A 51,954-nucleotide genomic window follows, 5' to 3' on the forward strand; every position below is an offset into this window, starting at 1 on the left:
GAGGGCAAGCGGTGACGGCCCAGGTCTCGCCCTGGCAGACCTACCGCCGCCTGCTCGGCTTCGCCCGTCCCTACGGCGGGCTGTTGTGGCTGGCCCTGATCGGCATGCTGGTGGAGGCCGCCGCGGCCGGCATCTTCACCACCCTGATGACGCCGATCATCAACCTGACCTTCATCGAGAAGGAAAAGCAGCTCAGCACCCTGTTGCCGCTGGCGATCGTCGGCCTGTTCCTGCTGCGCGGCGTGGCCGGCTACGTCACCGACTACCACATGGCCAAGGCCGGCCGCAGCATCGCCCGCGACCTGCGCGTGAACGTGCTGGGCAAGTATCTGCGCCTGCCGGGCCTGCGCTTCGACACCGAGCCGGTGCCGTCGATGCTGGTGCGGCTGGGCTCGGACAGCGACCAGGTCGCGCAGGCCGCGGTCGACGCGATGAAGGTGATGCTGCAGCAGAGCTTCCAGGCCCTGGCGCTGCTGGGCGCGATGCTGTTCGCGAGCTGGCAGGTGACCCTGGCGGTGCTGTTGATGGCGCCGCCGCTGGCGTTCGTGATGGACAAGATCGGTCGCCGCTACCGCCGCATCAGCCATCGCATCCAGGAGAGCGCGGGCGCGCTGCTGCAGTCGGCCGACCAGGCCCTGGGCAACCACCAGGAGGTCAAGGTCTACGGCGCCCAGGACGTCGAGCTGGCGCGCTACGGCGCGATCGCCGACAACCACCTCAAGCTGAGCATGAAGGTCGAGTCCACGCGCTCCATCGCCTCGGCGATGGTCCAGCTGATGGGCGCGGTCGGCCTGGCGCTGCTGCTGTTCGTGGCCGGTCGCGAAGCGCTGGCCGGGCGCCTGGACGCGGGCAAGTTCGTGACCCTGATGACCTCGATGATCGCGATCATCCCGGCCCTGCGCCAGCTCACCAACGTGCAGAACATGCTGCAGCGGGGCGTGGCCTCGGCCGAGCGCCTGTTCTCGGTGCTGGACGCCGACGACGAGCCCGACAAGGGCAGCCGTCCGCTGGCGCGCGCGCGCGGCGAGCTGGAGTTCCGCGATGTGGTCGCGCGCTATCCGGGCCAGAAGGACCCGGCGCTGGCCGACATCAGTTTCAGCGCCAAGCCCGGCACGGTCACCGCCATCGTCGGCCGCTCCGGCAGCGGCAAGTCGACCCTGATCAAGCTGATCCCGCGCTTCTACGAGCCCGAATCCGGCCAGATCCTGCTCGACGGCCATCCGCTGCAGGACTACCGGCTGTCCGACCTGCGTCGCCAGATCGCCCTGGTCGGCCAGCAGGTGATGCTGTTCGACGGCACCGTCGCGGCCAACGTCGCCTACGGCGAGTTGCAGGAAGCGGCGCCGGAAGGCCTGGAGCGCGCGGTGCGCGGCGCCAACGCCATGGAGTTCGTGGAACGCCTGCCCGAGGGCGTGCAGACCCACATCGGCGCCAAGGGCGGCAAGCTGTCCGGCGGCCAGCGCCAGCGCCTGGCGATCGCGCGCGCGATGCTCAAGGACGCGCCCATCCTGATCCTGGACGAGGCCACCGCCGCGCTGGACACCGAATCCGAGCGCCTGGTGCAGGACGCGCTGGATCGTCTGATGCCCGATCGCACCACCCTGGTGATCGCGCATCGGCTTTCGACCATCGAGCATGCCGACCAGGTGCTGGTGCTGGACCAGGGCCGCATCGTCGAGCGCGGCAGCCATGCGCAGTTGCTGGAGCAGGGCGGTCTGTACGCGCACCTGCACCGCATGCAGTTCCGCGAGGCCGAGTAGGGCATGGCCGGCGGTTCCCACGAACGCCGCGCCCGCCTGCCGGCGTATTGGTACGGCGACGCTCCGATACCGATCGGCGCGCGCCTGCTGTCGGCGCTGTACGGCAGCGTCAGCGGCCTGCGCCGCGCCCTGTACCTGAAGGGCTGGTTGCGCCGCCGCCATCCCGGCGTGCCGGTGGTGGTGGTCGGCAACATCACCGCCGGCGGCGCCGGCAAGACCCCGATGACGATCGCCCTGGTCGAGCGCTTGCGCGCCGAGGGCTGGAAGCCCGGCGTCGCCAGCCGCGGCTACGGCCGCGAGCGTTCGGCGCCGCCGATGTGGGTCGAGGGCACTACCGACCCGGCCCTGGGCGGCGACGAGCCGGTGCTGATCGCCGCGCGCACCGGCGTCAAACTGCGGGTGGACCGCGACCGCTACGCCGCCGCGCGCGCGCTGGCGCAGGCCGGCTGCGACGTGGTCGTCTGCGACGACGGCCTGCAGCACTACCGCTTGGCGCGCGACATCGAGATCGAAGTCGTCGACGGCCGCCGCCGTTACGGCAACGCCCAACTGCTGCCCGCCGGCCCCTTGCGCGAGCTGCCCGAGCGCGCCGCGCGTTGCGACTTCCGGGTCGTCAACGGCGGCGAGACCGGCTTCGGCGAATGGCCGATGCGCCTGATCGCCGATCAGGTCCAGCCGCTGCTGGGCGGGCGCGGGCGCAAGCTCAGCGCCTATTCCGGCCAGCGCGTGCACGCGGTCGCCGGCATCGGCGATCCGGAACGCTACTTCGCCATGCTGCGCGGCTTCGGCATCGCCGTGGTCCCGCACGCCTTCCCCGATCACCATCGTTACAGCGCCGCCGATTTCGAGTTCGGCAGCCAGCTGCCGGTGCTGATGACCGAAAAGGACGCGGTCAAACTGGCCGGCGAGGGCGAGGGCTCGTTCGTCACCGAACAGTTCTTCAGCGTGCCGGTGCGCACCGAATTGCCCGAGGCGTTCTGGGTCTCGCTGCTGGCCAAGCTGGCGGCGCTGAAGGGGCGCTAGGCGCGTCGGCCGTGCGGACCGGCGCGAGGCGGGGCACGAATCCGCAGCGCCCGCCGTAAGATGCGGGCAGCGCCGCGGCCCATTCCGCGCCGCCAGCCTTCGACCACCGCGGCCCGTCCGCGCACCGGAATCCCCATGTCCCAGGACTTCGTCGTCGCCATCCCCGCCCGTTACGCCGCCACCCGCCTGCCCGGCAAACCGTTGCGCCTGCTCGGCGGCGAACCGCTGGTGCTGCACGTCGCACGGCGCGCGCTCGCGGCCGGCGCGCGCGAGGTCTGGGTGGCGGCCGACGACGAACGCATCGCGCAGGCGCTGCGCGACAGCGGCGTGCGCGTGGCCATGACCTCGACCGAGCACGCCTCCGGCACCGACCGCCTGGCCGAATGCGCGCGCATCGCCGGCTGGTCCGACGACACCGTGGTGGTGAACCTGCAGGGCGACGAACCGTTCGCGCCGGCCGCGGGCGTGCGCGCCTGCGCGCAGGCCCTGGCCGCCAGCGGCGCCGAGATGTCGACCCTGGCCGCGCCGGTCACCGAGGTCGAGACCCTACTGGATCCCAACGCGGTCAAGCTGGTACGCGCGGCCAGCGGCGACGCGCTCTATTTCAGCCGCGCGCCGATCCCGTGGCCGCGCGACGCGTTCGCGCGCGATCGCGGCCGCATGCCCGAGGACGGCGAGTGGCTGCGCCACATCGGCATCTACGGCTACCGCGCCGGCTTCCTGCAGCGTTTCGCGGCGATGCCGGCGGGGCGGCTGGAGCGGATCGAATCGCTGGAACAACTGCGCGTGCTCGAAGCCGGCCACCGCATCGCGGTCGCGCTCACGCCCGAGCCGTTCCCGCCCGGGGTCGATACCCCGGAGGACCTCGCGCGCGCCGAATCGCTGCTGGCCGCGGGCGCCTGAGCCGTGCGCCTGCTGGTGGTCTGCCTGGGCAATATCTGCCGCTCGCCGGTGGCCGAGGGCGTGCTGCGCGCGCGCATCGCCGCCTCGACCCTGGCCGGCCAGATCGAACTGGATTCGGCCGGCACCGGCGATTGGCACGTGGGCCAGCCGCCGGACCGGCGCGCGATCGCCAACGCCGCCGAACACGGCATCGACATCTCCAGCCTGCGCGCGCGCCAGCTCGCCGCCGCCGACTACCGCGACTTCGACTGGCTGCTGTGCGCCGACCGCGCCAACCTGCGCGACGTGCAGGCACGCGCGCCGCGCGATGCGCGCGCGCAGGCGGCGCTGCTGCTGGATTGGACCGGGGTGGACAGCCAGGGCGAGGTGCCCGATCCCTATACCGGCGGCCCGGCCCAGTTCGAACACGTATTCGAACTGCTCGACCGCGCCGCCGACGGCGCGATCGCGCGCCTGCGCCGGGAATTGGGCCTGCGCGGGCGCTGAGACGCATCTGCTTCTGCCTGGCCGGGGAAAGGCCGGTCCGCCGCTTCGCTTGCGGGCGGCGCCGAAGCCCGATGAAGGCGCTCTTGCCGTTCCCCCGTTGCGGACGGGGCCGGGGATTTGCGCCCGCGGTCCGCAAACCCCATTCCAGCGCCGCCATCTTGCCTTCACGCATAATCGGCCCTATCCAGTAGCCGATGTACGCGAACGTGACCGCCCGCCGCCTGCCTGCCGCTCCGCCCGCCACGCGTCCCGACGGGGCGTGCGCGGTCCTGTATCCGCGCGGCCGGCCCGCGCCGGAGCGCAGCGCATGAGCGCGGCGCCGCCGCCGTTCGACGGCAAGTCCTTCGTCAAGAAGCTCAGCACCGCGCCCGGCGTCTACCGCATGATCGGCGCCGACGACGGCGTGCTCTACGTGGGCAAGGCCGGCGCGCTGCGGAACCGCGTCTCCAGCTACTTCAACGCCACCCCGAAGTCGGCCCGGATCATGTCCATGCTCGCCCAGACCGCGCGCATGGAGGTCACCGTCACCCGCACCGAGGCCGAGGCGCTGATCCTGGAGAACCAGCTGATCAAGTCGCTCAAGCCGCGCTACAACGTGCTGCTGCGCGACGACAAGAGCTACCCCTACGTGCTGATGACCCAGGAGGCCTGGCCGCGCATCGCCATGCACCGCGGTCCGCGCGCGATCCCGGGGCGCTACTTCGGCCCCTACGCCAGCGTCGGCGCGGTGCGCGACAGCCTCAACCTGATGCACAAGCTGTTCCGCCTGCGCAGTTGCGAGGACAGCGTGTTCCGCAACCGCTCGCGGCCCTGCCTGCAGCACCAGATCGGCCGCTGCAGCGCGCCCTGCGTGGGCCTGGTCGCGGCGCGCGACTACGCCGAGAGCGTGCGCCGCGCCGGCCTGCTGCTGGACGGCCGCAGCGACGAGCTCACCGACGAACTCGGCCGCGCCATGGAGGCCGCCAGCGCGCGCCTGGACTTCGAGGAGGCCGCGCGCATGCGCGATCTGGTCACCTCGATCCGCACCCTGCAGGCGCGCCAGTACGTCGACGGCCGCGCCGCCGACCTGGACGTGCTGGCCGTGGCGATGCAGGGTGTGGCCGCCTGCGTGCTGCTGCTGGCTTTCCGCGACGGCCGCAACCTGGGCACGCGCGCCTTCTATCCCAAGACCAACGGCAGCGACAACGCCGAAGAAGTGCTGGCCGCGTTCGTGTCGCAGTACTACGCCGAGCAGACCCCGCCGCGCGAGATCGTGCTGGACCGCGACATCCCCGACCGCGAGCTGCTGGAGCAGGCGCTGTCGGCCGCGGGCGAGCGCAAGGTCCAGATCCGCAGCAGCGTGCGCGGCGAACGCGCCGGCTACCTCGACCTGGCGCGCCGCAACGCCGAGCTGTCGCTGGCCGCCGAGCGCACCAGCCACGCCGCCCAGCACGCCCGCGCCGAAGCCCTGCGCGAGATGCTGGGCATGGCGGCGATCCCGAACCGCATCGAATGCTTCGACATCAGCCACACCATGGGCGAGGCCACCGTGGCCTCCTGCGTGGTGTTCGACGCCGAGGGCCCGGTGCGCGGCCAGTACCGGCGCTACAACATCGCCGGCATCGTCGAGGGCGACGACTACGCGGCCATGAACCAGGCCATCGAACGCCGCTTCCGGCGCGCGGTCGAGGAGAACGGGGTGATGCCGGACGTGCTGCTGATCGACGGCGGCGCGGGGCAGGTGGCGCAGGCGCGCGCGGCCCTGGACGAGCTCGGCGTGGAGGCGGTGATCCTGGTCGGCGTGGCCAAGGGCCCGGCGCGCCGCCCGGGCGACGAGGAGTTGCTGCTGCCGGACGGGCGGGTACTGCATCCCGGGGCGGAGTCGCCGGCCCTGCAGCTGGTCCAGCAGGTCCGCGACGAGGCCCACCGGTTCGCCATCACCGGCCACCGCGGCCGCCGCCAGAAGGCCCGCAACACCAGCCGGCTGGAGGACATCCCGGGCATCGGCCCGCGCCGGCGCGCCAGCCTGCTGCGCCATTTCGGCGGCCTGGGTGGCTTGAAAGCGGCCGGAGTCGAGGAAATTTCGCGGGTCGAGGGCGTTAATGCCGCCCTGGCCGAGCGCATCTATGCGACCCTGCACGGGCTGGAGGCGCCGGATCCCGGCGCCCCGGCCAAGGCCAACCCGAAAGCGGCCAACGGCGGCACGCGGAGCGAAGGATGAAGTTGACGATACCCACCATGCTCACCCTGGCGCGGATCGTGCTGATCCCGGTACTGGTGGTGGTGTTCTACCTGCCGTTCCAGTGGACGAACTTCGCCGCGGCCTTCATTTTCGCGTTCGCGTCGGTCACCGACTGGCTCGACGGCTGGATCGCGCGCCGCTACAACCAGTACTCGGCCTTCGGCGCCTTCCTCGATCCGGTCGCCGACAAGCTCATGGTGGCGGTGGCGCTGCTGCTGATCGTGCAGAAGCATCCGACGGTGTGGATGACGCTGTGGGCGGCGGTGATCGTCGGCCGCGAAATCGCGGTGTCCGCGCTGCGCGAATGGATGGCCGAACTGGGTCAGCGCGCGGCGGTGAAAGTGGCCACGATCGGCAAGATCAAGACCATCGTGCAGATGGTCGCGCTGGTATGCCTTTTGTATCAAGAACCTGTATTCGGTTTGCCGATCTTCCGCATCGGCGAATGGCTGCTGGCCGGTGCCGCGTTGCTGACTTTGTGGTCGGGGCTAGCGTATTTGCGCGCGGCATGGCCTATAATGCGCGAAGACGCGAAGGGGCCCTCGGGCTGATCGCGGCAGCGGCCTCATCGGGGGCCGATGCACCGGGGCTGAAGCCCGGGTTCGGGGGCAGCAAGGAAAACGAAATTGGGTGTTGACAGTTTTGTTTCCATGCCTAAAATGTTGGTTCCTCTGCGGGAATAGCTCAGTTGGTAGAGCACTACCTTGCCAAGGTAGATGTCGCGAGTTCGAGTCTCGTTTCCCGCTCCAAATTCGAGGAGTCATCCTCAGGAACAAAGCCCCGCATGCGGGGTTTTGTTTTTTCGGCGGTAGCCCACTGCGACGTGGGCAATCGCCATCGCAAGCGGTATGCTTGCGGGCAGTCCACCGGCCGGGTGGCAGAGTGGTTATGCAGCGGACTGCAAATCCGCGTACGCCGGTTCAATTCCGACCTCGGCCTCCAATTATCGGACCCTGCATGCAGGGTCCGGCTTTATCGGAACTCCGAAGCCCCGCGCAAGCGGGGCTTTCTTTTTTGCGCGCTCGCCCCAGCCCGTCGCGCGGCCCGGACTTTCCTCGCGGCCGGTGGCGTGTCGTAAGCTATCGCCGCAGTCGCGACCCAGGCCCGGGTGGCGAAATCGGTAGACGCATCGGACTTAAAATCCGCCGGCCGCGAGGCCATGCCGGTTCGAGTCCGGCCCCGGGCACCACATGGCGCTGCGCGCGCCGGATCTTAGCGCCGGCCGTCTTCGCCCGCAGCGCGCGCGCTCATGCGCCGCTCGAAGACGTTCAACAGGGCCAGCACCAGCAAGGTCAGCACGGTCGCCGCCAACGCCAGTGCGTGGTAACCGAATCCGCAGGCCACCCCGATCACCGCCACCATCAGCAGCGAAGCGGCGGTGGTGATGCCGGCGACGGGCTCGCCGCGGCGGTGCGAGAAGATGGTGCCGGCGCCGATGAAGGCCACGCCCGCGATCACCGCCTCGACCAGGCGCAGCGGATCGGTATTGATCCTTCCGGGCGGTTCCAGGCGCATCTCGATCAGGCTGAGCTGGCCGATGCCGATCAGCAGGGCGGACGCGCCCGCGACCAGCATGTGGGTGCGGAAGCCGGCGGGGCGGTTCTTCATTTCCCGCTCCAGGCCGATCAGGCCGCCCAGCGCCATGGCGTAGCCGGTGTCCACGATCACCCACAGCTGATCGATCCAGTCCACGCTAGCGGCGATCCGTCGGCTGCATGTCGCTGCGCTCGCGCATGGCTCAGGCCAGGGTCCTGATCCTGCTTTCGCGCGCCCATTGCCGCAGCTTCGCGGCCGCCACGAAGCCGTGAGTATTGGCGGCCTCCACTACGCCCTCGTCGGGCTCGACGCCGGCGGCGTCCAGCACGAGCCGGCCACCGCGATCGGCCGCGATCGCTTTGAGATGGCCGTAGGCGTCGCGGACGAAATCCACCGCGGCCGCCTCCCTGGCCAGGCGCTGGCCGGCCTTGTCCGTCAGCACCAGCGCGACCGCGTCGAACACCAGCGAGGGCGTGCCGGCCAGCTGGCCGTCGGCCGCGAGGACCTTGCCGTCGCTCAATTTGGCGCCGCCGATCCGCGACGCGACGATCTTCACTCGCGCCCCGGCCGCTTCGGCGGCCTTGCGCAGGGCGCGTACCGCAGCCGCGTCGGAGCCCTCGTCGATCAGCAGGCCGACGCAGCGGCCCTGCAGCGTGGGTTTCATCTTGCCGATGATCTGCAGCGGCGGCGACAGCGGCAGGTCCTGCGCGGCGACCGCGGCCGGCGGCACCGGCGGCAGCGTCGCCAGGCCCAGGCCCTCGGCGACGCGCCGGGCCAGCGCGCTGTCGATGTGGCGCAAATGCCCGACCACGGCCTCGCGCACGTGCGCAGTTCCGACCTTGGACAGTTCGAACACCAGCGCCGAGGCCAGGTGCGCCTGTTCGTATTCGCTCTGGCTGCGATAAAACAAGCGCGCCTGGCTGTAATGGTCGGCGAAACTCTCCGGCCGCAACCGGCCCTTGGCGCCGTCGTCGCCGGCGACGGCGGCGCTGCGGAAGCCGGCCGGGGTCTCGCGCGGCGACTGCGGATCCAGCGAGCTGGGTTCGTAGTTCACCCGGCCGCGCGGCACCCGCATCTGCATGTGGCCGTCGCGCTGGAGATTGGCGAACGGGCACTTGGGCGCGTTGATCGGCAGCTGATGGAAGTTCGGCGAGCCCAGCCGCGACAGCTGGGTGTCCAGATACGAGAACAATCGCCCCTGCAGCAGCGGATCGTTGGAGAAGTCGATGCCCGGCGGGACGTGCGAGGGGCAGAACGCGACCTGTTCGGTTTCGGCGAAGAAATTGTCCGGCCAGCGGTCCAGCACCATGCGGCCGATCACGGTCAACGGCACCAGCTCCTCGGGGATCAGCTTGGTCGCGTCGAGATGGTCGAACGGGAACGCGTCGGCCTGTTCCTGGGTGAACAATTGCACCGCCAGTTCCCATTCCGGGTAGTCGCCGTTCTCGATCGCCTCGAACAGGTCGCGGCGGTGGAAGTCGGGGTCGGCGCCGGCCAGCTTGACCGCCTCGTCCCATAGCGTGGACTGCAGCCCCAGTTTCGGCCGCCAATGGAATTTGACGAAGGTGGACGCGCCCTTGGCGTTGATCAGGCGGAAGCTGTGCACGCCGAAGCCTTCGATCATGCGCAGGGAACGCGGAAGGGTGCGGTCGGACATCGCCCACATGATCATGTGCATGGCTTCGGGCGTCAGCGAAATGAAATCCCAGAACGTGTCGTGGGCGCTGCCCGCCTGCGGATAGCCGCGGTCGGGCTCCATCTTCACCGAGTGGACCACGTCCGGAAACTTCATCGCGTCCTGGATGAAGAACACCGGGATGTTGTTGCCCACCAGGTCCCAGTTGCCCTGCTGGGTGTAGAACTTGACCGCGAAGCCGCGCACGTCGCGCGGCGTGTCGATCGAGCCCGCTCCGCCGGCGACGGTGGAGAAGCGGCAGAACACCGGCGTGCGCTCGCCGACCTCGCTCAGGATGCGCGCCGTGGTGTAGCGGCCCAGGGATTTAGTGAGCTCGAAATAGCCGTGCGCTGCGGAGCCGCGCGCATGCACGATGCGCTCCGGAATGCGCTCGTGGTCGAAGTGGGTGATCTTCTCGCGCAGGATGAAATCCTCGAGCAAGCCCGGCCCGTGCGGCGTGGCGTGCAGCGAGTTCTGATTGTCCGACAGGGGCAGGCCCTGATTGGTGGTCAGCGCGGGATGCTTGCCGCCGGCGGCTTGGTGGAGTTCGTCGCCGGATCCGCGGCTGTCGCGCGCAGGAGCGGAGCGTTGCTGGGGTCGCGCCTTGGCTTGGGCAGTGGGGGCCTTCTTGCTCGCCATGAGGGGGCTCCTGGCTGGTCGCTGGGCGGCGCTGGCCGCGCCGGTTCCGCGATCGTGCAACGGTGGCGGTGAACATACCGTCGTGTTCCGCCGCAGGCGCTTTCACGCACGCCTTACGCTCGGATCCGCGACGGCGCTACAGCTGCGACTTGAGCGGCAGCACGAACTTCTCGAACACGCGCTCCGTCCACGGGCGTCGGCGCCAGTCCTGCAGGGTGTAGCGGCGCGAATCGCGCAGGTCCGCCTCGAACACCGCGGTCATGTCGGCGGCGAAGGCGCGGTCGTACACGTTGAGGCTGGCCTCGTCGTTGAGGCGGAACGAGCGGATGTCGAAATTGGTCGATCCCACCGAGACCAGCTCGCGGTCCACGATCAGCATCTTGACGTGCATCATGGTCGGTTCGTATTCGTAGAACTCGATGCCGGCGCGGATCAGGTCCTCCCACTGCGCTTTCGAGGCCAGGCGCACGGTGTCCGAATCGGTGTGTTCGCCCGGCACCAGAATGCGTATGCGCACGCCGCGGCGGCGCGCATCCAGCAGGGCCCGCCGCACCAGTTCGTCGGGGACGAAATACGCGGCGGCCAGGTCGATGCTGCGCTCGGAGGCCGCGATCGCCAGCAGCACCATCAGATGCATGCTGTCGCTGCCGCCGGCCGGCGAGCTGATGAACAATTGCGCCGGCATGTCGCCTGCGTCGCTCAGGGGCGGATAGAAGGCCGCCCCGTGCAGGACCACGCCGGTGGATTTGACCCAGTTGTCGTTGAAGCCGGCCTGCAACTGCGCGACCACCGGGCCCTCGATGCGGAAATGCGATTCGCGCCAGTGCTCGGGATCCTGGGCGTGCCCCAGCCACTGGTCGGCGATGCCGACCCCGCCGGTGAAGCCGATCCTGCCGTCGACGATCAGCAGCTTGCGATGGGTGCGGTTGTTGACCCGGTCCAGGTTGTACCAGGCCAGCGGACGGTACTGGCGTATGCGTACGCCGGCCCGCTTCATCTCCTCGATCTGGGCCTGGTCCATCTTGGCGCTGCCCAACCAGTCGACCGTGAGGTGGACGGGAATGCCGGCACGCGCGCGTTCCGACAGGGCCTGGCTGAAGGCGTGGCCGATGTCGCCCGACCAATAGATGTAGGTTTCGAAGGCGATGCTGCGCTGCGCTGCGCGGATCGCCTGCAGCATGGCGGGAAAGATCTCGTCGCCGTTCTGCAGGGCTACCACCCGGTTGCCTTCCAGCACCGAGGGCCCGAGCAGCGTCCCCATCTCGCGCCGGAATTGCGCCGAGCTCACGGAATGGCGGTGCGGCAGGGCCTGCGCGAGCTGCTTCTCCGGGCCGGCGAGATTGAGCGCGATCACGCTGGCCGCCGCCGTGAGCAGGATCGCCGCCAGCACCGTCCAGATCACGCGACTGCGGGGCCAACGGGCGGGCATGGCGGCTCCGGCCGGGAGATCGCCTTAATGTGCGCGCGCCGCCTCAAGGCGACGTGAAAGCGCCTAGGCCGCGACCAGTTCGCGCCGGGTGATCCAGGCCGCGCGCCGAGTATCGACCTGGAACGACACGCGCAGCAGGTCCAGGCTGCGCCGTTTGCGCGCGGGCGATTCGGCGGCCACACAGTCGGTGGGCACGTACAGCGAATAGCCGCGCATGTGGGCGGCCAGCGCGGTCGCCAGCACGCAGCTGTCGGCCGCGATCCCGGTCAGGATCAGCCTGCGCACGCCCAGGTCGGCGAGCAGGCGCTCCAGCGGCGTGCCATGGAACGCCGAATGCTGCGGCTTGAGCACGAAGTAGTCGTCGGGCTGCGGCTGCAGCAGGCGCGCCAGCGCGGCCCCGCGCGAACCTTCCTGGGCGCAGGCCGCGACGACCTGGCGGAAGTCCGAGCGCCATTGGCCGTAGTTGTCGTTCGCGTAGATCACCGGCAGGCCCAGGGCCGACACCCGCGACTTGAGCAGGGCGATGCGTCGGGCGCAGGGCAGGGCGGAGCGCAGCAAGGCCGCGCCGCCCGCGAAATCCAGTGCGTTGATCATGTCGATCACGACCAGCGCGCTGGGCGCTTCGTGGCGTCGGCGCTGCGGCGCGGCCCGGGCGCGCCCCGCCGCGCTCATGCTATCGACTCGATCTGGAAGGGACGGTCGAGCCGGTGCGGCCGCTCCAGCGAGACCGCCGCCAGCGGCCCGAACTCGCGCATGGCGCTCAGGCGCAAGTCGTTCAAGGCGGGCAGCTCGCCGACGACCAGGGCCGACATCAGCAGGGCCGGATCGTCGGCATGCGGCGTGACCCAGCCGGCGATGCCGGTGATCGGTTCTTCCTCGCCGATGTCCCAGAAACATCCCGTGACCGTGTGCAGCTTGCGATAGCGCAGGCCGCTGGCGCGCAGGCGGGGCTGGTCCGTGTCGTAGTGCGAGGAGCCGATCAACAGCACGGTCCGCGCGGCCGCGGCGCTGGTGAGATAGTCGGCCCAGCAGTTCAGGGGCACGTTCGCGATCGGCCCGTAGGCATGCAGGGCCAGGAAGGATCGCAGGCAATGTTCGACCACTTGCGCGGCGCCGCGGCGATCGAGCAGGGCCGCGGCCGCCAGCAGCGCCTCGCGTTCGTAAGGCGGTGGGCAGCGCTGCCACACGGCCTGGCGGAAGCAGGCGCTGACCTCGGCCAATACGTCCACCTGCAGGGAGGCGAGGGCGTCCAAGGCCGGAATCTCGCACGGCCTCTGCGCGGGCCTGGCCTGACGCGCTTCCAGGCCCGCCAGCAGGAGCAGTTCCGGTACCGGCGAGTAATAACCGCGACAGGCCAGTTGCAGGGCGGCGTCTATGGACATCGGCATGCGCATTGGGCGTGTGGGCTTTCAATACGCCCCGCCAGGTCAAGCGCGCGTCATGCCCGGCCCACCGCGTTGACCCGTCCGTCACCGACGTGAACGTTAAGGTCGAGGCGGAACCCGAATCCCGGCGCTAGGACGCGCGCTTGCTGGCGCGACGCTTGCTCGCCTTGGCGGCCTTCTTGGCGGGCGCCGCTTTCTTCGCGGCCGGCGTGCGTTTCTTGGTCTTCAGGCTCTGCTCCAGCAAGGCCATGAAATCGACCACGTTGGTCGCGGCGTCTTCGTGCTCGACCGGCTCGTCGGCGATCTTGGTGATCTTGCCCTTGGACTTGACGCGCTTTTGGATGATCGCGGACAGGCGCTTGCGGAACTCGTCGTGGTAGGCGTCGGGCTTCCACTTCGAGGTCATGGACTCGATCAGCTGTTTGGCCATGGTCAGTTCTTTGGGCGCGATGCGGTAGCGGCCGCTGGCCGCGTGCGGCAGCGTGTACTCCTCGGGGTCGACCAGTTCCTGCGGGTAGCGCAGCAGCATCAGGACCAGGGCGTCGTCTTCAGGAATCACCGCGCACAGGTATTCGCGCGTGCGGATCACCACCCGCGCCACGCCGACCTTGCCGGTTTCCTTGAGGGTCTCGCGTAGCAGCACATAGCCCTTCTCGGCTTTTTTGCCGGGCACCAGCACGTAGGGTTTTTCGTAGAAGCGGGTGCCGATCTCGTCGGCGTCCACGAAGGCTTCGACGTCGATGGACTCGTGGGTCTCGGGCGCGGCGGCGGCGATGTCTTCCTTCTCGATCACCACGTAGCTGCCCTTGTCGTACTCGAAGGCCTTGACGATGTCCTTCCAGGGCACTTCCTCGCCGGTGTCGGCGTTCACGCGTTCGAAGCGGATCGGCTTCTTGTCGCGCGAGTCGAGCATGCGGAAGCTCAGGTCGGTGCGGCGTTCGCCGGGCATCAGCGAGACCGGGACGTTGAGCAAGCCGAACGACAGGGTGCCGGTCCAGATGGGGCGTGCCATGGCCTGATCCTCGCGTGGGAGCGCAGTGACTGAGCAAAGACCATACGACCGCGGCCGTTAAAGCCGTTTGACGCGGCTGAAGGCGGGCCCAATGCGAGCGATCGGGCGCGCTGCCCGCGTGGAACCGGCGTGTTCAGGTCCGTATCCGTAGGCGCGTCCGCGATTCGATGGCGACGGTTCGCACTCAGGTCGCAGGCTCGAGCGGGAGCAACGGCGCCCGGCCCATGCGCAGGGACAGCAAGCCCTTGAGCTGCTCGAGATCGGCGCTCTCATAGGCGTAGGCGGTGAGGTTTTGGGGGCCGTGGTAGTACTCGTAACGATGGCCGTCCTGGCTGCGGCGGATGCTGCCGACCCGCCGGCCGTCGCAGTACACGTCGACGGCACTCGCGCTAGGTCCACTGCGAAACGTGATGTGCATGGTCTCCTCCTGGAAACGAACCGAGAGCGGATGGTGCGTATCGCGGCGTGGAGAGCGCGTCAGAGTCGCGCTGCGGATTCAGCCCGTTAAGCATGAAATCGTGAACCGTTAATGTTCGTGCCGGCGTGAGGTTAAAGAGAAATTATTCACGCCCGATCGATGCGCGCACCGATAAAAATCCGGGAGCCGATACGGTTTGCGACGAACGATCAGGAGTCCGAATCATGAGCAGCAAGACCTCCAAGGCCGCGCGCGAGACCGCGCAGCGGCAACGCAGGATCCAGGCGCGAATGGACGACAAGGATCGCGAAGCGCCCGCCAAGCCCAACGCCGGACCCAAGGCCGTGCAGGCCGGCGCGCGCGAGCAGCCGCGCAATCCGATGCCGGCCCAGCACCTGCGCAAGCCCGGCAACGAGCATGAGCTGGCGTTGCAACCGCGCTTCCTGGCGCCCGACTACCGCGGCAGCGCCAAGTTGGAAGGGCAGGTGGCGCTGATCACCGGCGGCGATTCGGGCATCGGACGCGCGGTAGCGGTGCTGTTCGCGCGCGAGGGCGCGGACGTGGCCATCGTTTACCTGGACGAACACGAGGACGCGGCCGAGACCCGGCGCTATGTCGAGCAGGAAGGGCGCCGCTGCCTGGCCCTGGCCGGCGACGTGCGGGATTCGGCGTTCTGCGAGCAGGCGGTGGAGCGCACCCTCGCGGCCTACGGCCGGCTCGACGTGCTGGTCAACAACGCGGCCTTCCAATTGCACAGCGAACGCCTGGAAGACCTCGGCGACGACCATCTGCAGGAGACCCTGCAGACCAATATCGCCGGCTATTTCCACATGGCGCGCGCGGCCCTGCCGCACCTCGAACGCGGCGCCTCGATCATCAACAGCGGCTCGCAGACCGGCTTGTTCGGCAGCAAGGCGCTGCTGGACTATTCGGCCACCAAGGGCGCGATCCACGCTTTCACCAAGGCCCTGGCCAGCAACCTGCTGGAGCGCGGCATCCGCGTCAATGCGGTCGCGCCGGGCCCGGTGTGGACGCCGCTGAATCCCGCCGACCGGCCGGCGCAGGAGGTCGCCGAGTTCGGCCAGGACAGCGACATGGGCCGCCCGGCGCAGCCGGAGGAAATATCGCCGGCCTACGTGTTCCTGGCCTCGCCGGTGTGTTCGTCCTATGTCAACGGCATCGTACTGCCGGTGATGGGCGGGCCGCACGGCTAGAACCTCGCCCTTGCGTAGCGGCGCCCGCGCGGATGTTCGGCGTCGGGCCGACGACGGAACGGCGGGGCCTGAGCCCCGCCGTCCAGATCGAGCTTCGGAACTTATTGCTTGGTCGGAACATTGACCTTGTCGATGCCGTGGATGATGCCGTTGCTGGAACCGATGTCGGCCGTGGTGACCAAGGCACCGTCGATGCTGAGCTGGTCGTCGACCATCTTGATCGGAGCGGACTGACCGTTGACGGTCTTGGCCTTTTCCCATTTGCCGATATCGGCCACCGGCCGGCGGCCGCTGACGACGTGGTAGTTCAGCAGCGAGACCAGCTCCTGCTTGTTCTCGGGCTTGAACAGGTTCTCCAGTTCGCCGGCCGGCAGCTTTTCGAAGGCCGCGTCGGTGGGCGCGAACAGGGTGAACGGACCGACGCCGCGCAGGGTGTCGCTCATGCCGGCACGGTCCAGGGCCTGGCCGAAGGTCTTGAACGAACCGTTGGCGGCGGCGGTGTCGACCAAGTTCTGGCTGTTGGGAGTGCTGTTGTTGGTGTTCATGCGATGAATGCCTTTGAGTGCGATCCGCAAGCGAGCCGAATCGGGAACGGCCGTGGCCGCGACTCCCGCGTGGCGGGAGAGAAAGGCTCAGTGCGGGTAAGGGAGGAGGCGTGCAGCGCGGCTGAGTGGCCGTTACGACCTTGCGTCGTAGTGCCTGCGCAGCATGCGCTCGGTGCCGTTACCTATTCGTGATTCGAGCGCCATCGCCGCACCCGCATTCGTCCGCTGCGCTCGCGACGAGACAGGCTGGGCCTGCCGTTGCGGCGCCCTCGACCGTCGGTCCGAAAGTCCAACGGCCGCAGGCGGTTGGTGCTAGCTTGAGGGTGCCTTCAAGGGCTGCGGCACAACATGTGCTACGGGATCTTGTCCGCTCCAGCGAGACGATCTCATGAATCCGGTCAAGCGTCACCGTGTCGTCCGCCTCGCCGTTGTGTCTGCGCGCGAGTCCGACTCGTATTCCCGTCCTGCCATCGAATCGGCGGAGAACGAAGGCTGGCCCACGCAATGCTTAGGCGTTCAGCTCGCGCGGCTCCTGCGCGCGCCGACGACGCCACGCCCGCACTCGGGTCGGCGATTGCCGCGCAGCGAGCCGGCGCCATGCTGACGAGCAGCGGCCAGACCCTGTCCGCCCTGGTTTGCTTCGTCTCGGCCATGGCGCTGGAAAGCGCGGTCTGGTTGCGTTTCAGACGCCGCCTGCAGCGGCGACATCCCAAGCAATGGGCGCATGCCGCACAGCCGCCGCAATGGCAGGACCGGACCCTGTTCAGCGCGCGCGAGACCATGCTCTACCTGAAAGACTATGCCTTCGTGTCCAGTCAGGACGCGAACGGCATCCGCTACTGCGCGCGCCATCGCGCGACGATGCTGGCGGTCTATTGGATCACCGCTGTGGCCGGCGTCGCCTTGCTGGTCAGCGTGGCGACGACCGGATGGTAGGGCGGGCGATGCAAGGGGACGGCGACAGGACCAGCAATGGGCGGCTGTTCGAGCGCTACCGTGGCGTGCGCTACGAAATCGGCATCGCCGGACATCGCGGCGGCCTTTTCGACCCCAAGGCCTGGGTGGACGGTTGCGAGTTCAGGATCGTCGGCGCGCGTGGCGGTTCCTATGCGCTGGCCCTGGCCGACATCCGCGGCCGGGTGGAGCGGCAGATCGGGCGGATGCTGGGTGGACTGGAATGCGCGGACCAAGCCCTGTAAACCGGATACTGGCGATGCGGCGATCCATGCCCCCGTCCTCCGTCATCGCGGCCAGGAGAGGCTAGTCATGTTTCAGAAGAACGACGGCGAGTTCCAGTTCGCCTACGCCGGCTACGGGTCCTCGCGCGGCGACAAGCTGGCGCCGACGGTCGAGGTCGGCGATCAGGTCATCTTGCGCGTCGACGCCGGCGACGAACTCGATCACCAGTTGATCGTGCGCGTGCGCACCGCGGCGCCGGGACAGGACTATATGGGCGCCGTCGAGGGCTTCGAGGAACTGTCCGAACGCGTGGCCGGTTTCCCGCGCGGGCAGATGGTCCGCTTCGCCCACGACGAGATCCATTTCTGCGACAAGTCGGGCATGCGCACGCCGGATCGCGGCCCCGGCCGGCGCGAAGCGGTGTAGGCGGCGCGGCCGGCGCCCGCGCGGGATCACTCCGACCGGGTCGTCGCCAGCCGCAGGAAAGCCTCGTGCTGGTAGCGGCTCATGCGCAGTTGCTGGCCGGTGTCCATGGTGACCACGTGGTGGCCGTTGAACCAGGGGTGGATGGCCCGGACCCGGCGCAGGTTGACGATCGCCGAGCGGTGGACGCGGGCGAAGTGGCGCGGGTCCAGGCGCGCGGCGAGCGCGGCCATGGTCTCGCGCAGTTCGTGCACGCGATCGGCCAGGTGGATCTGCACGATGTTGCGGCTGGCCTTGATCCAGACGATGTCCTCCACCGGGATGAAGACCAAGTGCTCGTCCACGCGCACCGGGATGCGCTCCAGATAGTCGTCGCGGCGGCGCAGGGCTTCCAGCGCCTGCAGGATCTGCGCCGAGGGCAGGGCGCCGGCCGGCGACAGGCGCGCCTTCGCGCGTTGCAGGGTGGCGGCGAAGCGTTCGCGGCTGAAGGGCTTGACCAGGTAGTCGACCGCGTTGGCCTCGAAGGCGCGCACGGCGTATTGCTCGTAGGCGGTGACGAAGACCGTCGCCGGCATGCGCTCGGCGCCGATCGTGGCGACCACGTCCAGGCCGGTCATCGCCGGCATCTGGATGTCCAGGAACACCAGGTCGGGCCGCTGGCCGCGGATCGCGACCACCGCCGAGGCGCCGTCGCCGCATTCGCCCAGCAGTTCGATCTGCGGATCGTCGCGCAGCAGGCGCACGATCGCGTGGCGCGCGATCGGCTCGTCGTCGATCACCAGCGCGGTCAGACTCATGCGGCGACGTGCTCCGGCGCCTCGTCGGCTTCTTCGATCTCGCGGTGGGGCAGGCGGATGCGGCAGGCCACGCCGCTGGGCCAGATCATGTCCAGGCGCAGTTCGGCGCCGCTGCCGTAGAGCTCCTTGAGGCGCAGGCGGGTGTTGGACAGGCCGATGCCGTGTCCCAGCGGATCGCCGCCTTCCTCCAGCGTGCTGTTGCGGTTGCGCACGTCGATGCACAGCTGGCCGTCCTCTCGCCGTGCCTCGATCTCGATGCAGTCGTCGCCCACGCGCCGGCCGATGCCGTGGCGGATCGCGTTCTCGACGATGGGCTGCAGGAGCAGGCTGGGCACGGCGCAGTCGAGGGCGTCGGGGGCGACGTAGATGCGCGTGCTCAGACGGTCCTTGAAGCGCATGCGCTGGATGCCGAGATACAGGTCGAGCAGGGCCAGCTCGCGGCGCAGGCTGATCTCCTGGCCGTCGTAGTCCTCCAGGAAGGCGCGCAGCAGCTCGCTCAGGCGCAGCAGCATGTCCTCGGCCGAGAGCTTGTCCTCGTCCAGCAGGGTCACGATCGCGTGCAGGGTGTTGAACAGGAAGTGCGGTTGCAACTGGGTCTTGAGCACCTGCAGACGCGACTGCGCCAGTTCGGTGGCGAGCCGGCTGGCTTCGAGTTCGCGACGCGCCTGCTCGGCGCGGAAGTGCAGGGTCTGCTGGATCGCCAGCAGGAAGCCGTAGGTGAGCACGCCGGTGGCGAAGTGCTTGCTCACGAACTGCCAGAACTGCTCGGAGAAGCTGCTGGACTCGGTCAGGCTGGACACCAGCGCGCCGATGATCATGGCCAGCAGGGTCGTGCCCAGGCCCGCGGCGAACTGCCTGCCCAGCGAGCGCAGGTCCAGCGGGATGGCGATCGGGTAGCGCGCGCCCAGGCGGAACACCAGCGGCGCCAGCGCCGCCCAGGTGTACCACTGGATCATCGACCAGCGCAGGTAGTCGGAGGCGGCCCAGGTGCCGCCGCCGCCGATCGCGTCGTGCAGGAAGCCCTGCACCGCGAACGCCACGACCACCACCGTCCACAGCGCCAGGTAGCGGGACAGGCCAATTTCGGTGCTGCCGAGGCGGACGTTCATCGTGGGCCGGAAGGCGGGGAGTGTCCGCATCCTAGGCGCAGCGCGGGCCGGCTGGAAGCGTCGCAGGCGCCGACTACGATTCGCCCTCGCGCTGCGACGATTCGTCCCGGATCGCTTTCGCGGCGGGCTAGGGACTGCCTTGATGGACGCGCCGACCGCCGCGCATGCGCGCGGGCCGCGGCATCCTCCATCCAGCCGGAGCCCCGCCATGCAGATCCGTTTCGCCGTCGTCGCCGTCCCCTTGTGCGTCGCCGCCATCGGCGCCGCGAACGCCCATGCCCGCGGCCGCTATCTGGAGCTGATCAACCGCGCCCACGACAGCGTGGTCGCGGTGGCGGTCGCCGACGCCGGCCGGTCCGAGTTCCGCGCCGCGGTCATCGGCGAGCCGCTGCGCGGCGGCGGCGCTTCGACCACCATCGAGCTGGACGGCGACGCCTGCCTGCGCGATTTGCGGGTCGCGTTCGGCGACGGCCGCAGCCAGCTCTATCGCGAGGTCGACGTCTGCCGCCGGCAACGTCTGCAGTTGCGTCCCTTTCCACACGAGCGCGAGGCGGCTGCGACGGCGCGCTAGCGGCGCGGTTTGCACGGGCCTAGATCATCAGGCCCGTGGTCAATAGCGCCGAGCGGGCGACGCGTGCGTTCAACAAGCGTTTGAGCTCGTCCAGGCTGCTGTTGCTGTAGGCGTAGGCGAAGTCGTTGACGGCGCCGTGGTAGTACTCGAAGCGCGCCTGATCGGCGCTGCGGCGTATCCAGCCGATATGCACGCCGTCGTAGCGCACCTCGATATGCCAACCCTTGTCCGTAACGATTTCCAGGTAGCCCAGCTCCATGCATCCCCCGCACTATCGTGGCGACGGCGGCACCTTGCCTGTGCCTACATGAACGTAACGGGTCTCGCGCGCGCAGCGCGTGGGATCGGTATGGGTTTGTGAAAGCGACGTCATCGCGGCCGCGATCGCGAACGACCGATGCTCAGTGCCGGTTCAACAATCCACCGGCCTTCGCACGGAGCACGAGCCGATCGGCCGCCGCGGGAGCGGCCAGTCGATCGTCAACGGCGGCGGCGAAGCCACGCTGCCGTTCGGCGGGGGCGGGCTATCCGTCTACGGACGCGACAACGGCCACATCGGCCTGTCGGTTAATACCGGGATCGAGACCGTGCGCCCGGGGCTGCTGGGGCGGCTCAGGCCGCCGAGCGGGCCAGCCGCGCGCGCTTGGCCGGCGGGCGGCTGGGCAGGGCGTGGCGCAGGATCCGCCACACCACCTGGCCGAACTGGCGCGGCAGCGAGCCGGTGTTGTAGTGCTGGCCGTAGCGCGCGCAGATCGCGCGCACGTCCACCGCCATCGCGGCGTAGCGGTGGGCCGGGATGTCGGGGAAGAAGTGGTGTTCGATCTGGTGGCTGAGGTTGCCGGTCATCAGGTCCATCAGCCTGCCGCCGGTGAGGTTGGACGAGCCGCGCAGTTGGCGCAGGTACCAATGCCCGCGCGATTCGCCGGCCACCGATTCCTTGGAGAAGGTTTCGGCGTCGGCGGTGAAGTGGCCGCAGAAGATCACCGTGTAGGTCCACAGGTTGCGCAGCACGTTCGCGACCACGTTGCCCAGCAGCACCGGCAGGAAGAACGGGCCGGCCAGCAGCGGGAAGAACAGGTAGTCCTTGAGCACCTGGCGCGCCATCTTGCGGCCGACCGGGCGGAAGTGCCGGCGCAGCTGCGCGGTGCTGGTCTTGCCGATCCACCAACGGCCCAGGCGCAGGTCCTGGATCGCCACGCCCCATTCGAACAGCAGGGCGAAGATCACCGCGACGAGGGGCTGGAACAGGTAGTATGGCTTCCAGCGCTGCTCAGGGAACAGACGCAGCAGGCCGTAGCCGATGTCGTCGTCCATGCCGCGCACGTTGGTCCAGGTGTGGTGCTGATAGTTGTGGGTCTTGCGCCAGTTGTCGCTGGTGCCGGCGATGTCCCATTCGTAGGTCTTGCCGTCCAGGTGCGGGTCGCGCATCCAGTCGTACTGGCCGTGCATGACGTTGTGGCCCAGCTCCATGTTCTCCAGGATCTTGGACAGGGCCAGCAGCAGCACGCCCAGGATGCAGGCCGGCCACAGCAGCGCGGGCAGGAAGGCGCCGCCGATCGCGCCGACCATCAGCAGCAGGCGTCCGCCCAGGCCGGTGTAGCGCACCGCCTTGACGATGGCGCGGATGTAGTCGGCATCGCGCTGGCCGAGCTGGGCGGCGGTGCGCGCGCGCACGCCGTCGAGTTCGACGCCGAAGCGTTCGAGTTCGTCCTGGCTCAGCACGCGATTGCGGGAGGTCGTGGTCATGGCGGGGTCACAGATCGAGGACGAGGTCGCTGGTGGCGGTGTTCACGCACAGGCGCAGCGCGGAGACCGGTTCGTGCTGGACGTCGCCGGTGTGCAGATGACGGGTGCTGCCCGAGCGCTTGCCGCAGGCGCAGGTGTTGCAGATACCCATGCGGCAGCCGGAGGCGGGCTTGAGGCCTTGCGCTTCCAGCGCGCTCAGCAGGGACTGCCCGCGCGCGACGGTGAAGCTGCGCGCGCTCGCGGCCAGGGTGATTTCGACGGTGCCTTCGGTCTGCTGCGTGCGCGGCGGCGGGCTGAAAGCCTCGGCCTGGAACGAGCGCGCACGACCGGCGAGCAGGGCGCGCGCCCGGTCGACGAAGCCGCCGGGGCCGCAGGCGTAGACCTCGCGCCGGTCCAGATCGGCCAAGGTCGCCAGCTGCGCGGCATCGATGCGGCCCACGCCCTCGTCGGCCGCCTGCGCGGCCTCGCCGGTGAGCAGGAAGCGCAGCTGGAACTGCGGATGGGCGGCCGCGTAGCCGCGCAGTTCGTCGACGAAGCACAGTTGCTCGCGCTTGCGCGCCCAGTACAGCAGGCTCAGCGGCGCGGGCATGCCGCGCGCGGCCAGGGCGCGCGCGAAGGCGATCATCGGGGTGATGCCGCTGCCGGCGGCCAGCAACAGGCGCGCCACCGGCGCGGCCTCGTCCAGCTGCATGTCGCCGAAGGCAGGGCCCAGGTCGAGCACGTCGCCGACCCGCGCCCGTTCGCACAGGTAACGGCTGAGCTTCCCACCCTCGACCGCCTTCACCGTGATCGAGATGCGACGGTCGCGGCCGGGCAGGCCGGTCGGGCTGTAGCTGCGGGTGACGCGGCTGCCGTCGATCTCGGCGCTGAGGTTGAGGTGCTGGCCGGGCCGGCAGCCGCCCCAGTGGCGGTTGGGGCGCAGGACCAGGGTCACGGCGTCGGCGGATTCGGCGCGACGCTCGACGATGCGCGCCAGCGGGCGTTCCCAGGACCAGGTCGGGTGCAGGCGCGAGGCCCAGAAATCGAACACGCCCGGCGACAGCCAGGGCCGCGCGAGGCGCCTGAACGGGCTTTCGGGCTTGGCGGGGCTGCGGGCAGGGGCGGGGCGGGGACGAGCGCTCATGGACGCCACTATACACGTGAGAGCACAAGTGTATAGACACCTGTATATTAACGGCCGTCGCTATGATGCAGGCCCGATCCCGTCCATGCTCGTCTCCGTGACCCAACCCCCCGTAGTTGCCGACGACGATTCGACCTCCGCGCGCAAGGCCGCGATTTCGCGCGACGACCTGCTGGCGGCGGCGCTGCGCCTGATCGGGCCGCACCGCAGCGTGTCCAGCCTGAGCCTGCGCGAGGTCGCGCGCGAGGCCGGGATCGCGCCCAACAGCTTCTACCGCCAGTTCCGCGACATCGACGAGCTGGCGGTGGCCCTGATCGACCTGGCCGGCCAGTCGCTGCGCAAGATCGTCGGCGCGGCGCGCCGGCGCGCGGCCACCAGCCACAGCATCGTGCGCGACTCGGTCACCGCCTTCATGGAGCAGGTGCGCGCCGACGACAAACTGCTGCACGTGCTGCTGCGCGAAGGCACGGTGGGCTCTGACGCGTTCAAGCAGGCGGTGGACCGCGAGCTGACCTTCTTCGAGGAAGAGCTGCGCATCGACCTGGTGCGTCTGTCGGCGGCCGACGGCGTGACCCTGCTGGAGCCGGCCCTGGTCGCCAAGGCGATCACCCGGCTGGTGTTCGCGGTCGGCGCCACCGCCATGGACCTGCCGCCGCACAAGGACGCCGAGCTTATCCAGCAGCTCACCCAAATGGTGCGCATGATCCTGGCCGGCGCGCAGGCGATGGCGCGCGAGTAGGCCCGTCGCGGACACCGTAGGGTGCGGTGACGACCGCAGCGCGCCGTCTCGCTTCGGGCGAGTGGCTGGGCGAACGATGCGGTTCGCTGCGCTCACCACATCCTACGGCCAGCGTTTCGGACACCGTAGGGTGCGGTGATAACCGCCGTGTCGCCGTCTCGCTTCGAGCGAGTGGCTACACGAACGATGCGGTTCGCTGCGCTCACCACATCCTACGGCCAGCATTTCGGATGCCGTAGGGTGCGGTGATAACCGCACCGTCGCCGTCTCGCTTCGAGCGAGTGGCTGCGCGAACGATGCGGTTCGCTGCGCTCACCACATCCTACGTTTCAGTCCCTGTCCGACCCACCGCCCGCGGTCGCGGCAAGTAAGGAACCTGGCCCTGCCGAATCGTGCCTCGTCCGCTCATACCGAGCGCCATGGACCGCACGGACCGCGAGCCACGCTCAGTCCGCGCATGGCCAATCGAAACCGACACCGAGCCAGGCGCCGCCGCGCGGGCTGGGCGCCACGACGACCCGTGCGTCAGCGCAGGCCGCCGACCGCGACCAGGCGCGGACGCGCCGCGGAGCCTGCCGCCATGACTTCGAAATGCCGCACCTGGGTGCCCATAGCGAGCTGGCCGGAGGGGGCATAGACCTGCACGCGCACGTCGACGCGGTGGGCCTTGGCATGCTCGACCGCGTCGTGGTGCGCGGCCGCGCCGGCGGCCTGCAGATCGCGGTGCTGCGCGATCGTGGCCGGACTGCAGATCAGGCTGCCGTGGTTGTGCTGTTCGCGGAGTTCGACTCGGTACGGCATGGCGGGTCCGGTAGGCGAGGGCGGGGGCGTGGGCGCGGGGCGTCCGCGGCCGGGCTTGGTCCCGGCCCGGATCCGCGATGACGGCCAGTCCACTTTGCGCCTTCGCCGGGGGCCGGACAGTCGGTGCTGGCCTGAACCGCGTGTAGGAAAAATCCGAATCGACCGCTCGTTGCGCCGGCGCTCGTCGCGCCGCCGCGGCACGCCGGTGCTGCGAGCGGACCCCGTGGGCGCCGATAACGGCGCTTGCCGATGACGGCCGTGCGCTCGCGCGCCTCGCGCCTGCGCGCTCGCGGCGCCCCCTATAATCGGCCGGCGCCTGGCCCTCGCGGGAACGGTGGCGTTCCCCCACACATCAGGGCAGGGCATGCAGGATCTGGCAAGCGCACGCATCGCGGTCATCGGCTTGGGCTACGTCGGGCTGCCGCTGGCGATCGAGCTGGGCAAGCGCTACGACACCCTGGGCTACGACATCGACGCCGCGCGCGTGGCCGCGCTGGTCGCGGGCGAGGACGGCAACGGCGAGACCGGCGCCGGCGAGATCGCGGCCGCCGCGCGCCTGCGCCTGAGCGCGGACCCCGAGGACCTGCGCGAGCGCGACGTGTACGTGGTCACCGTGCCGACGCCGGTGGACGAGCACAAGCGCCCGGACTTCGGCCCGCTGGTCGAGGCCAGCCGCCGCATCGGCGGGCTGATGCGGCCCGGCGCGACGGTGATCTACGAATCCACCGTATATCCGGGCGCGACCGAGGAGATCTGCGTGCCCGAGCTCGAGCGCGCCTCCGGCCTGCGCTACAACCGGGACTTCCACGTCGGCTATAGCCCGGAACGGATCAACCCCGGCGACCGCCAGCGCCGGCTGGTGGACATCCCCAAGGTGACCTCGGGTTCCACCCCGGAGGCGGCCGAGTTCGTCGACGCGCTGTACCGCAGCATCATCCTGGCTGGCACCCACAAGGCCTCCAGCCTGCGCGTGGCCGAGGCGGCCAAGGTGATCGAGAACACCCAGCGCGACGCCAACATCGCTCTGGTCAACGAGTTCGCACTGATCTTCCAGCGCCTGGGCATCGACACCACCGAGGTGCTGGAGGCGGCGGGCACCAAATGGAATTTCCTGCCGTTCCGCCCCGGCCTGGTCGGCGGCCATTGCATCGGCGTGGACCCCTACTACCTGATCCAGAAGGCGCAGGCCGCCGGCTACCACCCCGATATCCTGCACGCCTGCCGCCGCATCAACGACGCCATGGGCGAGCACGTCGCCGCCGACGTGATCAAGCGCATGATCCAGCGCGGCGCGACGGTCGCCGGTTCGCGCATCCTGATCCTGGGCCTGGCGTTCAAGGAGAACTGCGCCGACCTGCGCAACACCCGGGTGATCGAACTGGCGCAGCAGTTCGGTGAGTACCGCGCCCAGGTCGATATCCACGACCCCTGGGTCGACGCCGCGCATGCGCGCCGCGAGTACGGGGTCGAGGTGGTGGCGCAGCCCGAGCGCGGCGCCTACGACGCGGTCGTGCTGGCGGTGGCGCACGAGCAGTTCCGAGCCCTGGGCGCGGCCGGCGCGCGCGCCTACGGCCGCCCCGGCGCCTTGCTGTACGACATCAAGAGCGTCTACCCGCGCGACCAGGTCGACGCCCGGCTCTGACCGCTGCGGCCCGACCCGCGCGATGCGCGGCCGCGCTATGCTCGCCGCAGCCCGCGAACGACCCACCCGCCAATGCGCTATGCCGTCTACATCGCCAGTGTGATCCTGCTGCTCGCATCGGTGCTGATCGCCAGCCTGTGGCAACCGGACTGGTGGTGGGGCGCGCTCGCGTTCGGCGCGATCGCCGCGCTGGGCACCTGGGACCTGCTGCAGACGCGCAGCACCCTGCGCCGCAACTACCCGGTGCTCGCGCATTTCCGTTACGGCCTGGAATCGATCGGCCCGGAGATGCGCCAGTACTTCATCGAGGCCGACACCGCCGAGGTGCCGTACTCGCGCCAGCAGCGCGCCCTGGTCTACCAGCGCGCCAAGTCGGTCAACGACGTGCGCCCGTTCGGCACCCAGCAGGACGTGTACGGCCACGACTACGAGTGGATCAATCACTCGATGTCGCCCGCAGCGCACGTCGAGCACGATTTCCGCATCGCGATCGGCAGCGCCAGCACGCAGCCGTACTCGGCCAGCGTGTTCAACATCTCGGCGATGAGCTTCGGCTCGCTGTCGGCCAATGCGATCCGCGCGCTCAATCGCGGCGCCAAGCTCGGCGGTTTCTACCACGACACCGGCGAGGGCTCGATCTCGCCCTACCACCGCGAGAACGGCGGCGACCTGGTCTGGGAAATAGGCTCGGGCTATTTCGGCTGCCGCGACGGGCAGGGCCGCTTCGACCTGGCGCGCTTCGCCGCGGCGGCGGCCGATCCGCAGGTGAAGATGATCGAGATCAAGCTGTCGCAGGGCGCCAAGCCCGGCCACGGCGGGGTCCTGCCGGCGGCCAAGGTCAGCGCCGAGATCTCGGCCACGCGCGGCGTGCCGATGGGCCAGGACTGCGTCTCGCCGGCCAAGCACAGCGCCTTCGATTCGCCGCGCGGCCTGCTCGAGTTCGTCGCGCGCCTGCGCGAGGCCTCCGGCGGCAAGCCGACCGGCTTCAAGCTCGCCATCGGCCATCCCTGGGAATGGTTCGGCATCGCCAAGGCCATGTACGAGACCGGCCTGCTGCCGGATTTCATCGTCGTCGACGGCGCCGAGGGCGGCACCGGCGCGGCGCCGGCGGAGTTCATCGACCACGTCGGCGTGCCCATGCACGAGGCGCTGATGCTGGTCCACAACACCCTGGTGGGGCTGGAGTTGCGCGACCGCATCCGGATCGGCGCGGCCGGCCGCATCACCAGCGCCTTCGATATCGCGCGCACCCTGGCGATGGGCGCGGACTGGTGCAACGCCGCGCGCGGCTACATGTTCGCGCTGGGCTGCATCCAGGCCCAGAGCTGCCACACCGACCGCTGCCCGACCGGCGTGGCCACCCAGGACCCCAGCCGCTGGCGGCGCCTGGACGTGCCCGACAAGGCCACGCGCGTGTTCCATTTCCACGACAACACGCTCAAGGCGCTGCGCGACCTGCTGTGCGCGGCCGGTTTGTCGCATCCGGAACAGTTGGGGCCCGAGCACATCCTGCGCCGGGTGTCGGCGACCGAAGTGCGTTCGCTGGGCGCGCTGTACAACTTCCTCGCCCCGGGCGATCTGATCGGGCGCATTCCCGACCACGCCGTGTTCCAGAGCTACTGGGCCGGCGCGCGCAGCGACTCGTTCGCGGCGCCCGACAAAGTCGCCTCGCTGCGCGCCAGCAAATCGCTGTGACCCAACGCGACTTAAGGGTAGGAGCGGCGTGAGCCGCGACCTGCGAAACATGAGCGGCGTCGAACCCCCGATCCGGCATCGCCGTGGGGTAGGAGCGGCGTGAGCCGCGACCACTGCCCCCGCTTGCGACGAAGGTTTCGACGCCGTTCGCACTTCCGGGTCGCGGCTCACGCCGCTCCTACCCCAAAAGCGAAGCAGGGTCCAACGGCTAGATGGGCGCCAACCCTGCCCAGACGATCGCTCGATCAGCGTGCACCCGTTATGGAGGGGTTTGCAGTGCCCTCTGTGGGAGCGGCGTAAGCCGCGATCGAATCCGCGCACGCGAGGCAAGCATCAACCCGCGATGGAACTCATACGCGTCAGAGCAGTTCCAGCACCCGCTCGGGCGGCCGCCCGATCACCGCACGTCCGCCGTGCACGAACACCGGGCGTTCGATCAGCTGCGGATGCGCGGCCATCGCCGCGATCAGCGCGGCCTCGTCCAGGGCGGGATCGTCCAGGCCGAGCTCGGCGTAGGCGTCCTCGCCGCTGCGCAGCAGGGCGCGCGCGGGCAGGCCCAGCAGGCGCAGCAGGGCGCGCAGTTCGTCGGCGTCGGGCGCGCTGTCGAGGTAGGCGACGATGCGCGGCTCGATCCCGCGCGCCTGCAGCAGCTCCAGCGCGGCGCGCGACTTGGAGCAGCGCGGGTTGTGGTAGAGGCGGGTGTCGCTCATTGCGCGCTCCTGCGGGCCTTTGGGCGCCGGCCTGGACGGGGTTAAGCCGCCTGGCCCGGGTCGCGGGGGCCGGAGCTTGCTGGCCGCCGAGATCCCGGATTCCGCCGCCGGACCCCGGAAAAGACGAAGGCCGGCTTGCGCCGGCCTTCGTCCGTATCTGGTGGGCGGTACAAGTTTCGAACTTGTGACCCCTGCCGTGTGAAAGCAGTGCTCTACCGCTGAGCTAACCGCCCAAATACTTGGGCCGCAGATTGTAGGGGGCGGGCGCGGACTAGGCAAGCCTCGCCGGCGCCGCGCCCTTCAGTTTCATTCCAGCTGCGCGCGCGCGTAGGCCCCGTCCAGCGCCTCCATGGCGTCGATGGGCTTGAGTTTCGCGGCTTTTTCGTAGGCCGCCGCGGCGGCGTCCTCCTGCTTGTCGCCGTGCAGCAGCATCAGCACGTTGCCGTGCTCGATGTGGGCGATCGGCGAGTCCGGGGTCAGCTTGAGCGCGGTCTTGATGTGCTTGTCGGCCTCGGCGGCCTTGGCGCCGTAGGTGAGGCCGCCGATCATCGAGCCGACCTTGCCGATGATCTCGGCGTGGTACAGCGCCATCGCGGTGTGAGCCTCGGCGTGCTTGGGCGCGAGTTCCAGGGTGGTGTCGAGCGCGGCGCGGACCTTGCCGGCGATGCCGGCCTTGAGCGCCTTGGCGATGCTCAGGCCCTGGCTGTAGCGGCCCAGCGCGAAGGCGTGGCGGTAATGGCTGTTGGCCTCCTCGGGCAGGGCCTTGACCGCGGCCTCGGCGAGCTTGGCCGCGTGTTCGTAGCGCTTGAGCTTTTCGTCCTCGTCGTCGACCAGGTAGGTCGCATGGATGCCCAGCGCCTTGACCGCGACCGAGGCGCCGACCGGGCCCAGCGCTTCGCCGGCGTCGAAGGCGGCCTTGAAATCGCCGCGGTGGAAGGCGCGCCAGGCGTCCTGCAGGGCGGCGGCGAGCGCGTCGGCGTCCAGGCCCTTGGGCGCGGCCTTGCCGGCGGCGGCGATCAGCGCGGCCGCGCGCTTGGCGTCCGGATAGGCTTCGGTGTCGCCGGCGTGCAGCTTGGGCCAGGCTTTCTTGAGGGCGTCGCCGGCGTAGGCGTAGCCCTTGGCATCGTGCGGAAAAGCGGCCCAGGCGGATTTCGCGGCCATCTGCGGTCCTTGTCGACAGGTCGGGAGCGCAGCATCCCGCCAGCGGCGGTGTTCTGGCAAGGGCCGGTGCGGGCTAGTGTGATTGCTCCATGGCGCTTGGCCACAGTGGCGGTCGAGAAACCGGCCCTCCGGCCGGTCAGCGGAGCAGTCAGATGGCAACCGTCAAACGCAAGACCCGCGCGGCCAAGGAAACCACGCTGCGCCACCTGTGGCTGGCCGGGCTCGGCCTGGTCGCGATCGCACGTCGCGGCGGCTTCGACGCCGCCGGCCGCGCGGTCGAGCGCGCCGACGCGCTGCAGCGCCGCGCGCAGAAGCTGGTACGCCAGACGCGCGAGAACCTGCGCGCGCAGCTGGACAGCGTGCGCGGTCAGGTCGAACCGCGGGTGGTGAAGTTCAGCGCCGAGGTCGAGACCCGTCTGGCGCCGGTGCTGGACAAGCTGGGCCTCAAGCCCAAGGCCCAGCGCAAGACCCGCAAGCCGGCCGCCAAGGCCAAGAAGAAGCCGGCGCCGGTGCGGCGCGCGGTGCGCAAGCCGGCCAAGCGGGCGGCGCGCAAGGCCTGAGCCTGGCGCGGTCGCAAGCAAACAAGGGCGCCGATGGCGCCCTTGTCGTTTGCGCGAGGCGGTGCCGCGATCAGGGAATCGGGCAGCCGTAGTTGCGCAGGCAACGGTAGTAGGCCAGTTCGCAGGCGGTTTCGTCGCCGCCGTTGGCCAGGCACTGGCTGTACTGCGAGGCGCAGGTGTTCGGGCGGCAGACCGCCCAGGCGGCGCTGGAGCTGAGCATCAGCACGGCGGCGGCGAGCAGGACGGATTTGCGGCGAAAGACGTTCATGGGCACTCCTCTCCTTGGGGTGGTGCGGGTCTGGCCCGCGCCCGAACGCTAGCCCCCGCGGCGACGCGATTTCGCGCCCGATTGCGCGGTTTGCGTTGCTGCGCCACCGCAAGTCGCGCAGCGGTGAGGGCGACCGGGCCCTGGGGTAGGAGCGGCGTACGCCGCGACCGCGCCCTGGCGGCCATGACGAAAACCCGGTTGCGCGGATCAGTTTCGATAGCCGGCGAATCAGCCTGCGTCGGCGATCGGTATGACGTGGTCGCGGCTTACGCCGCTCCTACCCCAAAGCGGCGCAGCGGGCGGCTCAGTCCAGGTAGGCGCGGGTCAGCGAGTTCAGGTGCACACGCTCGGCGTCGCGCAGGAACGGCGCCATCAGCATCATCACCTGGACGATGCCGTCGCGGATCGCGGCGTGTTCGTCCTTGTCGCCGCGCGCGGACGCATAGTTGAGCCAGAAGGTGGCGATCACCAGCACGTTGGTGGCGGTGGCGGCCAGCTCGTCGCTGGAGGCGCGCATCACCCCGGCTTGGGACAGGCCGCGCATGACCGTATGCGCCTGTTCGTCGGCGCGCTTGAGGATGCGGGCGAAGCGCAGGCGCAGGCGGCGGTTGCGGCTGAGGATCTCGACCAGGTCGCGGTACAGGAAGCGGTAGTCCCAGATGCACTCGAACACCAGGTGCAGCTGCAGCCAGATGTCCTCCAGCCCGGGCAGGCGCCCCTGCGGCGCGGCGAGCGCGGCGTCCATGCGCTCCTCGTAGCGCGCGAACAGCTGCTCGATGATGTCGTCCTTGTTGCGGAAGTGGTAGTACAGGTTGCCGGGGCTGATCTCCAGCTCGTCGGCGATGTGGTTGGTGGTGACGTTGGGCTCGCCCTGGGCGTTGAACATGGTCAACGCGGCGTCGAGGATGCGCTGGCGGGTCTGTTTGGCCACGGGGTCAACCCGCCCTGGATCGTGACGCCGTCGGTCGGCGCGCCCCGCGCGGCATCAGTCGCGCAGCTTCTTCACGAGGTCGACGTACTTCTTCATCGCCTCGTCCTGGCCGGTGCCCTTGAGCTTGGCCCAGGCCTCGTACTTGGCGGTGCCGACGAAGTCGAAGAACCCCGGCTTGGCGCCGCTGACGTCGCCCTCGGCGCCTTGCTTGTAGAGCGCGTACAGGCGCAGCAGGGTGTCGTTGTCGGGGCGTTCGGACAGCGACTGCACATCCTTCGCGGCTTGCTCGAAACTGGACTTCAGATCGGACATGGTGTGGCCCTCCCGGCGACCAAGGTGATGCGGCATTACCGCACGCACCGGCGGGGTGGTCAATACGGAAGGGAATTGTCCGTGGGCGCCGGCTCTGGCAAGTTAGGCGCGTACCGCCGCCGCGCGGCCGACTTGGGGTCAAGGAGAGGGGCATGAGTTATTTCGTTACCGGCGCGACCGGGTTCATCGGCCGGTTCCTGGTCAGCAACCTGCTCAAGCGCAAGGGCACGATCCATGTGCTGGTGCGCAAGGATTCGCAGAAGAAGTTCGACGCCACGGCCAAGAAGATGGGCTGGGACCTCAAGCGGGTGATCCCGGTCCACGGCGACATGACCGCGGCCAAGTGCGGGCTGAGCGCGGCCCAACTGCGCGCGCTCAACGGCAAGATCAAGCATTTCTTCCACCTGGCGGCGATCTACGACCTCACCGCCAGCGCCCAGGCCCAGCGCGCGGCCAACATCGACGGCACCCAGCACGCGCTGGACCTGGCCGCGGCGATCGGCGCGGGCTGCTTCCACCACACCAGTTCGATCGCCGCCGCCGGCTTGTACCAGGGCGTGTTCCGCGAGGACATGTTCGACGAGGCCGAGGGCCTGGACGATCCCTACCTGCGCACCAAGCACGATTCCGAGGGCCTGGTCCGGGCCGAGAAGCGGGTCAAATGGCGCATCTACCGGCCCGGCATGGTGGTCGGCCACTCGCAGACCGGCGAGATGGACAAGATCGACGGGCCCTATTACTTCTTCACCTTCCTCAAGAAGCTGCGCGAGATGCTGCCGCCGTGGATGCCGACCCTGGGCATCGAGGGCGGGCGCATCAACATCATCCCGGTCGACTACGTGGTCGACGCGATGGACCACATCGCGCACAAGCCCAAGCTGGACGGTCACTGCTTCCATCTGACCGATCCGGAGCCGCAGCGCGTCGGCGAGGTGCTCAACACCTTCGCCCGCGCCGGCCACGCGCCGGAGATGACCATGCGCATCGACGCGCGCATGTTCGCCTTCGTGCCCTCGGGCATCCGCGGCGCGGTGAGCAACCTGCCGCCGGTCAAGCGCTTCATCGGCATGCTGCTGCGCGACTTCAAGATCCCCAAGGAGGTGATGAAGTTCATCACTTATCCGACCCGTTTCGACAACCGCGAGACCGAACGCGCGCTGCGCGGCAGCGGCATCAAGGTGCCGCAGCTGGAAGGCTACGCCTGGCGCCTGTGGGACTACTGGGAGCGCCACCTGGACCCGGATCTGTTCGTCGATCGCACCCTCAAGGGCAAGGTCCGCAACAAGGTCGTGGTGATCACCGGCGGCTCCTCGGGCATCGGCCTGGCGACCGCGGAGAAGGTGGCCGCGGCCGGCGCGATCACGGTGATCGTGGCGCGCGGCGAGGAGGAGTTGTTCAAGGCCCGCGACGCGATGAAGGCGGCCGGCGGCAAGGTCTTCGCCTATACCGCGGACCTGGCCGACATGGCCGACTGCGACCGCCTGGTCAAGCAGATCCTGGCCGAGCACGGCCATGTCGACATCCTGGTCAACAACGCCGGCCGTTCGATCCGGCGCTCGATCGAGCTCAGCTACGACCGTTTCCACGATTTCGAACGCACCATGCAGCTCAACTACTTCGGCAGCCTGCGCCTGATCATGGGCTTCATGCCGAAGATGACCGAGCGCCGCAAGGGCCACATCATCAACATCTCCTCGATCGGCGTGCTGGCCAATTCGCCGCGTTTCTCGGCCTACGTGGCCTCCAAGGCGGCGCTGGACGCGTTCAGCCGCTGCGCCCAGGGCGAGCTGTCTGGCAAGGGCATCAGCTTCACCACCATCAACATGCCGCTGGTGAAGACGCCGATGATCGCGCCGACCAAGATGTACGACAGCGTGCCGACCCTGACCCCGGACGAGGCCGGCGACCTGGTGGTCAAGGGCATCATCGAAAAGCCCAGCCGCATCGCGACCCGTCTGGGCATCTTCGCCTCGGTGGTGAACGCGCTGGCGCCCAAGGCCTACGAGGTGGTGATGAGCACGGCCTTCGAGCTGTTCCCGGACTCGGCCGCGGCCAAGGGCGACCGCAAGGGCCTGAAGGACGAGCACGCCAGCAACGAGCAGATCGCGTTCGCGGCCCTGATGCGCGGCGTGCACTGGTAAGCACGGCGATACGCTGCACGGAATCGGCCGCCGGGTGCGGCCGATTCTTTTTTGGGGTTGGCCAGGCCGGTGCGGGTGGAAACCCGGTGGGAATGGCTCGGTAGAGGCGGGTTCGGCAGGGGTGGGATCGGCGGAGGCGGATTCGGGCCCTGGCGAGGCGGGCGGGCGCGATGCGGTTCGCTGCGCTCACCACATCCTACGAAACCTATTCCCCCCCGCTGCGCTCACCACGTCCTGCGAAACCTGTCCCCCCATTTTCAAAGGGGGACTCGGAAAGGGTGGTGCGTTGTCAGTGCCGGCTCAGTAGGTCTTGCACTGCAGGAAGCGCACGCGCTGGCTGCTGCCCGGCGGCGGTTGCAGCTGCAGACGCGAGGAGCGCAGGAAGGTGTAGCGCTCCAGGATCGAGCAGATTTCCTTGACGTCGCTGTTCTCGTCCTCGCGCAGCCGGTACACCACCAGCGTCGAGGAGGTCGACCACAGCGCGCGCTCCACGTTCGGCAGCGACGAGATCATGCGCATCACTTCGGCGCGTTCGTACTGCTCGCGGTTGGGATCGGCCGGGGCGGGCGCGGTCAGCGGCGTTTCGGCATGCGCTACCGGCGGCGCGGCGGGGGCCGGGTTCGCCGCCAACGGCGTCGGCGCGGCTTCGGCATTGCGCGGCGGGTCCGGCAGCAGCAGGCCCGCCAGCGCGCCCAGCACGATCGCCGCGATCCAGCCCAACAGGGTCTCGCGCATCACGCGCTTGCGCGTGCTCGCGGTCAGGTCGTCGCGCAGGGATTGCGGCAGCAGCGGGCGCACCAGCGCCCATAGCGCGGGGCCGTCGTAGCGTTCCAGTTCGATGCCGCGCACTTCGGTGTCGGCGATCCGGCCCGGGGTCGCCAGCACACCGCCGCTGGCGCCGGCGAAGCGCACCGCATTGGCGAACTCGGCCACCACCGCGGCGCTGACCAGGTAGTCGGCATGGCCCTGTTTGCAGGCCAGCAGCCAGGGGCGGCCGTCGCGCTGCAGGCGCATTTCCTCGGACTGGCTGCCGCGTTCCAGGGTCTGTTCGACCGATTCGGGTTCGAAGCCGCGCGGCTGCAGGGCTTCCACGACCAGGCGCGAGAATTCGCGCCAGCGCATATTGGCCAGGGCCTCGATGCCGGCCCGGGTCTCGGAACGGCGACGGCGGTACAGCCACAGGTAGGCCGTGATCGCGCCGCCGGCCAGCACGGCGATCAGGAGCGCGGTCAGCAGCGAAACAGCATTGGACATGCAGGCCTCAGGCCGGATGTGGGGCGCAAAATATACGCCACTCGGCACCTGCAGCTGCAGCCCTGGCTCACGCTATGCGCGAATGGACAGACCGCGTACGCGGTTCGACGCCGGTTTCCACCCAAACGCGGGCGCCTGCGCGCGGCGGACAAAGAAAGCCCGCCAGTCCGAAACCGTAAGGGGAGGGGAGCATACGGAGCGACGGACTGGCGGGCTTAGCGGTTCGCGCGGCCGGTGTTGGGGCCGCGCGGATAGAGCGGGTACTGCGACCGGGCGGCGGAGCGCCCGGCGCCGGTGGATCAGGGCGAGACCGGCGACTTGGGCTTGGCGGTCGACTTGCGCGCGGCCTTGGTGGCGGCCTTCTTGGCGGCCGGCTTTTTGGCCGGCGCCTTGTTGGCGGCGCTGGCCTTCTTGGCCGCAGCGGGCTTGGCGGCCTTGGGCTTGCCGCCCTGGCGGCGCAGTTCGGCGGTCAGGGTGTCGACGCGCTGGCTGAGGCCGGCGAGGTCGTCGCGGCCCGGCACGCCCAGCTTGACCAGGGCGCGCTGCACGCGCTCTTCGAACACCTTCTCCAGGCGGTCCCAGGTGTCGGCGGCGCGTTCGCGCGCGTGACCGACCTTGGACTCGACCACGTCGCGCAGGGCGTCGGCCTGGCCGCCGGTGAACTTGCGCGCGGTCTGCTCCAGGTTCAGGCCTTCCTTGACCAGGCCTTCGAACAGCTTGGTGCCCTCGGCCTGGGCGCGGCCGAACGCGCCGACGCCGGCCAGCCAGATCTGCTGCGCGGATTCGCTCAAGGTCTTGGACAGGCGCTCGGCCTGCTCCTGGGCGCTGCTGCTGGCCTTGCCGGCCGTCGTCTTCTTAGCGTTCTTCTTGAACTTGGCCATATGCCCTCCAAGCGGGCGTGAATTCGATGTCACTGCACGATGGGCGCGCTGTCTAGAGCTTTCACACCATTGGACGGGACGCGCAGCCAAGGCCGACGGAATTCAGCGAAGCCAGGCACGGCCAGCCCGGAGGATGCGGTGACCCCAAGGCGAACCGCATCGTTGCGCCGCGCTGGTGCGGTTGCCACCGCAGCCTACGGTCCTGTCTGGAGTTTTCGCCCCAGTGGGGGGGCGAGGAGCGAGGAAATAGGAAGTAGGAAACAGGAACGAGTGGGGACCTTTGAGGACTGGTTACTCGTTACCTAGCTCTTACTTGGCCCTGGCGCGCTTACGCCGCCTCGCCACCAAATGGTCGACGTCGTCCAGCGCGCGGCGCAGGCGCGCGGTGGTCTCGGTGTCGCGCGAGGGCGGGGCGATGCCGTCCAGGACCGAGCGCTGGGGGTCGGCCAGGACCTCCTCGCGCAGGCGGATGCCGTGCGCGGCCAACACCGGGCTGAGGGCTTCGGCGCGCTGGCGCAGGTCGGCCAGGGTGTTGCGGTAGGCGATCTCGCAGATCCGGCGCCGCGCCGAGAAGCTGAAGGCGTTGGTGAAGAACAGTTCGCCGTCCTCGGCGTTGGGCTCGAACACCAACTGGTCGATATTGGGGTATTGCTGGGCGTAGCGCGCCAGGCCGACCTGCATGCGCGACTGCAGCAGGGTGCGGAAGGTCTGCGACAGCACCGCCGGCAGGCCGCCGGCGGCCAGGCTGTTGTCTTCGGCCACCGGCGCGCTGCCGTGGTTGTGGTTGAACGGGACCAGCGGGTTGATGCCGATCAGCAGGTCGATGCCCTGTTCCAGCACCAGCGAGGCGTGCATGGTGCGGCGCAGCGCGCCGTCGACGAAATGGCGGCCGCGGATGTTCACCGGCGGGTACAGGCCGGGCAGGGCGGCGCTGGCCTGGACCGCCTTGGAGATCGGCACGTCGTTCCAGTCGTCGCCGCCGAAACGCACCGCGTCGCCGCTGTCGATGTCGACCGCGACCACGTACAGGCGCGCGTCGAGCTCGCGGAAATCGTTGCTGCGCCCGCGCCGGGTGAAGACCTCGCGCAGGAAGCGCTCGACCTCGCCGTTGTCGAACAGGCCGTTCGGGATCAGGCCGCCGAAGCGGGTGATCAGGTCCGACCAGCGCGCCTCGCGCGGCGAGAACAGCAGCTCGCGCCACCACTGCGTGGCCAGGCGCGGGAAGCTGGCGGCGCGCTTCATGTATTCGAAGAAGGCCGGCCGCATGAAGGTCTCGGGCCGGAACTGGACGTCGTCGCTGTCGCCGGTGATGAAGATCCGGCACATCTCGGCGGTATCCATGCGGTTGGCCAGGCCCGCGGCCAGGAAGGCGCCGCTGCTGACGCCGACGTAGCAATCCAGGCGGGTCAGGTCCAGGCCTTCCAGGGCTTCGTCCAGCGCGCGCAGGGCGCCGAGTTCGTACATGCCGCCGATCGGACCGCCGCCGGCGATGGCCAGGCCGATCTTGGCCGGCGAGCCGGTGCTACGCGCCCGTTGCCGGGCGGAATGGAGTGACAGCATGAGGTGGACGGCGACCGTGCGTAGGAGTATCCCCCCGAGTGTAGCCGACCGCGGCGGGTGCGCCAGGCGCCACGACTTTGGTCGTAGCGATGGGGCGGTTGCGGGCGCCAGCCGCGGCCGCGATCATGCCGTCGATGTCCAGGACGACCGATCTTTCCGCCCGCCTGAGCGGCCTGCTGGCGCGCCATCAGGCCCTGCACGACCCGCGCCAGGAGTCGCGCAACGGCTTGCGCTGGCTGCCGGAGCTGCGCGCCTGGCAGGCCTGGCGGCTGGAGGCCAGCTTCGACCGCTTCCTGCGCGATCCGCGCCGGCGCCCGGCGGCGCAGTTCTTCCTCAGCGATGTCTACAACGACCACGATTTCAGCCGCCGCGACGCCGACATCGCGCGGGTGCTGCCGATGATGCAGCGCTTGCTGCCCGCCGCGCTGTTGAGCACGGTCGCCGACGCGATCGAGCTGGGCCTGCTGACCCATGCCTTCGACCTGCGCATGGCCGAGCGCCTGCAGGTGCTGGCGCCGCGACGCCGGCGCCTGGACGCGGCCCTGTACGCGCAGGCCTACCGCGACAGCGGCCTGCCGCGCCTGCGCGGGCACCAGATCGACCTGATCGCGCGGGTCGGCAACGGCCTGGGCCGGGCGGTGCGGATGCCGGGCGTGTCGACCCTGCTGAAACTGTCGCGCGGGCCGGCCAAGGCGGCCGGGCTGGCGGAGCTGCAGGGCTTCCTGGAACGCGGCTTCGCCGCCTTCGGCCAACTCGGCGATGTGCGCGAGTTCATCGCCGAGATCGAAAGCGACGAGCGCGAGGTCGCGCAGCGCTTGTTCGAGGGCGATCCGGATCCGTTTCCGGGCTTGGAGTAGGGCGTTCCGGGATTGGGGGCGCGACGGTTGCGTCGTGTTCCGTGCGGCAGCGGCACTTCGAGGCGCGGCGTGGTCCGGCACCGTGAGCGCGACGCCATTCCGGCCTAGACCTTGGCGACGCCAGCTGCGATTCATCATCTCCGGGACGTTGGCGACGCCACCTGCGATTCGTCATCCCCGCGCAGGCGGGGATCCAGTGGCTTCAGCGCGCGAATGGGCGGCCCGTTGGCGGCCAGGGCCGGTGGTCTATCGGGGTTCTAGGCAGATACGTCGCCCGCGGCAGGCCGATCAGGTCACTGGATCCCCGCCTGCGCGGGGATGACGGAACGAAACGACGCCGGTGGCCGTAGCCTTTCCCGATTCCCGATTCCCGATTCCCGATTCCCGATTCCCGATTCCCGATTCCCGATTCCCGATTCCCGAATCCCGCCTTACTTGAAGCGCTCGTCCAGCACCCGTCGGATCTCGCTCTCGATCGGGCCCTTGAGCGCGCCCAGCAGGAAACCCAGGCTTGCGGTCACGCGCAGTTGCTTGGGGCCGAGCGCGATCTTGCCGTCGACGCCGCTGCGGGCGAAGTTCAAGGTATCGCCGGACCAGTCGTATTCGATGCCGAAGCGCTCGGCCAGCTTTTCCGCCACCTCTTCGACGGCTTTGCGGGCCTTGGCCGGCGTCAGCGAATGATCGTGGCGAATATCGATGCTCGACATATAACGTTCCCTCCCAGGATCCGCCTATTGTGCGGGTGTGGCGCGTCGCATCCAAGAGCGTGCCGATGCGGCGCGCCGCTCGGTGTGCGTGATGGGCGCGCAGCATGCTAGATTTCCGCCGAGTGGAAAGCCTAAGACTGCGATATCCCAACCGCGAACATGCCGACCTGGCCCTGAGCCCGGGCGTGCATGCGATCGGCCGCGACGCCGACGGTCGCACTGCCCTGGTCCGCGACGGCGCGGACGCGGTCGCACAGGTGTGCGTGGACCGCCGCGGCGTCTGGCTGCAGGTGCGCGAAGGCGTGCGCGGCCTGCACGTCAACGGCCGCCCGGTGCGGCGCATGGCGATGCTGCGCGCCGGCGACGCGATCTTCCTGGACGGGGTCGAGCTGCTGCTGCTGGCTGGCGAACCCTTGCCGGCCCCGGCCGATTACGGTTTCGGCGAGGCGCCGGAGAGCCGGTTGGTGATCCGCGGCATCGCCGGCCCCCATCACGGCCGCTGTTATCCGCTGGACAAGCCGCGCACCATCGGCCGCGCCAGCGAATGCGACATCCGCATCGACGATGCCTCCTTCGCCGAGCGCCATGCGCGCCTGGAAGCGCACGCCGACGGCGTGGTGCTGCGCGACATGGGCTCGGTCGAGGGCAGCCTGGTCAACGGCCGGCCGGTGCGCAACGCCTTGTTGCGGCCGGGCGACCAGCTGGTGCTGGAATCCCAGCACCGCTTCGTGATCGAGGCGCCCAGCCGCGGCGGTGGCGGCGAGTCGGTACCGACGCCGCACCTAGTCGAGTTCGAGGCCGACGAGCGCACGCGCCCGGCGCCGAGCCTGCCGTCGTCGGTGCGCCGCATGCCCTGGCTGTTGCTGGCGGCGGCGCTGCTGGCGGCCGCGCTCAGCCTGCTGTTGTTGTACGGCGTGAGCTGAGCGCGCGCAGCTTCTTCCAGCCGCGCCAGCCCAGCAGGGCGGCCAGGATCGTCGCGTACAGCAGCGGTTCGCGGATGTCGGACTTCACCAGCCACCAGAAGTGCAGCACCGCCAGCACGGCGATCGCGTAGATCAATTGGTGCAGCCGGCCCCAGAGCCGGCCGAGCCGGCGCATCGCCGCCTGGGTCGAGGTCAGCGCCAGCGGCACCAGCAGCAGCCAGGCCAGGAAACCGACCGTGATGTAGGGCCGCTTGAGGATCTCCTCGAAGATCTGGGTCCAGTAGCCGCGCAGGTCCAGGACCAGGTAGGCGGCGAAGTGCAGGCAGGCATAGAAGAAGGCGTACAGGCCGAGCAGGCGGCGGAAGCGGATCAGCACGGGCTGGCCGCTGAGCTGGCGCAGCGGCGTGATCGCCAGGGTCAGCAGCAACAGGCGCAGCGCCCACAGGCCCAGGCGGTGCTCGATCTCGGCCACCGGGTCGGCGCCGAGGCCGCCGCTGCCGGTCAGGAATTCGGCGCGGATCTGCCAGGCCAGGATCGCCGCCGGGGTCAGCGCGAGCAGGTGGACCAGGGCCTTGGCCGCGATCATGCCCTTGGACGCGGGGCGACGCGGTGCCGGCCGCGCGCGCGCGGCCGTGGTGCGGTCGTTCATGCGCTCAGAACCACTGCTTGAGGTTCATGCCAGCGTACATCGACGCGACCTGCTCGCCGTAGCCGTTGAACAGCCGGGTCGGGATGCGTTCGGCGAACAGCTTGCTGGCGGTGCCGGCGATGCGGCGTTCGCTCTTCTGGGTCCAGCGCGGATGGTCGACGTTGGGGTTCACGTTGGAGAAGAAACCGTACTCGCTGGACTGGGCGTCGTTCCAGCTGGTGAACGGCATTTTCTCGACGAAGGTGATCGCGACGATCGACTTGATGCTCTTGAAGCCGTATTTCCACGGCACCACCAGCCGCAGCGGGGCGCCGTTCTGCTGCGGCAACGGCTTGCCGTACAGGCCGGTGGCCAGCAGGGTCAGCGGGTGCATGGCCTCGTCGATGCGCAGGCCCTCGCGGTAGGGCCAGTCCAGCGCGGGGTAGGCCAGGCCGGGCATCTGCTTGCGGTCGGCCAGGGTGGTGAAGGCCACGTACTTGGCTTTGGATGTGGGCTGGAAGCGCTTGAGCACCTCGCCCAGCGGAACCCCCAGCCAGGGGATCACCATCGACCAGCCTTCCACGCAGCGCAGGCGGTAGATGCGCTCCTGCGGGCTCAGGCCCTTGATCAGATCGTCCAGGCCCAGCGCGCCGGGTTTGGCGCAGGCGCCGCCCACCGCGACCGTCCAGGGACGGGTGCGCAGGGTCTTGGGCGCTTTGCCCGGGTCGGCCTTGCCGGTGCCGAACTCGTAATAGTTGTTGTAGCTGCTGATGTCTTCGTAGCGGGTCAGGGTTTCGTCGGTGCGGAAGCCCGAGGCCGCCTGTGCGGGCGTGATCGCGGTCTTGGGCGCAGGCGGCGGCTCGGCGTCGGCGCAGCCGGCCAGGCCCAGCGCGGGCGCGGCCGCGAACGCGGCCAGCAGGCGCCGGCGCTCGCGGTAGACCGCCTCGTCGGTGATCTCGCGGGCGGGGAGGGTGAAGGCGTCGCGCAATGACATCGGGGGAACTCCTGCTTGAGACGGGCACGGTGTGGACAGGTCGCGGGGCCGTCCAGGCGCATACGGTGGGTTTATCACCATAGAGGCAGCCGAAGGGGCAAAAGTTGCGCGGGTAACCAAGGCGCGCGCAAGTGTTGCACTGCGGCATACTTGGGCTCCAACCCCCACTCCCACGGAGCACCCGATGTCCCGCGCGTTCAACTTCAGTGCCGGCCCCGCGACCTTGCCCGAAGCCGTCCTCCTGCAGGCCCAGGCCGAAATGCTGGACTGGCATGGCGTCGGCGCCTCGATCGTGGAGCTGAGCCATCGCGGGCCGGAGTTCCTCCAGGTCGCCCAGGAAGCCGAAGCCGACCTGCGCACGCTGATGTCGATTCCCGAGGACTATGCGGTGCTGTTCCTGCAGGGCGGCGCGACCACCCAGCAGGCCCTGATCGCGCTCAACTTCGCCGCGCCCGGCCAGACCGTGGATTACGCGGTGACCGGCCATTGGGGCAAGACCGCGCTCAAGCAGGTCAAGCCCTACGTCGACGCCAAGGTGATCGCCAGCGGCGAGGCCGGCGGCTACCGCGACATCCCGGCCTACGCCGACTGGCAGTTCTCCAAGGACGCCGCCTACGTCCACTACACCGCCAACGAAACCATCCATGGCGTCGAGTTCCGCGACATTCCGCAGACCGGCGAGGTGCCGCTGATCGGCGACTTCAGCTCCAGCATCGTGTCCGAGCCCCTGGACGTGTCCAAGTTCGGCGTGATCTACGCCGGCGCGCAGAAGAACCTGGGCCCGGTCGGCGTCAGCGTGGTGATCGTGCGCCGCGACCTGCTCGAACGCGCCGGCCAGCCGCGCGCGGAGATCCTGGACTACCGCGCCCACGTCAAGGGCGAGTCCATGCTCAACACCCCGCCGACCTGGAACTGGTACCTGGCCGGCCTGGTGTTCAAGTGGATGATCGCGCAGGGCGGCGTGGCCGAGTTCGCGCAGCGCAACGCGCGCAAGTCGGCGCTGCTGTACCAGACCATCGACAACTCCGGCGGCTTCTACCGCAACGAGGTCGCGCCCGCCGCGCGCTCGCGCATGAACGTGCCGTTCTTCCTCAAGGACGAGGCGCTGGACAAGCCGTTCCTGAAGGAAGCCGAGGCCGCCGGCCTGATCTCGCTCAAGGGCCACCGCGCCCTGGGCGGCATGCGCGCCTCGATCTACAACGCGATGCCGGAAGAGGGCGTGCAGGCGCTGGCCTCCTTCATGCGAGATTTCCAGAAGAGGAATGGGTGAGCCACCGCGCTTAGCCGATGCCCTATCGGCATCGGCTGCGGTGGCGAACGCACGGCCATGGATGGCCGGGCCGGACGGTCCCCGGGCGAGCCGGTCTGGCCATGGACGGCAGCCTTGAACTCCAGCTTGCGTCGTAGGTTTTCGTAAGCTCTCAAATATCTTCGCTACCTCAGCACCACCTCCGGCCGCCCCCCGGACCCACGAGACGAACATGGCAAAGAAACCCACCAAGCCCGCGGCGCCGAAGCCGAAGCAGGCCGCCGCCAAGCCGAGCAAGGCCGCGAAGAGCAAGCCCGCCACCGCGGCCCCCGAACTCCCCCCGCTCGACCTGGCCGTGCTGCGCACCCGCATCGACGGCATCGACCAGCACATCCAGCAGCTGATCGCCGAGCGCGCCCAGTTCGCCAACCAGGTCGGCAAGGCCAAGGGCAAACTGGCCGCGGCGGTGGACTATTACCGTCCCGAGCGCGAGGCCCAGGTGCTGCGCCGCGTGGTCGACCGCAACGACGGCCCGCTCAACGACGAAGTGCTGGTGCGGCTGTTCCGCGAAATCATGTCGGCCTGCCTGGCCCAGCAGGAGCCGCTCAAGATCGGCTTCCTCGGCCCGGAGGGCACGCACTCGCAGCAGGCGGTGTTCAAGCATTTCGGCCATTCGATCCATGGCCTGCCGCTGGCCAGCATCGAGGAGGTGTTTCAGGAAGTCGAAGCCGGCAACGCCGACTTCGGCGTGGTGCCGGTGGAGAACTCCACCCAGGGCACGATCCAGTCCACCCTGGACATGTTCCTGACCTCGAAGCTGAAGATCTCCGGCGAAGTCGAGCTGCGCGTGCACCAGCACCTGCTCTCGCGCAGCGGCCGGATCGAGGACATCGAACGCGTCTACTCGCATCCGCAGTCCTTCGCCCAGTGCAAGGCCTGGCTGCGCCAGTACCTGCCCAAGGCCGAGAAGATCGCCGTGGCCAGCAACGCCGAAGCCGCGCGCCGCGCGCGCAACGCCGACGACGCGGCCGCGATCGCCGGCGCCAGCGCCGGCAACGTCTACGGCCTGAAGAACGTCGCCGGCCCGATCGAGGACCGCCCCGACAACACCACCCGCTTCCTGGTGATCGGACGCGAGCTGTTCACGCCCTCGGGCAACGACCGCACCTCGCTGCTGATCTTCATCAAGGACCAGCCCGGCGCGCTGTACAACGTACTGTCGCCGTTCGCCAAGCGCGGCCTGAGCATGAACCGCATCGAGTCGCGTCCGGGCCATACCGGCCGCTGGCAGTACGCCTTCTTCGTCGACATCGGCGGCCACGTCCAGGAACCGGCGATGCGCGAAGCGCTGGAGGAGCTGGAAGAGCTGGCCCACGAAGTGAAGGTGCTGGGCTCCTACCCGGTCGCGATCGCGTGAGCGCGGCGCCGTCCTTGCCGGCGGCGACGCCGGCCTTCGACGAGGCCTGGTTCGCCGCGCGCGCGCAAGCGGGCGTGCAGCGCCTGCGCGCCTACGACCCGGGCCACGACCTGGTCGCGTTGCGGCGCCGGTTCGGCGCGCAGCAACTGGTCGAGCTGGGGTCCAACGAGAATCCCTATGGCCCGTCGCCGCGCGCGCGCGCGGCGGCGCTGGCGCAGCTGGATCAACTGCATCGTTATCCCGACCCGCTCGGCGCCGATCTTAAGCGCGCGCTGGCCGCCAAACACGGCGTCGCCACCGCGCAGATCCTGCTCGGCAACGGTTCGCACGAACTGCTGATGCAGCTGGCGCAGGTCTTCGCCGGGCCGGGGACCGAGGTGGTGTTCTCGCGTTACGGCTTCGCGGTGTTCGCGCTCGCCACTCAGGCCGCCGGTGCGGACATGCGCATCGTCGAGGCGCTGCCGCGCAGCGCGGCGATGCCGGCCGGCCACGATCTGGACGCGATCGCCGACGCGATCGGGCCGCGGACTCGGCTGGTCTACCTGGCCAATCCCAACAATCCCACCGGCACCTGGTTCGGTCGCGCGGCCCTGCAGGCCTTCCTGGCGCGCGTGCCGGCCGACATCCTGGTGGTGATGGACGAGGCCTACGCCGAGATGGTCGACCGCGCCGAGGCCGGCGATTTCGCCAGCGCGGTCGAACTGCTGGACGCGCATCCGAACCTGATCGTCACCCGCACCTTCAGCAAGGCCTACGGCCTGGCCGGATTGCGCGTGGGCTATCTGCTGGCGGCACCGGGCCTGGTCGCGGTGATGGAGCGCCTGCGCGAGAGCTTCAACGTCAACGGCCCGGCGCTGGCCGCCTGCGAGGCCGCGCTGGCCGACGAGGCCTACCTGGCCTCGGCCTGCGCGCGCAATGCCCAGCAGCGCGCCGCGCTCGCCGCCGCCTTGCGCGAACGCGGCCTGCGGGTGTTTCCCTCGCAGACCAATTTCGTCCTGGTCGAGTTCGGCGCCGACACCACGCGCATCGAGTCCGAGCTGATCGCGCGCGGCGTGGTGCTGCGGCCGATGGGCGGCTACGGCCTGGGCGACTGCCTGCGCATCACCGTCGGCGACGCCGACGAGAATCGTCGCTTGCTGGCCGCGCTGGACGCGGTGCGCGCATGAGCGCGGACCAGGCCTGGATCGCCGCGCCCGGCGCGCCGCTGCACGGCAGCCTGCGCGTTCCCGGCGACAAATCGGTATCGCATCGCGCGGTCATGCTCGGCGCCCTGGCCGAAGGCACCACCCGCGTCACCGGCTTCCTGGAAGGCGAGGACACCCGCGCCACCGCGCGCGTGTTCGAGCGCCTGGGCGTGCGCATCGAAACGCCCAGCGCCAGCGAACGCATCGTCCACGGCGTCGGCTTGCACGGCCTGCGCGCCAGCGCGCAGGCCCTGGACTGCGGCAACGCCGGCACCGGCATGCGCCTGCTCGCGGGCGTACTGGCGGGGCAGGGTTTCGATTCGGTGCTGATCGGCGACGAGTCGCTGTCCAAGCGTCCGATGCGGCGCGTGACCGAACCGCTGGCGGCGATGGGCGCGCGCATCGACAGCCAGGACGGCGGCCTGCCGCCGCTGCGCATCCATGGCGGCCGCCGCCTGCAGGGCATCGACTACACCCTGCCGGTGGCCAGCGCGCAGGTGAAGTCCGCGCTGCTGCTGGCCGGCCTGTACGCGCAGGGCGAGACCGTGGTGCGCGAGCCGCACCCGACCCGCGACTACACCGAACGCATGCTGGCCGCGTTCGGCTGGCCGATCGAGTTCTCGCCCGGCTATGCGCGCCTGAGCGGCGGCCACGCGCTGCGCGCGACGCAGGTCGCGGTGCCGGCGGATTTCTCCTCGGCCGCGTTCTTCCTGGTCGCGGCCAGCGTGGTGCCGGGCTCCGAACTGCTGCTGGAGGCAGTGGGCATGAACCCGCGCCGCACCGGCCTGCTCGCGGCGCTGCGCCTGATGGGCGCCGACATCCGGCAGGAGCGCGTGCGCGAAGAAGGCGGCGAGCCGGTCGCCGATCTGCGCGTGCGCTACGCACCGCTGCAAGGCATCGACGTGCCCGAGGCGCTGGTGCCGGACATGATCGACGAATTTCCGGCCCTGTTCGTGGCCGCGGCCTGCGCGCAAGGGCGCAGCCGCATTTCCGGCGCGGCCGAATTGCGGGTCAAGGAATCGGACCGGATCGCGACCATGGCACAAGGCTTGCGCATTCTTGGTGCGAAAATCGACGAGACCCCGGACGGCGCGATCATCGACGGCGGCGCCTTGCACGGCGGCGCGGTCGACAGCCACGGCGATCACCGGATCGCGATGAGCTTCGCGGTCGCGGCGCAGTGCGCCAGCGGCGAGGTGCGCATCCATGATGTGGAGAATGTGGCCACTTCGTTTCCGGGTTTCGACACGCTGGCGCGCGGTTGCGGTTTCGAACTGCGTACGGCGTTTGGTTTGCAGACAGGCAAGGACGCGCGGTTTCGCTAGACTTCGTCGACTGAGCGAATCGCGCCGCAGCCGGTGCGCGAGCAGCCGATGTACGGACAAGGATGTGCGAACAGGGAGGTAACGGCCGTCGTCCGCCCCCGCGGCATGGCGGCCATCACGTGGTTCGCGCCAGGCCCGGCGCGATTTGCGAGAGGACGTAGGCGATGCAGCAACTCCGATGCGGCTTGACGACGCCGGCGACGCAAGCGTGCGCGCCGCCGTCGCAAGGCCTGGCGAACCTGGCGAAGACCGCGCATGGCTGAGGACGCGCTGGCCATGAATTCGCTGTCGCGCGCGCCGCGCGGCGCCGGCCTGGGCTGGTACTCCGAGGCCGCCGCCGATCTGCCGCCCTGGCTGCGCCGGGCCGCCTTGTTCGCGCTCGCCTACCAGGCCTTCTTCGCCCTGACCGATATCGGCCTGTATCTGCGCCCGGAGCTCGGCGCGGGCCTGCTGTTGTTGCTGATGTGCTGCGCCGGCGCCAGGCCCTGGCGCGAACTGGCCGCGCAACCGGCGGTGCGCGCGCTGATCGTGCTGATCGTGTTCGTGCTCGTCCAGGCGGTGTACGCGGCCTGGAGCGTGGCGCCCGCGATACCGCTGTCGGCGCAGTTGTCGACCGCGGGCAAACTGGTGCGCCTGGCCTTGTTCACCTGCGTGACCGGTTGGTGGTTGTCGCTGATGCCGCGCGCGATTCCACGACTGGTCGCGCTGATGGGTGCGGGCCTGTTGCTGTCGGCCCTGATCTATCTGCCCTGGAGCCAGGGCGAGGCCTTGTGGGCCGGTCGTCTGCGCCCCGACCTGGGCATAGCCGAGAACCTGAGCGGGCAGCTCGCCGCGATCGGCGGCTGGCTGGCGCTGTGCCTGTCGATGGCGCTATGGGCGCAGCGGCGCGAACGCGGGCGGCGCCTGGCGCTGGCCGTGGGCTTGCTGGCCTACGTCGGTTGTTTCTGCCTGCTGCTGTTCTCGCAATCGCGCGGCGCCTGGCTGGCGTTCGCGGCGGTGATCCCGCCGGCGGTGCTGGCCTACGCCTGGTACCAGTATCGCGGCCGCGCCGGCCTGGGCGTGCTGGTGCCGGCGATCGTGGCGGCGCTGGTGTCGGGCCTGCTGCTGTTCGCCGCGCGCGATCTGATCAGCCTGCGCTTCGCCGGCTCCGAGACCGTGGTCAGCGAGGCCCAGCAGGCCGCCAGCGCGGGCACGGTCGCCAGCGAGCCCGTACCGGCCACGGCCGGGCCCGCCAAGGCCACAGGCCCGGCGCCCGCGGTGATCGCGGCCCAGCACACCCAGCTCAACAACAAGGCCGTGAGCGTGCGCATGGCCCTGTACAAGCTGGGCACGGAGAAGTGGCTGGAGCGCCCGCTGCTGGGCTGGGGCTTGCGCACCACGCCGTCGCTGATCGCCGAGAGCCGGCGCGACATGGCCGGCCAGCATCACATGCATTTCCACAACACTTATCTGGACGCGCTGGTCGGATTGGGCGCGCTGGGCACGCTGCTGCTGGGGGTCGCGTTCGCGCTGCTGCTGCGCGAGGCGCTGCTGGCGTGGCGGCGCGGGCTGATGCCCTTGGCCGGGTTCTGGGCCTTGGCCGGCAGCGTCGGCATCGTGCTGGTGGCGAACAACTTCGATTCGCTGCTGTGGCGCTTCGAGTACGGGCGCGCGCCGCTGGAGTTCCTGTTCGGCGCCTGCCTGGCCTGGGGCCTGATCCGTCGTCGCGGCGCTACGGGGCCGGGGCGCGGCTGAATTCGAAAGGCGGTCCGCGATCGCCGGCGTGCCCCCTGCGGTTTGGTCCGCATCGCTCCGGCCGCCCAGCGGCGGCCGGAGCCCGCTCTCCCCCGATAACGCGGTCCTGCGGCTCAGGACCTAGGCCCAGGCGTTCAGGCCTGCGGCTTGAACGCGATCGGCACTTCCACCTCCGCCGGCACCGGCTTGCCGTTGCGCGTGGCCGGTTCGAAGCGCCAGCGGCGCACCGCCTCCTGGGCGGCGCGGTCGAGCTCGCGCGAGCTGCTGCGGCGGACGAAATCGATCTCGCCCGGCACGCCGTCGGCGCCCACGCTCACCCGCAACAGCACGTCGCCGCCTTCGCCGCGACGCAGCGCGGTGGCCGGGTACTCGGGTTCGGGGCTGCGGCTGGCGATGCGTTGCGGCGCGGTCTCGCGCGGCGCGCTGATCGTGGGTTTGCTCGGCTTGGGCTTGGCCGCGCTGGCGACCGGCTTGGTCGCGCCGCGGTCGCTCTCGGACGGAGTCGCGGGGCTGGTTTCGGTCGGCACCGGCGCGATCGGGGCATCCGGCGGCAGCGCTGCCGGCATCGGCGCGCGTTGGCTCAGCAGGTACCAGATCAGCAGGATCGCGGCCAGCAGCACCAGCAGCCACAGGCCGGTACGGTTGCGCGCAGGCTCGGCGGCGTCCGCGGTGGCCTGCGGTTGAGTGTCGCGATGGTCCAGCGTGTTGTCCGTCATGTCTCCCTCCTCGGGTCGTCCCCGGTGGTCCGGGTGGCGATCCGACTTTCCTCACGCCGGTGTTAGCGGCGAGTGAGGCGGAGGGGGCAGGGCGTTACCCGTTCAGCGGCTGGCATCGAATGTGATGGGGACCATCACGGTGCCGCTGACCGGCTGCCCATTGGCCAGCGCGGGGCGGAAACGCCAGCGCCGGACCGCGTCCTGGGCCGCGCGATCGAGGGTGCGCGAACCGCTGCTGGTGCCGACGCCGACGTCGGTCGGCACACCGTCGGCGCCGATCTGCACGCGCACGGTGACCGTGCCGCTCTCGCCGCGGCGCAGGGCCTGGGGCGGGTAGCGCGGCGCGGGGTTCTGGCCGGCGATCGGCTGGGGGTCGGAACTGGCGACCGCCGCCGGCGGCGGGGTCTGCGGGCGCGCCGCGACCGCGGCATCGGCCGGCGGCGGAGGCGGTGCGGTCTCGACCAGGCGCGGCTGATCGGCGCCCGCGGCCGGGGCGGACTGCGGCGCGGGGCCGACTCCGCTGCCTTCGTTGCCCGACATCGGCGCCGGCAGCGGCGCGTAGTTCGGGCCGGCCGCGGTCGGCGGGGCGACCTCGTCGGCGCGGTAGAAATCGTGATCGTCGCTGCGCGACCAGACCAGGGCGAACAGGATCAGGCCGAGCGCGAACGCGCCCAGTACCCACCACAGGGCCTTGCGCGAGGGGCGCCAGGCGGACAGATCCAGGACGGGACGGGACGGCGCGGGGGACGGTGTCGACATGCGGAATCCGGCGGGGACAGGGAGCGGGGCTAGCCGCATTCTGCCTCCAACCGGGTTAATCCGTCGGCAACCGGTCGCGGTTTGCGGCCACGATTGGCCCTGAGCGCGCTTAGCACGCGATAATCGCGCTCCGCTTCCCCACCGGTTCCGCCATGCTCGATCCTATTCTGCTGCGCCAGCAACCCGCCGAACTCGCCGCGCGTCTGCGCGATACCCGCGGCTACGTACTCGACGCGAGCGCGCTGGAGTCGCTGGAAAGCGAGCGCAAGCAGATCCAGATCCGCACCCAGGAGCTGCAGAACCTGCGCAACACCCGCTCCAAGGCGATCGGCCAGGCCAAGGCCAAGGGCGAGGACGTGGCCGCGCTGATGGCCGAGGTCGCCGGTTTCGGCGACGAGCTCAAGGCCAGCGAGCTGCGCCTGGACGAAATCCGCGGCCAGATCGAGGCGATCGCGCTGGGCATCCCGAACCTGCCGCACGAATCGGTGCCGGCCGGCCAGGACGAGACCGGCAACGTCGAGCAGCACCGCTGGGGCGTGCCGCAGGCGTTCAATTTCACGATCAAGGATCATGTCGAACTGGGCGCGCGCAAGGGCTGGCTGGATGGCGACACCGCCGCCAAGCTGTCGGGCGCGCGCTTCACCGTGCTGCGCGGCCAGCTCGCGCGCCTGCACCGCGCGCTGGCGCAGTTCATGCTGGATCTGCACACCGACCAGCACGGCTACCAGGAAACCAACGTGCCGCTGCTGGTCAACGCCGATTCCATGCGCGGCACCGGCCAGCTGCCCAAGTTCGAGGACGACCTGTTCGCGACCGCGATCGGCGAGGGCGAGACCGCCAGCAAGCGCTACCTGATCCCGACCTCGGAAGTGCCGCTGACCAACATCGTGCGCGACGAGATCGTCGAGGACGCGGCGCTGCCGCTGCGCATGACCGCGCACTCGATGTGCTTCCGCGCCGAGGCCGGCAGCCACGGCCGCGACACCCGCGGCATGATCCGCCAGCACCAGTTCGAGAAGGTCGAGCTGGTCACCATCGCGCGCCCGCACGAAAGCTACGACGAGCACGAGCGCATGACCCGCTGCGCCGAGGTGGTGCTGGAAAAGCTCGGCCTGCCGTACCGCCGCATGCTGCTGTGCACCGGCGACATGGGCTTCTCGGCCACCAAGACCTACGACCTGGAAGTCTGGCTGCCCAGCCAGGACAACTACCGCGAGATCTCCTCCTGTTCGAACTGCGAGGCCTTCCAGGCCCGCCGCATGCAGGCGCGCTGGCGCAACCCGGCCACCGACAAGCCCGAGCCCGTGCACACCCTCAACGGCTCCGGCGTGGCGATCGGCCGCGCCCTGATCGCGGTGATGGAGAACTACCAGAACGCCGACGGCTCGATCACCGTGCCCGAGGTGCTGCGCCCGTACATGGGCGGGGCCGATCGCATCGAGTGATGCGGGGTTCCGCGATGGCGCCGCATGACGTGCCATCGTCTGATGCGGTTGTCACCGCATCCTACGTGCTGATGCGGTGCTTGCCGCCGCAGTGGGATGCGGTAAGCCGAAGGCGCACCGCATCGCGCGAATCGGAAGTACGGCGACGCCGGAGCGCGACGATGCGG

General features: G+C 69.7%; 52 protein-coding genes and 4 tRNA genes (1 of these 56 cut by a window edge). 28 read left to right on the forward strand and 28 right to left on the reverse strand.

What is annotated here, in order from left to right; genetic code table 11:
- The 10 genes from V1318_RS00555 to V1318_RS00600 form a co-directional block, all read left to right on the forward strand.
- A protein-coding gene (locus V1318_RS00555) for a biopolymer transporter ExbD (RefSeq protein ID WP_332936806.1) crosses the window boundary here: on the forward strand, window positions 1–15 show its end. Its footprint begins 435 nt before the window's first position; the window shows 15 of its 450 coding nt (coding positions 436–450); its start codon lies beyond the left edge, outside the window; it ends in the stop codon at window positions 13–15.
- Window positions 12–1,760, forward strand: a complete 1,749-nt coding sequence (msbA, locus tag V1318_RS00560; RefSeq protein ID WP_332936807.1) for a lipid A export permease/ATP-binding protein MsbA — start codon at window positions 12–14, stop codon at window positions 1,758–1,760. Before V1318_RS00555 ends, msbA begins: the two co-directional genes overlap by 4 nt.
- Window positions 1,761–1,763: 3 nt before the next feature.
- Window positions 1,764–2,783: a tetraacyldisaccharide 4'-kinase gene (gene lpxK / locus V1318_RS00565; protein ID WP_332936809.1), complete on the forward strand. Its 1,020-nt coding sequence runs from the start codon at window positions 1,764–1,766 to the stop codon at window positions 2,781–2,783.
- A 135-nt stretch (window positions 2,784–2,918) separates the two neighbouring features.
- Entirely contained in the window at window positions 2,919–3,686 is a 768-nt protein-coding gene (gene kdsB, locus V1318_RS00570) for a 3-deoxy-manno-octulosonate cytidylyltransferase (protein WP_332936811.1), read from the forward strand.
- Window positions 3,687–3,689: 3 nt separating this feature from the next.
- Window positions 3,690–4,172, forward strand: a complete 483-nt coding sequence (locus V1318_RS00575) for a low molecular weight protein-tyrosine-phosphatase (protein WP_332936812.1) — start codon at window positions 3,690–3,692, stop codon at window positions 4,170–4,172.
- 307 nt (window positions 4,173–4,479) lie between these two features.
- Window positions 4,480–6,372, forward strand: coding sequence for an excinuclease ABC subunit UvrC (gene uvrC, locus V1318_RS00580; protein WP_332936813.1), 1,893 nt, complete (start codon window positions 4,480–4,482; stop codon window positions 6,370–6,372).
- Window positions 6,369–6,944 carry a CDP-diacylglycerol--glycerol-3-phosphate 3-phosphatidyltransferase gene (gene pgsA / locus V1318_RS00585; RefSeq protein WP_091634358.1) on the forward strand — a complete coding sequence of 192 codons (576 nt, stop codon included), beginning with the start codon at window positions 6,369–6,371 and terminating at the stop codon, window positions 6,942–6,944. Before uvrC ends, pgsA begins: the two co-directional genes overlap by 4 nt.
- Window positions 6,945–7,066: 122 nt before the next feature.
- Window positions 7,067–7,142 (forward strand) — tRNA-Gly (locus tag V1318_RS00590).
- A 119-nt stretch (window positions 7,143–7,261) separates the two neighbouring features.
- A tRNA-Cys gene (locus V1318_RS00595) sits at window positions 7,262–7,335 on the forward strand.
- A gap of 160 nt (window positions 7,336–7,495) precedes the next feature.
- A tRNA-Leu gene (locus V1318_RS00600) sits at window positions 7,496–7,582 on the forward strand.
- A gap of 23 nt (window positions 7,583–7,605) precedes the next feature.
- Here the strand turns inward: V1318_RS00600 and V1318_RS00605 are convergent.
- The 7 genes from V1318_RS00605 to V1318_RS00635 form a co-directional block, all read right to left on the reverse strand.
- Window positions 7,606–8,085, reverse strand: coding sequence for an MgtC/SapB family protein (locus tag V1318_RS00605; protein WP_332936815.1), 480 nt, complete (start codon window positions 8,083–8,085; stop codon window positions 7,606–7,608).
- A 46-nt stretch (window positions 8,086–8,131) separates the two neighbouring features.
- Window positions 8,132–10,243, reverse strand: a complete 2,112-nt coding sequence (locus V1318_RS00610) for a catalase (RefSeq protein WP_332936816.1) — start codon at window positions 10,241–10,243, stop codon at window positions 8,132–8,134.
- A gap of 136 nt (window positions 10,244–10,379) precedes the next feature.
- Window positions 10,380–11,645, reverse strand: coding sequence for a phospholipase D-like domain-containing protein (locus V1318_RS00615; protein WP_332938280.1), 1,266 nt, complete (start codon window positions 11,643–11,645; stop codon window positions 10,380–10,382).
- 90 nt (window positions 11,646–11,735) lie between these two features.
- Window positions 11,736–12,344, reverse strand: coding sequence for an isochorismatase family cysteine hydrolase (locus V1318_RS00620; protein ID WP_332936818.1), 609 nt, complete (start codon window positions 12,342–12,344; stop codon window positions 11,736–11,738).
- On the reverse strand, window positions 12,341–13,054 hold the full coding sequence (locus tag V1318_RS00625; RefSeq protein ID WP_332936819.1) for a hypothetical protein: 714 nt from the start codon (window positions 13,052–13,054) through the stop codon (window positions 12,341–12,343). The genes V1318_RS00620 and V1318_RS00625 overlap by 4 nt, the downstream gene beginning before the upstream one ends.
- 133 nt (window positions 13,055–13,187) lie before the next feature.
- The gene (locus V1318_RS00630; protein ID WP_332936820.1) at window positions 13,188–14,069 is read right to left on the reverse strand and encodes a Ku protein; all 882 of its coding nucleotides are present in this window, start codon (window positions 14,067–14,069) and stop codon (window positions 13,188–13,190) included.
- Between the two features lie 184 nt (window positions 14,070–14,253).
- Entirely contained in the window at window positions 14,254–14,487 is a 234-nt protein-coding gene (locus V1318_RS00635; RefSeq protein ID WP_332936822.1) for a hypothetical protein, read from the reverse strand.
- Window positions 14,488–14,711: 224 nt separating this feature from the next.
- Here V1318_RS00635 and V1318_RS00640 point away from each other — a divergent pair, with 224 nt between their 5' ends.
- Window positions 14,712–15,701 (forward strand): SDR family oxidoreductase, encoded by a 990-nt coding sequence (locus tag V1318_RS00640; RefSeq protein WP_332936824.1) that lies wholly within the window; start codon window positions 14,712–14,714, stop codon window positions 15,699–15,701.
- A gap of 101 nt (window positions 15,702–15,802) precedes the next feature.
- On the opposite strand, the gene V1318_RS00645 is transcribed toward V1318_RS00640, so the two are convergent.
- Window positions 15,803–16,246 (reverse strand): fasciclin domain-containing protein, encoded by a 444-nt coding sequence (locus V1318_RS00645; RefSeq protein ID WP_332936826.1) that lies wholly within the window; start codon window positions 16,244–16,246, stop codon window positions 15,803–15,805.
- A 597-nt stretch (window positions 16,247–16,843) separates the two neighbouring features.
- On the opposite strand from V1318_RS00645, the gene V1318_RS00650 reads away from it, so the two are divergent.
- The 3 genes from V1318_RS00650 to V1318_RS00660 all read left to right on the forward strand — a co-directional run bounded on the left by V1318_RS00650 (window position 16,844) and on the right by V1318_RS00660 (window position 17,851).
- A complete protein-coding gene (locus tag V1318_RS00650; RefSeq protein ID WP_332936827.1) occupies window positions 16,844–17,182 on the forward strand; it encodes a hypothetical protein in 339 nt (112 codons plus the stop codon).
- 8 nt (window positions 17,183–17,190) lie between these two features.
- Complete coding sequence (locus V1318_RS00655) at window positions 17,191–17,445, forward strand: hypothetical protein (RefSeq protein WP_332936828.1); 255 nt, start codon at window positions 17,191–17,193, stop codon at window positions 17,443–17,445.
- Between the two features lie 67 nt (window positions 17,446–17,512).
- Window positions 17,513–17,851, forward strand: coding sequence for a hypothetical protein (locus tag V1318_RS00660; protein ID WP_332936829.1), 339 nt, complete (start codon window positions 17,513–17,515; stop codon window positions 17,849–17,851).
- Window positions 17,852–17,877: 26 nt separating this feature from the next.
- On the opposite strand, the gene V1318_RS00665 is transcribed toward V1318_RS00660, so the two are convergent.
- On the reverse strand, window positions 17,878–18,645 hold the full coding sequence (locus V1318_RS00665) for a LytTR family DNA-binding domain-containing protein (protein WP_332936830.1): 768 nt from the start codon (window positions 18,643–18,645) through the stop codon (window positions 17,878–17,880).
- Window positions 18,642–19,754, reverse strand: a complete 1,113-nt coding sequence (locus V1318_RS00670) for a histidine kinase (protein ID WP_332936831.1) — start codon at window positions 19,752–19,754, stop codon at window positions 18,642–18,644. The genes V1318_RS00665 and V1318_RS00670 overlap by 4 nt, the downstream gene beginning before the upstream one ends.
- A 208-nt stretch (window positions 19,755–19,962) precedes the next feature.
- On the opposite strand from V1318_RS00670, the gene V1318_RS00675 reads away from it, so the two are divergent.
- Complete coding sequence (locus V1318_RS00675) at window positions 19,963–20,325, forward strand: hypothetical protein (RefSeq protein WP_332936832.1); 363 nt, start codon at window positions 19,963–19,965, stop codon at window positions 20,323–20,325.
- Between the two features lie 19 nt (window positions 20,326–20,344).
- On the opposite strand, the gene V1318_RS00680 is transcribed toward V1318_RS00675, so the two are convergent.
- From V1318_RS00680 to V1318_RS00690, 3 genes are all read right to left on the reverse strand, one after another.
- On the reverse strand, window positions 20,345–20,584 hold the full coding sequence (locus tag V1318_RS00680; protein ID WP_332936833.1) for a hypothetical protein: 240 nt from the start codon (window positions 20,582–20,584) through the stop codon (window positions 20,345–20,347).
- Window positions 20,585–20,937: 353 nt separating this feature from the next.
- Window positions 20,938–22,071 carry an acyl-CoA desaturase gene (locus tag V1318_RS00685; RefSeq protein ID WP_332936835.1) on the reverse strand — a complete coding sequence of 378 codons (1,134 nt, stop codon included), beginning with the start codon at window positions 22,069–22,071 and terminating at the stop codon, window positions 20,938–20,940.
- A 7-nt stretch (window positions 22,072–22,078) separates the two neighbouring features.
- On the reverse strand, window positions 22,079–23,194 hold the full coding sequence (locus V1318_RS00690; protein ID WP_332936837.1) for a ferredoxin reductase: 1,116 nt from the start codon (window positions 23,192–23,194) through the stop codon (window positions 22,079–22,081).
- A gap of 85 nt (window positions 23,195–23,279) precedes the next feature.
- On the opposite strand from V1318_RS00690, the gene fabR reads away from it, so the two are divergent.
- The gene (gene fabR / locus V1318_RS00695; protein ID WP_332936839.1) at window positions 23,280–23,933 is read left to right on the forward strand and encodes an HTH-type transcriptional repressor FabR; all 654 of its coding nucleotides are present in this window, start codon (window positions 23,280–23,282) and stop codon (window positions 23,931–23,933) included.
- 525 nt (window positions 23,934–24,458) lie between these two features.
- Here the strand turns inward: fabR and V1318_RS00700 are convergent.
- Window positions 24,459–24,734: a hypothetical protein gene (locus V1318_RS00700; protein WP_332936841.1), complete on the reverse strand. Its 276-nt coding sequence runs from the start codon at window positions 24,732–24,734 to the stop codon at window positions 24,459–24,461.
- Between the two features lie 364 nt (window positions 24,735–25,098).
- Here V1318_RS00700 and V1318_RS00705 point away from each other — a divergent pair, with 364 nt between their 5' ends.
- Window positions 25,099–26,376, forward strand: coding sequence for a nucleotide sugar dehydrogenase (locus tag V1318_RS00705; protein WP_332936843.1), 1,278 nt, complete (start codon window positions 25,099–25,101; stop codon window positions 26,374–26,376).
- Between the two features lie 72 nt (window positions 26,377–26,448).
- On the forward strand, window positions 26,449–28,071 hold the full coding sequence (locus tag V1318_RS00710) for an FMN-binding glutamate synthase family protein (RefSeq protein ID WP_332936845.1): 1,623 nt from the start codon (window positions 26,449–26,451) through the stop codon (window positions 28,069–28,071).
- 359 nt (window positions 28,072–28,430) lie between these two features.
- Here the strand turns inward: V1318_RS00710 and arsC are convergent, their stop codons facing one another.
- From arsC to V1318_RS00725, 3 genes are all read right to left on the reverse strand, one after another.
- Window positions 28,431–28,781 (reverse strand): arsenate reductase (glutaredoxin), encoded by a 351-nt coding sequence (gene arsC / locus V1318_RS00715; protein ID WP_332936846.1) that lies wholly within the window; start codon window positions 28,779–28,781, stop codon window positions 28,431–28,433.
- A gap of 158 nt (window positions 28,782–28,939) precedes the next feature.
- Window positions 28,940–29,014: transfer RNA gene (locus V1318_RS00720), tRNA-Val, on the reverse strand.
- Between the two features lie 73 nt (window positions 29,015–29,087).
- Window positions 29,088–29,942 (reverse strand): hypothetical protein, encoded by an 855-nt coding sequence (locus tag V1318_RS00725; protein WP_332936848.1) that lies wholly within the window; start codon window positions 29,940–29,942, stop codon window positions 29,088–29,090.
- A 152-nt stretch (window positions 29,943–30,094) separates the two neighbouring features.
- Between V1318_RS00725 and V1318_RS00730 the strand changes: the two genes are divergently transcribed.
- Window positions 30,095–30,502 (forward strand): phasin family protein, encoded by a 408-nt coding sequence (locus V1318_RS00730; RefSeq protein ID WP_332936849.1) that lies wholly within the window; start codon window positions 30,095–30,097, stop codon window positions 30,500–30,502.
- Between the two features lie 70 nt (window positions 30,503–30,572).
- Here V1318_RS00730 and V1318_RS00735 read toward each other — a convergent pair whose 3' ends face one another.
- The 3 genes from V1318_RS00735 to V1318_RS00745 form a co-directional block, all read right to left on the reverse strand.
- A complete protein-coding gene (locus tag V1318_RS00735) occupies window positions 30,573–30,770 on the reverse strand; it encodes a hypothetical protein (protein WP_332936850.1) in 198 nt (65 codons plus the stop codon).
- 304 nt (window positions 30,771–31,074) lie between these two features.
- Window positions 31,075–31,701 carry a TetR/AcrR family transcriptional regulator gene (locus tag V1318_RS00740; protein ID WP_332936852.1) on the reverse strand — a complete coding sequence of 209 codons (627 nt, stop codon included), beginning with the start codon at window positions 31,699–31,701 and terminating at the stop codon, window positions 31,075–31,077.
- 54 nt (window positions 31,702–31,755) lie between these two features.
- Window positions 31,756–32,013, reverse strand: a complete 258-nt coding sequence (locus V1318_RS00745; RefSeq protein ID WP_056174386.1) for an acyl-CoA-binding protein — start codon at window positions 32,011–32,013, stop codon at window positions 31,756–31,758.
- A 152-nt stretch (window positions 32,014–32,165) separates the two neighbouring features.
- Between V1318_RS00745 and V1318_RS00750 the strand changes: the two genes are divergently transcribed.
- Window positions 32,166–34,154, forward strand: a complete 1,989-nt coding sequence (locus V1318_RS00750; RefSeq protein WP_332936855.1) for an SDR family oxidoreductase — start codon at window positions 32,166–32,168, stop codon at window positions 34,152–34,154.
- Between the two features lie 300 nt (window positions 34,155–34,454).
- Here the strand turns inward: V1318_RS00750 and V1318_RS00755 are convergent, their stop codons facing one another.
- The 3 genes from V1318_RS00755 to V1318_RS00765 all read right to left on the reverse strand — a co-directional run bounded on the left by V1318_RS00755 (window position 34,455) and on the right by V1318_RS00765 (window position 37,849).
- Window positions 34,455–35,408, reverse strand: a complete 954-nt coding sequence (locus V1318_RS00755; protein ID WP_332936856.1) for a restriction endonuclease — start codon at window positions 35,406–35,408, stop codon at window positions 34,455–34,457.
- Window positions 35,409–35,707: 299 nt separating this feature from the next.
- The gene (locus V1318_RS00760; RefSeq protein ID WP_332936859.1) at window positions 35,708–36,289 is read right to left on the reverse strand and encodes a phasin family protein; all 582 of its coding nucleotides are present in this window, start codon (window positions 36,287–36,289) and stop codon (window positions 35,708–35,710) included.
- Window positions 36,290–36,598: 309 nt separating this feature from the next.
- Window positions 36,599–37,849 (reverse strand): patatin-like phospholipase family protein, encoded by a 1,251-nt coding sequence (locus V1318_RS00765; protein WP_332936861.1) that lies wholly within the window; start codon window positions 37,847–37,849, stop codon window positions 36,599–36,601.
- Window positions 37,850–37,983: 134 nt separating this feature from the next.
- Here V1318_RS00765 and V1318_RS00770 point away from each other — a divergent pair, with 134 nt between their 5' ends.
- The gene (locus V1318_RS00770; RefSeq protein ID WP_332936863.1) at window positions 37,984–38,706 is read left to right on the forward strand and encodes a hypothetical protein; all 723 of its coding nucleotides are present in this window, start codon (window positions 37,984–37,986) and stop codon (window positions 38,704–38,706) included.
- 431 nt (window positions 38,707–39,137) lie between these two features.
- On the opposite strand, the gene V1318_RS00775 is transcribed toward V1318_RS00770, so the two are convergent.
- A complete protein-coding gene (locus V1318_RS00775) occupies window positions 39,138–39,413 on the reverse strand; it encodes a polyhydroxyalkanoic acid system family protein (RefSeq protein WP_332936865.1) in 276 nt (91 codons plus the stop codon).
- Window positions 39,414–39,535: 122 nt separating this feature from the next.
- On the opposite strand from V1318_RS00775, the gene V1318_RS00780 reads away from it, so the two are divergent.
- Entirely contained in the window at window positions 39,536–40,336 is an 801-nt protein-coding gene (locus V1318_RS00780) for an FHA domain-containing protein (protein WP_332936867.1), read from the forward strand.
- Here the strand turns inward: V1318_RS00780 and msrQ are convergent.
- Together msrQ and msrP are read right to left on the reverse strand one after the other, a co-directional pair.
- A complete protein-coding gene (gene msrQ / locus V1318_RS00785; protein ID WP_332938282.1) occupies window positions 40,305–40,922 on the reverse strand; it encodes a protein-methionine-sulfoxide reductase heme-binding subunit MsrQ in 618 nt (205 codons plus the stop codon). The two genes, V1318_RS00780 and msrQ, sit on opposite strands and share 32 nt — an antisense overlap.
- Window positions 40,923–40,989: 67 nt before the next feature.
- Window positions 40,990–41,958 carry a protein-methionine-sulfoxide reductase catalytic subunit MsrP gene (gene msrP, locus V1318_RS00790; protein ID WP_332936868.1) on the reverse strand — a complete coding sequence of 323 codons (969 nt, stop codon included), beginning with the start codon at window positions 41,956–41,958 and terminating at the stop codon, window positions 40,990–40,992.
- A gap of 184 nt (window positions 41,959–42,142) precedes the next feature.
- Here msrP and serC point away from each other — a divergent pair, with 184 nt between their 5' ends.
- From serC to V1318_RS00815, 5 genes are all read left to right on the forward strand, one after another.
- Complete coding sequence (gene serC / locus V1318_RS00795) at window positions 42,143–43,228, forward strand: 3-phosphoserine/phosphohydroxythreonine transaminase (protein WP_332936869.1); 1,086 nt, start codon at window positions 42,143–42,145, stop codon at window positions 43,226–43,228.
- 211 nt (window positions 43,229–43,439) lie between these two features.
- Window positions 43,440–44,624: a prephenate dehydratase gene (pheA, locus tag V1318_RS00800; RefSeq protein WP_332936870.1), complete on the forward strand. Its 1,185-nt coding sequence runs from the start codon at window positions 43,440–43,442 to the stop codon at window positions 44,622–44,624.
- Window positions 44,621–45,790 carry a histidinol-phosphate transaminase gene (gene hisC / locus V1318_RS00805; RefSeq protein ID WP_332936871.1) on the forward strand — a complete coding sequence of 390 codons (1,170 nt, stop codon included), beginning with the start codon at window positions 44,621–44,623 and terminating at the stop codon, window positions 45,788–45,790. Before pheA ends, hisC begins: the two co-directional genes overlap by 4 nt.
- Complete coding sequence (aroA, locus tag V1318_RS00810; RefSeq protein ID WP_332936872.1) at window positions 45,787–47,133, forward strand: 3-phosphoshikimate 1-carboxyvinyltransferase; 1,347 nt, start codon at window positions 45,787–45,789, stop codon at window positions 47,131–47,133. The genes hisC and aroA overlap by 4 nt, the downstream gene beginning before the upstream one ends.
- Window positions 47,134–47,388: 255 nt before the next feature.
- The gene (locus V1318_RS00815) at window positions 47,389–48,867 is read left to right on the forward strand and encodes an O-antigen ligase family protein (RefSeq protein WP_332936873.1); all 1,479 of its coding nucleotides are present in this window, start codon (window positions 47,389–47,391) and stop codon (window positions 48,865–48,867) included.
- Between the two features lie 134 nt (window positions 48,868–49,001).
- Here V1318_RS00815 and V1318_RS00820 read toward each other — a convergent pair whose 3' ends face one another.
- Window positions 49,002–49,583 carry a TonB family protein gene (locus tag V1318_RS00820; protein ID WP_332936875.1) on the reverse strand — a complete coding sequence of 194 codons (582 nt, stop codon included), beginning with the start codon at window positions 49,581–49,583 and terminating at the stop codon, window positions 49,002–49,004.
- Window positions 49,584–49,685: 102 nt separating this feature from the next.
- Complete coding sequence (locus V1318_RS00825) at window positions 49,686–50,342, reverse strand: TonB family protein (protein WP_332936876.1); 657 nt, start codon at window positions 50,340–50,342, stop codon at window positions 49,686–49,688.
- Window positions 50,343–50,494: 152 nt separating this feature from the next.
- Between V1318_RS00825 and serS the strand changes: the two genes are divergently transcribed.
- Window positions 50,495–51,787 (forward strand): serine--tRNA ligase, encoded by a 1,293-nt coding sequence (gene serS, locus V1318_RS00830; protein ID WP_332936877.1) that lies wholly within the window; start codon window positions 50,495–50,497, stop codon window positions 51,785–51,787.
- The last annotated feature ends 167 nt before the right edge of the window (window positions 51,788–51,954 follow it).

It is taken from the genome of Lysobacter sp. CCNWLW3 (assembly GCF_036697405.1).
Classification (GTDB): Bacteria; Pseudomonadota; Gammaproteobacteria; order Xanthomonadales; family Xanthomonadaceae; genus Lysobacter.

Excerpts from the sequence above, each read along its gene's own strand:
- V1318_RS00735 (WP_332936850.1), bottom strand. The coding sequence starts at position 30,770 with ATGAACGTCTTTCGCCGCAAATCCGTCCTGCTCGCCGCCGCCGTGCTG.
- pgsA (WP_091634358.1), top strand. The coding sequence starts at position 6,369 with ATGAAGTTGACGATACCCACCATGCTCACCCTGGCGCGGATCGTGCTG.
- V1318_RS00725 (WP_332936848.1), bottom strand. The coding sequence starts at position 29,942 with ATGGCCGCGAAATCCGCCTGGGCCGCTTTTCCGCACGATGCCAAGGGC.
- V1318_RS00775 (WP_332936865.1), bottom strand. The coding sequence starts at position 39,413 with ATGTCGAGCATCGATATTCGCCACGATCATTCGCTGACGCCGGCCAAG.
- V1318_RS00705 (WP_332936843.1), top strand. The coding sequence starts at position 25,099 with ATGCAGGATCTGGCAAGCGCACGCATCGCGGTCATCGGCTTGGGCTAC.
- serC (WP_332936869.1), top strand. The coding sequence starts at position 42,143 with ATGTCCCGCGCGTTCAACTTCAGTGCCGGCCCCGCGACCTTGCCCGAA.
- V1318_RS00655 (WP_332936828.1), top strand. The coding sequence starts at position 17,191 with ATGCAAGGGGACGGCGACAGGACCAGCAATGGGCGGCTGTTCGAGCGC.
- serS (WP_332936877.1), top strand. The coding sequence starts at position 50,495 with ATGCTCGATCCTATTCTGCTGCGCCAGCAACCCGCCGAACTCGCCGCG.
- V1318_RS00630 (WP_332936820.1), bottom strand. The coding sequence starts at position 14,069 with ATGGCACGCCCCATCTGGACCGGCACCCTGTCGTTCGGCTTGCTCAAC.
- V1318_RS00675 (WP_332936832.1), top strand. The coding sequence starts at position 19,963 with ATGCAGATCCGTTTCGCCGTCGTCGCCGTCCCCTTGTGCGTCGCCGCC.
- lpxK (WP_332936809.1), top strand. The coding sequence starts at position 1,764 with ATGGCCGGCGGTTCCCACGAACGCCGCGCCCGCCTGCCGGCGTATTGG.
- V1318_RS00620 (WP_332936818.1), bottom strand. The coding sequence starts at position 12,344 with ATGAGCGCGGCGGGGCGCGCCCGGGCCGCGCCGCAGCGCCGACGCCAC.
- V1318_RS00670 (WP_332936831.1), bottom strand. The coding sequence starts at position 19,754 with ATGAACGTCCGCCTCGGCAGCACCGAAATTGGCCTGTCCCGCTACCTG.
- pheA (WP_332936870.1), top strand. The coding sequence starts at position 43,440 with ATGGCAAAGAAACCCACCAAGCCCGCGGCGCCGAAGCCGAAGCAGGCC.
- V1318_RS00750 (WP_332936855.1), top strand. The coding sequence starts at position 32,166 with ATGAGTTATTTCGTTACCGGCGCGACCGGGTTCATCGGCCGGTTCCTG.
- V1318_RS00815 (WP_332936873.1), top strand. The coding sequence starts at position 47,389 with ATGGCTGAGGACGCGCTGGCCATGAATTCGCTGTCGCGCGCGCCGCGC.
- msrQ (WP_332938282.1), bottom strand. The coding sequence starts at position 40,922 with ATGATCGCGGCCAAGGCCCTGGTCCACCTGCTCGCGCTGACCCCGGCG.
- V1318_RS00665 (WP_332936830.1), bottom strand. The coding sequence starts at position 18,645 with ATGAGTCTGACCGCGCTGGTGATCGACGACGAGCCGATCGCGCGCCAC.
- V1318_RS00645 (WP_332936826.1), bottom strand. The coding sequence starts at position 16,246 with ATGAACACCAACAACAGCACTCCCAACAGCCAGAACTTGGTCGACACC.
- V1318_RS00765 (WP_332936861.1), bottom strand. The coding sequence starts at position 37,849 with ATGCTGTCACTCCATTCCGCCCGGCAACGGGCGCGTAGCACCGGCTCG.
- V1318_RS00820 (WP_332936875.1), bottom strand. The coding sequence starts at position 49,583 with ATGACGGACAACACGCTGGACCATCGCGACACTCAACCGCAGGCCACC.
- V1318_RS00660 (WP_332936829.1), top strand. The coding sequence starts at position 17,513 with ATGTTTCAGAAGAACGACGGCGAGTTCCAGTTCGCCTACGCCGGCTAC.
- V1318_RS00755 (WP_332936856.1), bottom strand. The coding sequence starts at position 35,408 with ATGTCCAATGCTGTTTCGCTGCTGACCGCGCTCCTGATCGCCGTGCTG.
- arsC (WP_332936846.1), bottom strand. The coding sequence starts at position 28,781 with ATGAGCGACACCCGCCTCTACCACAACCCGCGCTGCTCCAAGTCGCGC.
- V1318_RS00760 (WP_332936859.1), bottom strand. The coding sequence starts at position 36,289 with ATGGCCAAGTTCAAGAAGAACGCTAAGAAGACGACGGCCGGCAAGGCC.
- msrP (WP_332936868.1), bottom strand. The coding sequence starts at position 41,958 with ATGTCATTGCGCGACGCCTTCACCCTCCCCGCCCGCGAGATCACCGAC.
- V1318_RS00745 (WP_056174386.1), bottom strand. The coding sequence starts at position 32,013 with ATGTCCGATCTGAAGTCCAGTTTCGAGCAAGCCGCGAAGGATGTGCAG.
- V1318_RS00770 (WP_332936863.1), top strand. The coding sequence starts at position 37,984 with ATGTCCAGGACGACCGATCTTTCCGCCCGCCTGAGCGGCCTGCTGGCG.
- V1318_RS00700 (WP_332936841.1), bottom strand. The coding sequence starts at position 24,734 with ATGCCGTACCGAGTCGAACTCCGCGAACAGCACAACCACGGCAGCCTG.
- V1318_RS00825 (WP_332936876.1), bottom strand. The coding sequence starts at position 50,342 with ATGTCGACACCGTCCCCCGCGCCGTCCCGTCCCGTCCTGGATCTGTCC.
- V1318_RS00710 (WP_332936845.1), top strand. The coding sequence starts at position 26,449 with ATGCGCTATGCCGTCTACATCGCCAGTGTGATCCTGCTGCTCGCATCG.
- V1318_RS00680 (WP_332936833.1), bottom strand. The coding sequence starts at position 20,584 with ATGGAGCTGGGCTACCTGGAAATCGTTACGGACAAGGGTTGGCATATC.
- fabR (WP_332936839.1), top strand. The coding sequence starts at position 23,280 with ATGCTCGTCTCCGTGACCCAACCCCCCGTAGTTGCCGACGACGATTCG.
- V1318_RS00730 (WP_332936849.1), top strand. The coding sequence starts at position 30,095 with ATGGCAACCGTCAAACGCAAGACCCGCGCGGCCAAGGAAACCACGCTG.
- aroA (WP_332936872.1), top strand. The coding sequence starts at position 45,787 with ATGAGCGCGGACCAGGCCTGGATCGCCGCGCCCGGCGCGCCGCTGCAC.
- kdsB (WP_332936811.1), top strand. The coding sequence starts at position 2,919 with ATGTCCCAGGACTTCGTCGTCGCCATCCCCGCCCGTTACGCCGCCACC.
- uvrC (WP_332936813.1), top strand. The coding sequence starts at position 4,480 with ATGAGCGCGGCGCCGCCGCCGTTCGACGGCAAGTCCTTCGTCAAGAAG.
- V1318_RS00635 (WP_332936822.1), bottom strand. The coding sequence starts at position 14,487 with ATGCACATCACGTTTCGCAGTGGACCTAGCGCGAGTGCCGTCGACGTG.
- V1318_RS00685 (WP_332936835.1), bottom strand. The coding sequence starts at position 22,071 with ATGACCACGACCTCCCGCAATCGCGTGCTGAGCCAGGACGAACTCGAA.
- V1318_RS00640 (WP_332936824.1), top strand. The coding sequence starts at position 14,712 with ATGAGCAGCAAGACCTCCAAGGCCGCGCGCGAGACCGCGCAGCGGCAA.
- V1318_RS00690 (WP_332936837.1), bottom strand. The coding sequence starts at position 23,194 with ATGAGCGCTCGTCCCCGCCCCGCCCCTGCCCGCAGCCCCGCCAAGCCC.
- V1318_RS00625 (WP_332936819.1), bottom strand. The coding sequence starts at position 13,054 with ATGTCCATAGACGCCGCCCTGCAACTGGCCTGTCGCGGTTATTACTCG.
- V1318_RS00650 (WP_332936827.1), top strand. The coding sequence starts at position 16,844 with ATGCTGACGAGCAGCGGCCAGACCCTGTCCGCCCTGGTTTGCTTCGTC.
- V1318_RS00610 (WP_332936816.1), bottom strand. The coding sequence starts at position 10,243 with ATGGCGAGCAAGAAGGCCCCCACTGCCCAAGCCAAGGCGCGACCCCAG.